The 56,348-nt window shown below is 62.2% G+C and carries 55 protein-coding genes and 4 pseudogenes (1 of these 59 running past the window's edge); 35 read left to right on the top strand and 24 right to left on the bottom strand.

Going from position 1 to position 56,348, the window contains the following annotated elements; all coding sequences use genetic code 11:
• From BSL82_RS18835 to BSL82_RS18780, 12 genes and pseudogenes are all read left to right on the top strand, one after another.
• Positions 1-1,116: the 3' portion of a DNA topoisomerase 3 gene (locus BSL82_RS18835; RefSeq protein WP_019053936.1), read on the top strand. The gene continues 1,065 nt to the left of window position 1, outside the view; 1,116 of the gene's 2,181 nt are visible here — the last part of the coding sequence; the start codon falls outside the window, past its left edge; the stop codon is at positions 1,114-1,116.
• Complete coding sequence (locus BSL82_RS18830) at positions 1,113-1,364, top strand: hypothetical protein (protein ID WP_006954184.1); 252 nt, start codon at positions 1,113-1,115, stop codon at positions 1,362-1,364. The genes BSL82_RS18835 and BSL82_RS18830 overlap by 4 nt, the downstream gene beginning before the upstream one ends.
• 18 nt (positions 1,365-1,382) lie before the next feature.
• Positions 1,383-2,009 (top strand): annotated as a pseudogene (locus BSL82_RS18825) (ArdC family protein); the annotation flags it as partial.
• Positions 2,010-2,062: 53 nt separating this feature from the next.
• The gene (locus BSL82_RS18820) at positions 2,063-3,058 is read left to right on the top strand and encodes a tyrosine-type recombinase/integrase (RefSeq protein WP_226998518.1); all 996 of its coding nucleotides are present in this window, start codon (positions 2,063-2,065) and stop codon (positions 3,056-3,058) included.
• Positions 3,055-3,996 (top strand): tyrosine-type recombinase/integrase, encoded by a 942-nt coding sequence (locus tag BSL82_RS18815; RefSeq protein ID WP_072598510.1) that lies wholly within the window; start codon positions 3,055-3,057, stop codon positions 3,994-3,996. Before BSL82_RS18820 ends, BSL82_RS18815 begins: the two co-directional genes overlap by 4 nt.
• Positions 3,993-4,985 (top strand): tyrosine-type recombinase/integrase, encoded by a 993-nt coding sequence (locus tag BSL82_RS18810; RefSeq protein WP_072598509.1) that lies wholly within the window; start codon positions 3,993-3,995, stop codon positions 4,983-4,985. Before BSL82_RS18815 ends, BSL82_RS18810 begins: the two co-directional genes overlap by 4 nt.
• Before the next feature lie 110 nt (positions 4,986-5,095).
• A pseudogene (locus BSL82_RS21885) lies at positions 5,096-5,185 on the top strand (zincin-like metallopeptidase domain-containing protein); the annotation flags it as partial.
• Positions 5,186-5,380: 195 nt separating this feature from the next.
• Positions 5,381-6,730, top strand: coding sequence for a tyrosine-type recombinase/integrase (locus BSL82_RS18800; RefSeq protein ID WP_062061010.1), 1,350 nt, complete (start codon positions 5,381-5,383; stop codon positions 6,728-6,730).
• Positions 6,727-8,514: a hypothetical protein gene (locus BSL82_RS18795; protein ID WP_072597918.1), complete on the top strand. Its 1,788-nt coding sequence runs from the start codon at positions 6,727-6,729 to the stop codon at positions 8,512-8,514. Before BSL82_RS18800 ends, BSL82_RS18795 begins: the two co-directional genes overlap by 4 nt.
• Positions 8,511-10,673, top strand: a complete 2,163-nt coding sequence (locus BSL82_RS18790) for an integrase (RefSeq protein ID WP_072597917.1) — start codon at positions 8,511-8,513, stop codon at positions 10,671-10,673. Before BSL82_RS18795 ends, BSL82_RS18790 begins: the two co-directional genes overlap by 4 nt.
• Before the next feature lie 169 nt (positions 10,674-10,842).
• Complete coding sequence (locus BSL82_RS18785; RefSeq protein WP_072595456.1) at positions 10,843-11,709, top strand: ArdC family protein; 867 nt, start codon at positions 10,843-10,845, stop codon at positions 11,707-11,709.
• Between the two features lie 329 nt (positions 11,710-12,038).
• Positions 12,039-14,714, top strand: coding sequence for a DUF5710 domain-containing protein (locus BSL82_RS18780; protein WP_226998758.1), 2,676 nt, complete (start codon positions 12,039-12,041; stop codon positions 14,712-14,714).
• Position 14,715: 1 nt separating this feature from the next.
• Here BSL82_RS18780 and BSL82_RS18775 read toward each other — a convergent pair whose 3' ends face one another.
• Positions 14,716-15,114, bottom strand: coding sequence for a hypothetical protein (locus BSL82_RS18775; RefSeq protein ID WP_158011144.1), 399 nt, complete (start codon positions 15,112-15,114; stop codon positions 14,716-14,718).
• Between the two features lie 29 nt (positions 15,115-15,143).
• Here BSL82_RS18775 and BSL82_RS18770 point away from each other — a divergent pair, with 29 nt between their 5' ends.
• Entirely contained in the window at positions 15,144-15,389 is a 246-nt protein-coding gene (locus BSL82_RS18770) for a helix-turn-helix domain-containing protein (RefSeq protein ID WP_019053933.1), read from the top strand.
• Between the two features lie 155 nt (positions 15,390-15,544).
• On the opposite strand, the gene BSL82_RS18765 is transcribed toward BSL82_RS18770, so the two are convergent.
• On the bottom strand, positions 15,545-16,747 hold the full coding sequence (locus BSL82_RS18765; RefSeq protein ID WP_026149849.1) for an IS256 family transposase: 1,203 nt from the start codon (positions 16,745-16,747) through the stop codon (positions 15,545-15,547).
• Positions 16,748-16,970: 223 nt separating this feature from the next.
• Here BSL82_RS18765 and BSL82_RS20810 point away from each other — a divergent pair, with 223 nt between their 5' ends.
• Positions 16,971-17,120 carry a hypothetical protein gene (locus BSL82_RS20810; protein WP_006954178.1) on the top strand — a complete coding sequence of 50 codons (150 nt, stop codon included), beginning with the start codon at positions 16,971-16,973 and terminating at the stop codon, positions 17,118-17,120.
• Positions 17,121-17,130: 10 nt separating this feature from the next.
• On the opposite strand, the gene BSL82_RS21240 is transcribed toward BSL82_RS20810, so the two are convergent.
• From BSL82_RS21240 to BSL82_RS18745, 5 genes and pseudogenes are all read right to left on the bottom strand, one after another.
• Entirely contained in the window at positions 17,131-17,373 is a 243-nt protein-coding gene (locus BSL82_RS21240) for a hypothetical protein (RefSeq protein WP_157410260.1), read from the bottom strand.
• Between the two features lie 139 nt (positions 17,374-17,512).
• The gene (locus tag BSL82_RS18760; protein WP_014194362.1) at positions 17,513-18,217 is read right to left on the bottom strand and encodes a DNA adenine methylase; all 705 of its coding nucleotides are present in this window, start codon (positions 18,215-18,217) and stop codon (positions 17,513-17,515) included.
• Between the two features lie 148 nt (positions 18,218-18,365).
• The gene (locus BSL82_RS18755) at positions 18,366-19,442 is read right to left on the bottom strand and encodes a hypothetical protein (protein ID WP_019053930.1); all 1,077 of its coding nucleotides are present in this window, start codon (positions 19,440-19,442) and stop codon (positions 18,366-18,368) included.
• A 504-nt stretch (positions 19,443-19,946) separates the two neighbouring features.
• On the bottom strand, positions 19,947-20,183 hold the full coding sequence (locus tag BSL82_RS18750) for a hypothetical protein (protein ID WP_006954175.1): 237 nt from the start codon (positions 20,181-20,183) through the stop codon (positions 19,947-19,949).
• An 18-nt stretch (positions 20,184-20,201) separates the two neighbouring features.
• Positions 20,202-20,657 (bottom strand): annotated as a pseudogene (locus BSL82_RS18745) (sprT domain-containing protein); the annotation flags it as partial.
• A 60-nt stretch (positions 20,658-20,717) separates the two neighbouring features.
• Between BSL82_RS18745 and BSL82_RS18740 the strand changes: the two are divergent.
• The 8 genes and pseudogenes from BSL82_RS18740 to BSL82_RS18695 all read left to right on the top strand — a co-directional run.
• Positions 20,718-21,482 carry an IS6-like element IS6100 family transposase gene (locus BSL82_RS18740; RefSeq protein WP_001389365.1) on the top strand — a complete coding sequence of 255 codons (765 nt, stop codon included), beginning with the start codon at positions 20,718-20,720 and terminating at the stop codon, positions 21,480-21,482.
• 553 nt (positions 21,483-22,035) lie between these two features.
• Entirely contained in the window at positions 22,036-22,299 is a 264-nt protein-coding gene (locus tag BSL82_RS18725) for a type II toxin-antitoxin system Phd/YefM family antitoxin (protein WP_037523526.1), read from the top strand.
• Positions 22,299-22,736 (top strand): hypothetical protein, encoded by a 438-nt coding sequence (locus tag BSL82_RS18720; RefSeq protein ID WP_037523529.1) that lies wholly within the window; start codon positions 22,299-22,301, stop codon positions 22,734-22,736. Before BSL82_RS18725 ends, BSL82_RS18720 begins: the two co-directional genes overlap by 1 nt.
• Positions 22,737-22,852: 116 nt before the next feature.
• Entirely contained in the window at positions 22,853-24,106 is a 1,254-nt protein-coding gene (locus BSL82_RS18715) for a metallophosphoesterase family protein (RefSeq protein WP_172668339.1), read from the top strand.
• Position 24,107: 1 nt separating this feature from the next.
• On the top strand, positions 24,108-27,551 hold the full coding sequence (locus tag BSL82_RS18710; RefSeq protein ID WP_037523531.1) for an ATP-binding protein: 3,444 nt from the start codon (positions 24,108-24,110) through the stop codon (positions 27,549-27,551).
• A gap of 499 nt (positions 27,552-28,050) precedes the next feature.
• Entirely contained in the window at positions 28,051-30,960 is a 2,910-nt protein-coding gene (locus BSL82_RS18705) for a Tn3 family transposase (protein ID WP_006961814.1), read from the top strand.
• Between the two features lie 142 nt (positions 30,961-31,102).
• Positions 31,103-31,969 (top strand): recombinase family protein, encoded by an 867-nt coding sequence (locus tag BSL82_RS18700; RefSeq protein ID WP_006961816.1) that lies wholly within the window; start codon positions 31,103-31,105, stop codon positions 31,967-31,969.
• A 63-nt stretch (positions 31,970-32,032) separates the two neighbouring features.
• Positions 32,033-32,923, top strand: a pseudogene (locus tag BSL82_RS18695) (IS110 family RNA-guided transposase); the annotation flags it as partial.
• Between the two features lie 330 nt (positions 32,924-33,253).
• Here the strand turns inward: BSL82_RS18695 and BSL82_RS21230 are convergent.
• Entirely contained in the window at positions 33,254-33,451 is a 198-nt protein-coding gene (locus tag BSL82_RS21230; protein WP_072599011.1) for a hypothetical protein, read from the bottom strand.
• Between the two features lie 67 nt (positions 33,452-33,518).
• Entirely contained in the window at positions 33,519-34,541 is a 1,023-nt protein-coding gene (locus tag BSL82_RS18685) for an IS1595 family transposase (RefSeq protein WP_048575010.1), read from the bottom strand.
• A 546-nt stretch (positions 34,542-35,087) separates the two neighbouring features.
• Between BSL82_RS18685 and BSL82_RS18675 the strand changes: the two genes are divergently transcribed.
• From BSL82_RS18675 to BSL82_RS18660, 4 genes are read left to right on the top strand one after another with little or no spacing between them, the layout of a single operon-like run.
• Positions 35,088-35,462, top strand: a complete 375-nt coding sequence (locus tag BSL82_RS18675; protein WP_013041565.1) for a type II toxin-antitoxin system RelE/ParE family toxin — start codon at positions 35,088-35,090, stop codon at positions 35,460-35,462.
• Complete coding sequence (locus BSL82_RS18670) at positions 35,459-35,785, top strand: helix-turn-helix domain-containing protein (protein ID WP_006964370.1); 327 nt, start codon at positions 35,459-35,461, stop codon at positions 35,783-35,785. The genes BSL82_RS18675 and BSL82_RS18670 overlap by 4 nt, the downstream gene beginning before the upstream one ends.
• Positions 35,785-36,027, top strand: a complete 243-nt coding sequence (locus BSL82_RS18665; protein WP_013041566.1) for a hypothetical protein — start codon at positions 35,785-35,787, stop codon at positions 36,025-36,027. Before BSL82_RS18670 ends, BSL82_RS18665 begins: the two co-directional genes overlap by 1 nt.
• Complete coding sequence (locus BSL82_RS18660) at positions 36,020-36,319, top strand: hypothetical protein (protein ID WP_013041567.1); 300 nt, start codon at positions 36,020-36,022, stop codon at positions 36,317-36,319. The genes BSL82_RS18665 and BSL82_RS18660 overlap by 8 nt, the downstream gene beginning before the upstream one ends.
• Positions 36,320-36,339: 20 nt before the next feature.
• Here BSL82_RS18660 and BSL82_RS18655 read toward each other — a convergent pair whose 3' ends face one another.
• The 13 genes from BSL82_RS18655 to BSL82_RS18595 form a co-directional block, all read right to left on the bottom strand.
• A complete protein-coding gene (locus tag BSL82_RS18655) occupies positions 36,340-37,452 on the bottom strand; it encodes a transglycosylase SLT domain-containing protein (RefSeq protein ID WP_013041568.1) in 1,113 nt (370 codons plus the stop codon).
• Between the two features lie 2 nt (positions 37,453-37,454).
• The gene (trbL, locus tag BSL82_RS18650) at positions 37,455-39,170 is read right to left on the bottom strand and encodes a P-type conjugative transfer protein TrbL (RefSeq protein ID WP_026149856.1); all 1,716 of its coding nucleotides are present in this window, start codon (positions 39,168-39,170) and stop codon (positions 37,455-37,457) included.
• Between the two features lie 10 nt (positions 39,171-39,180).
• Entirely contained in the window at positions 39,181-39,423 is a 243-nt protein-coding gene (locus tag BSL82_RS18645) for an EexN family lipoprotein (protein ID WP_019053956.1), read from the bottom strand.
• Positions 39,424-39,432: 9 nt separating this feature from the next.
• Positions 39,433-40,188, bottom strand: a complete 756-nt coding sequence (trbJ, locus tag BSL82_RS18640) for a P-type conjugative transfer protein TrbJ (RefSeq protein ID WP_022675885.1) — start codon at positions 40,186-40,188, stop codon at positions 39,433-39,435.
• A 25-nt stretch (positions 40,189-40,213) separates the two neighbouring features.
• Positions 40,214-41,581, bottom strand: a complete 1,368-nt coding sequence (locus BSL82_RS18635) for a TrbI/VirB10 family protein (protein WP_026149855.1) — start codon at positions 41,579-41,581, stop codon at positions 40,214-40,216.
• A 12-nt stretch (positions 41,582-41,593) separates the two neighbouring features.
• Positions 41,594-42,343 carry a conjugal transfer lipoprotein TrbH gene (locus tag BSL82_RS18630; RefSeq protein WP_158011143.1) on the bottom strand — a complete coding sequence of 250 codons (750 nt, stop codon included), beginning with the start codon at positions 42,341-42,343 and terminating at the stop codon, positions 41,594-41,596.
• 26 nt (positions 42,344-42,369) lie between these two features.
• A complete protein-coding gene (trbG, locus tag BSL82_RS18625) occupies positions 42,370-43,353 on the bottom strand; it encodes a P-type conjugative transfer protein TrbG (protein WP_006964392.1) in 984 nt (327 codons plus the stop codon).
• Positions 43,354-43,370: 17 nt separating this feature from the next.
• The gene (locus BSL82_RS18620) at positions 43,371-44,090 is read right to left on the bottom strand and encodes a VirB8/TrbF family protein (RefSeq protein WP_006964394.1); all 720 of its coding nucleotides are present in this window, start codon (positions 44,088-44,090) and stop codon (positions 43,371-43,373) included.
• Positions 44,077-46,656, bottom strand: coding sequence for a VirB4 family type IV secretion/conjugal transfer ATPase (locus BSL82_RS18615; RefSeq protein WP_019053952.1), 2,580 nt, complete (start codon positions 46,654-46,656; stop codon positions 44,077-44,079). Before BSL82_RS18615 ends, BSL82_RS18620 begins: the two co-directional genes overlap by 14 nt.
• The gene (locus BSL82_RS18610; protein WP_026149854.1) at positions 46,653-46,985 is read right to left on the bottom strand and encodes a conjugal transfer protein TrbD; all 333 of its coding nucleotides are present in this window, start codon (positions 46,983-46,985) and stop codon (positions 46,653-46,655) included. Before BSL82_RS18610 ends, BSL82_RS18615 begins: the two co-directional genes overlap by 4 nt.
• A gap of 18 nt (positions 46,986-47,003) precedes the next feature.
• On the bottom strand, positions 47,004-47,384 hold the full coding sequence (locus tag BSL82_RS18605; protein WP_006964400.1) for a TrbC/VirB2 family protein: 381 nt from the start codon (positions 47,382-47,384) through the stop codon (positions 47,004-47,006).
• A 13-nt stretch (positions 47,385-47,397) separates the two neighbouring features.
• Positions 47,398-48,363 carry a P-type conjugative transfer ATPase TrbB gene (gene trbB, locus BSL82_RS18600; RefSeq protein ID WP_026149853.1) on the bottom strand — a complete coding sequence of 322 codons (966 nt, stop codon included), beginning with the start codon at positions 48,361-48,363 and terminating at the stop codon, positions 47,398-47,400.
• Between the two features lie 106 nt (positions 48,364-48,469).
• The gene (locus tag BSL82_RS18595; RefSeq protein WP_019053950.1) at positions 48,470-48,871 is read right to left on the bottom strand and encodes a helix-turn-helix domain-containing protein; all 402 of its coding nucleotides are present in this window, start codon (positions 48,869-48,871) and stop codon (positions 48,470-48,472) included.
• 513 nt (positions 48,872-49,384) lie between these two features.
• On the opposite strand from BSL82_RS18595, the gene BSL82_RS18590 reads away from it, so the two are divergent.
• From BSL82_RS18590 to BSL82_RS18550, 9 genes are all read left to right on the top strand, one after another.
• Entirely contained in the window at positions 49,385-49,624 is a 240-nt protein-coding gene (locus BSL82_RS18590) for a hypothetical protein (protein WP_019053948.1), read from the top strand.
• A 178-nt stretch (positions 49,625-49,802) separates the two neighbouring features.
• Complete coding sequence (locus BSL82_RS18585) at positions 49,803-50,570, top strand: GntR family transcriptional regulator (protein ID WP_006954207.1); 768 nt, start codon at positions 49,803-49,805, stop codon at positions 50,568-50,570.
• Between the two features lie 339 nt (positions 50,571-50,909).
• Positions 50,910-51,323 (top strand): antirestriction protein, encoded by a 414-nt coding sequence (locus BSL82_RS18580; protein WP_006954205.1) that lies wholly within the window; start codon positions 50,910-50,912, stop codon positions 51,321-51,323.
• Between the two features lie 131 nt (positions 51,324-51,454).
• Positions 51,455-51,691: a KorC repressor protein gene (locus BSL82_RS20805; RefSeq protein WP_269466296.1), complete on the top strand. Its 237-nt coding sequence runs from the start codon at positions 51,455-51,457 to the stop codon at positions 51,689-51,691.
• A gap of 105 nt (positions 51,692-51,796) precedes the next feature.
• Positions 51,797-52,126 carry a KleE stable inheritance protein gene (gene kleE / locus BSL82_RS18570; protein ID WP_019053945.1) on the top strand — a complete coding sequence of 110 codons (330 nt, stop codon included), beginning with the start codon at positions 51,797-51,799 and terminating at the stop codon, positions 52,124-52,126.
• Positions 52,119-52,418, top strand: coding sequence for a TrfB-related DNA-binding protein (locus BSL82_RS18565; protein WP_019053944.1), 300 nt, complete (start codon positions 52,119-52,121; stop codon positions 52,416-52,418). Before kleE ends, BSL82_RS18565 begins: the two co-directional genes overlap by 8 nt.
• Complete coding sequence (locus BSL82_RS18560; RefSeq protein WP_019053943.1) at positions 52,415-53,161, top strand: ParA family protein; 747 nt, start codon at positions 52,415-52,417, stop codon at positions 53,159-53,161. Before BSL82_RS18565 ends, BSL82_RS18560 begins: the two co-directional genes overlap by 4 nt.
• A 2-nt stretch (positions 53,162-53,163) precedes the next feature.
• Positions 53,164-54,186, top strand: coding sequence for a ParB/RepB/Spo0J family partition protein (locus tag BSL82_RS18555; RefSeq protein ID WP_019053942.1), 1,023 nt, complete (start codon positions 53,164-53,166; stop codon positions 54,184-54,186).
• 117 nt (positions 54,187-54,303) lie between these two features.
• Positions 54,304-54,936: an IncP plasmid survival protein KfrC family protein gene (locus tag BSL82_RS18550; RefSeq protein ID WP_019053941.1), complete on the top strand. Its 633-nt coding sequence runs from the start codon at positions 54,304-54,306 to the stop codon at positions 54,934-54,936.
• A gap of 30 nt (positions 54,937-54,966) precedes the next feature.
• Here the strand turns inward: BSL82_RS18550 and traM are convergent, their stop codons facing one another.
• Positions 54,967-55,407 carry a conjugal transfer transcriptional regulator TraM gene (gene traM, locus BSL82_RS18545; RefSeq protein WP_019053940.1) on the bottom strand — a complete coding sequence of 147 codons (441 nt, stop codon included), beginning with the start codon at positions 55,405-55,407 and terminating at the stop codon, positions 54,967-54,969.
• Entirely contained in the window at positions 55,407-56,132 is a 726-nt protein-coding gene (locus BSL82_RS18540) for a nucleotide-binding protein (protein WP_026149851.1), read from the bottom strand. The genes traM and BSL82_RS18540 overlap by 1 nt, the downstream gene beginning before the upstream one ends.
• Positions 56,133-56,348 lie beyond the last annotated feature (216 nt).

Raw genomic sequence — 56,348 nt, 5'->3', positions numbered from 1 at the left:
GCGATAAAAAGCCGGGCCTTCAACTCGCAGAAGGTTTCCGCGCATCACGCCATCATTCCGACCGAAGCCACGGCCGATTTTGCCGCGCTGACAGAGCCGGAGCAGCGAATCTATATGCTGATCGCGCGCGCCTATGTCGCGCAGTTCTGGCCCGCGAACCAATATGACCAGACCGAAATCGAGATAGAGGTTGCGGGTCACGCCTTTGCCGCGCGGGGCAAGGTTGTGACCAAGCCGGGTTGGACGGTTCTCTATAAGAACGATGTAGGCAATGAGGACATTGCCGAGGACGAGGACACCCTTGCGGCCGATTTGCGTTCGATCGCGTCGGGCATGGCCGGGCAATGCCTTTCCGCCAGCGCCGACCAGCAGGAAACCAAGCCCAAGCCGCTCTATACGATGGCCACGCTTTTGACCGACCTAACGCGGGTGGCCAAATATGTTCGGGACGAGCGGCTTAGGAAACTCCTGATCGAGAAGGACAAGGGGAAGGCGGGCGAGCATGGCGGAATTGGAACCCCGGCGACCCGCGACAGCATCATAGCCACGCTTTTCGATCGCGGCTTTTTGATCGAGAAGGGCAAGAATATCGTCAGCTCCCCGCAGGCGCGCGGCTTCTATGACGCCTTGCCGGATCAGGCGAAATTTCCCGACATGACCGCCATTTGGCACGAACAGCAGCGCGCGATTGCCGAGGGCAAGAGCGATGCCATGACATTCGTTCGCGGACTGGCCGATTATGTCGGCCGCGAGGTCGCGCGGGTGAAAGAGCAGGGCCTTGCCATAGCGATCGACGCGCCGCCTTGCCCGTCATGTTCCAAGCCGCTGCGCCGGATCAAAGGGAGCAAGGGCTATTTTTGGTCCTGCACCGGCTATGCCGACGGCTGTAAATTCACCGCCAATGACAAGGCGGGCAAGCCGGAGCTGGTGAAGGCTCCCGCGCCCGTGCCGTCGCAGCAGCACAAATGCCAAGCGTGCGGCGCTGGCCTAGTGCGGCGTCCTTCCGCGAAAAAGAAGGGGGCCTTCTGGTGGAGTTGCAGCGCCTATCCCGGCTGCAAACAGACCTATTTCGACAACAAGGGACAGCCCGATTTCAGCAAAGGAGAACGAGCATGACGGATCAACCCAATGCGCAGGACGTGCCCACCCTTGACGAGCTGGTGACGCGCAAACTTGCCGACGCCGAGACTCCCGGCGCGGTTGTGGAGTTCGACCCGGAGGAGGCGGAGCGGGCGGGGGCCTTTGTTGAGGATGCCATGAGCGAGGCCGACGCGCGCGAGGCCGAGGAAGGGCTTGATGGTGACGCGGAGCCGATCGCCACGGGACGCGGCGAATTGATCGCGGCAGCGCGCAACGCCGACTAATCGGGAGGAGGCGAGGATATGGCCGAGGGCAAGATACCTTTTCACCAGCGCGTTGCCGACAAGCTGATAGAGCAGTTGAAGCAGGGCACCGCCCCTTGGCAAAAGCCTTGGGAGGCGACGGGCAGCAGCGGGTTGCCGTTCAACCCCACCACGGGGAAACGCTATCGCGGCGTCAATGTCCTCAATCTCATGTCCGAGGGCCGGGCTGATAATCGCTGGCTGACATACAAGCAGGCCGCAGCCCAAGGCGCACAGGTGCGGAAGGGCGAGAAAGGCTCCCTTGTCCAATACTGGCAGTTCGAGGAGGAGCGGGTAGTTCGGGACGAGAGCGGTAAGCCCGTTCTGGATGCCGAGGGTCGCCAGAGGAAAGAGAAGGTCGAGCTTGAGCGGCCCCGTGCGTTTTATGCCGTGGTGTTCAACGCCGAGCAGATCGACGGGCTTGCCCCGATCGTCACCACTACGCACGAATGGAATCCGGTGGAGCGGGCCGAGGCCATCTTGCGGGCGTCGGGCGCGAAAATCACCGAGGAAGCGGGCGACCGCGCCTATTATCGGCCTTCGACCGACAGCATCACCTTGCCGTTGCGGAGCCAGTTTCCGAGCGCGGATCGGTTCTACGCCACGGCGCTGCACGAGCTGGGGCATAATGCCGCGACCCGGATTATGCCGCATGGCGTCGAAATGGCGCGGTTGGCAGCATGATCGCGCGAGGCCTGTTCGGCATAATCTTCGACGCTCCAACAATCTGGAGCATCAAGATCATGACGGACATTTTGAACGAGGCGGAGATTAAGCGGGCGGCGCTGCTGACCGACTTTGAGGATTATCTCATCAAGCAGCGTGGCCTGAGCCCGCGGACGATCTATCACACGCTGAGGTTCGCCCATCGGTTCCTCGACCATCGCTTCGGCGAGGGCGCACTTTATCTGGCGAGGCTTCGACCTGCCGACGTCATCGGCTTCATCGAGCATGTCCTGACAACTGGCCGACGCGACAAGACGGTCGCGACGCATGTTCGCACCTTCCTGCAATATCTGTTCGGGCGCGCCCTGACGGCGACCAATCTGTCGCTGAGCCTTCCTAAGACGGCGAAACGATGGGATGCGCGCCTCCCTCGGCACCTCGCGCCAGAGGGCGTTGAAGCGGTGCTCGCTTCGGCGCGCGACAATCCCCGATACGGCGCACGCGACTATGCGATGCTGCTGATCATGGCGCGGCTCGGCTTGCGCGCGGTCGAGGTCATCGCAATCCAGCTCGACGATATCGACTGGCGTGCCGGCGAGCTGGTGGTGCGCGGCAAGGGCCAGCTCCATGACCGCCTGCCCATCTCGCCAGAGGTGGGTGACGCGCTGAGTTCCTATCTCCGCACTGAGCGTGGCCCTACGGCGAGCCGAACCCTGTTCGTGGCGCAGCGCGCGCCATATCGCCCGTTTGCGAACGGGCAGATCGTCAACTCCATCCTCAAGGAGGCGCTCAAGGCGACCGGGCAAAAGCCGGTGACGCCCTATGTGGGATCGCACCTGCTGCGTCATAGCCTTGCGACCCAGCTGGTGAACGCGGGTGCGTCGCTCGACGAAGTGGGCGACGTGCTGCGCCACCGCTCGCGCTCTTCGACGATGATATATGCCCGGCTCGATATCGACGGCCTGCGGTCTGTCGCGATGCCCTGGCCCGTGAAGGGAGGCGTGCAATGAGCCTCTCGACTCAGCTCGACCGCTATCTGAGCGTTCGTCGCAAGCTTGGCTACGACCTGCGAACCGCCGAGCGCATCCTCCGCCGCTTTACCCGCTACGCCGACGCTGAAGGTGCGACCTATGTCGACACGGCACTGTTCCTGCGTTGGCACGCATCGCTGGCGGAAGCGACTAGCTCGACGCGCGCCGCGAGGCTCTGCGTTGTACGCCTGTTCGCACAGTGGTTGAGCGGCTTCGATCCTGCCAACGAGGTGCCCCCGCAAGGCCTGCTGCCAGACTCGTCGAAGCGACCGCGTCCGCACATTTACAGCGATGCCGAGGTCGGTGCGATCATCGCAGCCGCCAGCGAGCTGCCATCCATTTATGGCCTTCGTGGGCTGACCTGCTCGACACTGTTCGGGCTGGTGGCGGTCACCGGCCTGAGGATTAGCGAGGCGCTGGCGCTCGCCCGGGACGATATCGATGTTGGTCACGGCGTGCTGCGCGTCAAACGCGGGAAACTCGGTCGCGAGCGGCTGCTGCCGCTTGATCATACCGTCGTCGCGAAGCTGGTCACCTACCTCGGGGAGCGCGATCGGTTGATCGGTCACCCGGCCAGCCCAATGTTCGTTACCGAAAAGGCGACGAGGCTCACTGACTGCTCGGCTCGCTATAACTTCGCGCAGGCATGCCAGAGGATCGGCTTGCGATCCCACCAGCAGTATCAGCGACATGGCCGAGGGCCGCGCATCCACGATCTGCGCCACACCTTCGCGGTACGCACGATGATCAACTGGTATCGGACCGGCAAAGACCCGGCGCGCGAGATGATCCGGCTGACGACCTATCTGGGTCATACCAACCCCTCCAACACATACTGGTATCTGGAAGCGGTGCCGGAGCTGCTCGATCTAGCGATGGCCCGTGCCACCGCGATCGGCGGGGAGATGGCATCATGAGCGCCACCGCCTTGCCGGCGCTGATCCAGCGCTTCTTTACCGACCGGCTTTGCACCCAGCTGGAAGCGAGCCGTCACACGGTCGCTGGATATCGCGACACGTTCCGGCTGCTGCTTCGATATGCGAGTGCTCAGCTTAGCAAGCCGCCGGTCAAGCTGTTGGTCGATGACATCGACGCCGATCTGATCGCCAACTTCCTCGTCCATACAGAAACGGCGCGGGGGAACAGCGCGCGAAGCCGAAATACTCGGCTCGCCGCGATCCGGTCGTTCTTCCGCTTCGTCGCGATGACCGATCCGACCTGGCTGCTGCACTGCCAGCGCGTGCTGGCGATGCCCAACAAGCGCTACGTGAAGCGCACGGTGACGTTCCTCGATGCCGAGGAGATGGCGGCGTTGCTGGCAGCACCGGATCGCTCGACTTGGGCGGGACGGCGCGATCATGCGCTGTTGCTGCTCGCGGTTCAGACCGGCCTTCGCGCATCCGAGCTGGTCGGCCTGAGATGCGGCGATGTCGCACTGGGGACAGGCGCGCACATCCGCTGCATGGGCAAAGGCCGCAAAGAGCGCGCCACGCCGCTCCGCCGCGAGACGGCCAAGCTGCTGGCTGTATGGATCGGCAGCGATAAGGATGAAGGCAGGCCGCTGTTCCCGTCGATCCGGGGAGAACAGCTCAGCCGCGATGCGCTGGAGCATCTCGTCCGTAAACACTGCCTGACGGCGGCGCGGACATGCCCCACCATCGGCGCGAAGCGGGTTACGCCACATACGCTACGTCACAGCAACGCGATGGACCTGCTCCACCACGGTGTTGATCCAGCGGTGATCGCCCTCTGGCTCGGTCATGAGAACGTCGAGACCACCCAAATCTACATCCACGCCGACATGCGGATGAAAGAGAAAGCGCTCGCGCGCGTCGCCGCTCCGCCAACCCCGTCGGGTCGGTTCCGACCAGACGATCAGCTCCTCGCGTTCTTGGAAGGGCTCTGATTATGCCGAATCGCCGCGCGGCCGAAGGCCAGAAAACTAACCTCGACCAGAGGCCGCGCGGCATAATCCGGGTCGCGGCATTATGCACTTTATGCCGATATCGGCATAACGGGCACTGGACTGGCCACCCCAACCGCCTTGACCGGGATTTGGCGCACCCGTTCGGTTCGGAAGGCTATGCCCGCGAAGAATTGCGGGCCTTATCTGGACAGTCTGCGCCGTCCGCAACATTGCAGTAAGGTCGGCGATGGACGCCCACGGTAGGCAGTAATCAGGCTGGCCGTAGCGCTGACCCAAGAGCTGGCGGAGGCCAGCCTGATTACTGCCGGGCCATAGAGCGCATCGGTGTGAGGTCAGCTTCCGGGTGGGGGGTCCGGGGGGAGGGTTTCGGGCCGGTGTCGATCATTACTGTTTGCGAGCGCCGCGAGGCCAAGGGTCTCGATGCGCATGTGCCGCTGATCCTGCGCGGTGACGCGCTCTATGATCCCGATCTGGATCGCTTCTTTCTCGACCTGCCGCTGTCGGGGGTCCGCTCGCGGCACTCGCTTCGCGCCTACGCCTATGATGTTGCGGTCTGGCTCCGCTTTCTCGATGCCTGCGGCAAGACCGTGTGGGCTGCGACCCGCGACGATGTCGATGCCTATCATCGTGAGCGACGCCGCGACGAGGCCGATCACCGGATCACGGCGGCAAGCTGGAACCGGGCTGTCGCCAGCCTCGATCGCCTCTACCGCTGGGGCGAGCAGCAAGGGCTGATCGCCGACGCGCCGTTTAGCCGCCGCGCCGTGTGGCGACCGGCGCAAGGTGGCCGTCGTGGCATGATCGCGGCGCGCAACGACGCCTATGAACGTGTTGCCAGGCGGTCGGATGTGCGGTTCGTCACGATGGACGACTACCACATTTTCCGCGAGGTCGGCCTGCGCGGCCTCACCCCGGACGGCACCGAGCGCCCCGGCGCTCGCGATCGCAACGGGCTGCGCAACGCTCTGTTCGCCGACCTTCTCGTCACCACTGGCCTGCGTCTTGAAGAGGCGTCGGGCCTGCTCGCCGATGAGCTTGCGGCCATCGATCACGACCACGATCAGGCTCAGCAGCTTTGGCTGCGCCTGCCGCCGCCGCTCACCAAGGGCGACCGGGGACGCAGTGTGCTGGTCCCGCGTCGGCTGCTGCGTCAGATCGCCGCCTATGTCGCCGTCGAACGCGCCGCAGGCGTGACCAAGTTCGCCGCGCGGGACGGCGCGGCCAAGCTCGAACGACCGATCCCTGTCACCCGCGCCGGTCTCGACCGCATGCGCGATGTCTGCACCCCAGAGGAACGATGCCGCCTGATCCTGTGCGACGAGGATGGACCACCCCACGAGCCGGCGGCGCTATGGCTGACCGAGGTAGGGCAGCCTGTTCGCCCCAACTCGTGGGAGGTGATCTTCACCCGTGCCTGCAAGCGGTGCGAGGAGAACGGTTTCCCGCTGTCGATCAGTCCCCACCAGCTTCGTCACACCTTCGCAGTCCATATGCTCGCCTTGCTGATCCAGCAGCGGCGGCGCGAAGCGGCATTGCCGGCGGGGCCGGTGGAGAGCTACCGGCTGATCCTGGGCGACCCGCTGCAACAGGTGCAACGTCTGCTCGGCCACGCGAGCCTCACCACCACCTATATCTACCTCGATCATATCGCGACGCGCGCCGATACAGTGGACGCGGCCGTCGAGGAGCTGCTCGCGCTGCTGCCGGGACCGCAGGGCGCATGAGCGGGCATCCCCGCAAGGGCCGGCCTGTCGCTTTCGCGCCGATCACGCCGGAGTCCGTGCAGCCCGATCCTGTGCTCGGCCTCAAGTTCACGATCGAGGCACGGCATGGCGGAACGGTCCTGATCGATATGACTGGGCTCGTTCCTCGCCCACTCGCCATCGCCTTCGCGGGCGCGCTACGTCGGTCAGCGGCGCTCGGCGGCCCCATCGGTGCGGCCAGCGTCATCAAGCAGTATGTAAATGCCTACCGCCTGTTCTTCGCCTGGCTTGGCGATGACGCGCTGAACGTGGCTGGCGTCAGCGACCTGCGCGCAGTCCATATCGATGGGTTCGCCTCCGCGCTCGAACAGCGCGGGATGGGCGCGATCCACCGGCACATAACGGTCGGCAAGATCATCAACACATTGCGCGCGATCGAGGCAGACCGGCCCGATCGGATCGCGTCCGACCTGCATGAGCGGCTGCGCTACACGCTGGCCACATCGGCGGGCCGCTCGACCCCGCGCGATGCTTATAGCCCCTTCGTCGCCCGCGCGTTGCGCGACGCCGCGAGGACCGATGTCGAAGCGATGTTCCGCCGTCTCGGCGCCGACGACCGGACCGATGAGGGCGACCCGGTCATCGCCAGCGCGCGCGCCGATGTCGAAGCGATCATCGCGCGGCAGGGCTTTATCGTCGCAGACCAGCCCGCGCTGAAGAGCCTCTATTTCATGCGCATGCGGCGCGCATTGCCGATCAGCACGCTCATCGACGACCTGCATGGCCGCCATCACCTGCTTGCGCGCGATCTGCCGGCGCTGCTCGTGTTGCTCACGCTCGATACCGGCCTCGAGCCCGAGTGCCTGAAGACGCTGACCGTGGATTGTCTCACCAACCCCCATGCCGGCACGGTGGAACTGCGCTATCTCAAGCGCCGCGCTCGCGGCGCCGAGCATAAGAGCATGCACGTCCGCGACGGCGGTGGTGGCACGCCTGGCGGTCTTATTCGTCGCCTGATCGAGGTCACGGCGACTGCCCGCACGCATCTAAACGACGATCGTATTTGGGTTTATCACAACGCTGGCGGCCTGCGGGCAGGTATCCGCCACCCGACGGAACGGATCGATGCCTGGGTGGCGCAGAACGATATTGTCGATGACGACGGCAAGCCGCTCCACCTGCTGCTCTCCCGGCTCCGCAAGACCCACAAGGCGTTATGGTACACCAAGACCGAGGGGCATATAGCCCGCTTCGCGGTCGGCCACTCGCGCGAGGTAGCGGCGCGCCACTATGCTGATCTGCCGTCGCTCCGGCCCCTGCACGAGACGGCCGTCGCCGACGCCTTCCGCGCAGCGGTCGCCGCCGCGATGCCGACCGTGCTTCCGCCCACCGCCGAGCAGGCGTTGCGCAAAGCGCCCGATCAGGCCGAGCCGCTGATGCCGCTGGCTACCGTGGGTCCGTTGCTCGACGGCGAACAGGATGTCTGGCTCGCCGCCTGCGCGGGCTTCCATAACAGTCCCTTCGCCGAGGCCGGTTCGCCCTGTGCGCAGCCCTTCTGGGGCTGCCTTGATTGCCCTAACGCCGTCATCACCGCGCGCAAGCTCCCCGCGATCCTGGCTTTCCTCGTCTTCGTCGAAGAACAGCGGCTGAGCCTGCCCGCGACCGACTGGGCGGCCAAGTTCGGCCGCGTCCATGCCCGCATCACCGCCCAGGTCGTGCCGGCCTTCTCCGATGCCGTCATCGCCGATGCGCGCCGGCAGATGGAGAGCGAGCGGCTTTATCTGCCGCCGGAGGCACGCGCATGACCATACCCGCCCATGCCCAAGAGCCTGCCTTCGACGATCGCCCCGTGCTGGCGAGCGCGCCGCTCAAGGAGGGCCACGCCCGCGAGGAGCTGTCTCGCGTCGGCGACCCGAGCTGGGATCTCGGTCTCGCCGTATTCCGCGAGAACGCCCGGCGCTGCCACGTCACCGTGCATTTCGACGTGCTCGAACATGCCGATGTGCAGGCGGCGATGCGCGCCTATCTCTACGCCCGTCTCAACGTCGATCTTCCCGGCTACCGCCCGAAGCTGCCGCCGGCGAGCATTCGCCAGGCATTCAACCGTGCCCGCCGGTTCTTCGCTTTCGCCCGTGAGCGGCTCGGACGGCTCGACGTTTCCCGTATCGATCAGGCGTTGGTCGATGCCTATGCCCGGCACCTTCGTGCCGATCCGGCCCGGCGACCCGTCATCGTCGGCCACCTCCTCGAAGTGATCTCCGATCTCTATCACTATCGTGACCACCTCGCTGGCGGAGGCCTTGCATTCGAGCCCTGGGCCGGACAGGCGCCCGCCCGCGTCGCGGGCTACCGGCATGTCCGGGAGAACCGCACGCCGCGGTTCCCGGAAGAGGTCATCGCCGCGCTGCTCGCATGGTCGTTGCGCTACGTCACCGTCTTCGCTGACGACATTCTCGCAGCCCGTCGCGAGCTTGATCGGCTCGAAGCGCGCCGGGATCGTCTCGTCGCCGCCGACTCCGGCCTCCCGGACGCTGATCGCCGGCAACGTCGCCGCACCCGCCTGAAGGCCTATTTCGGTCGCCGACGCCGCGAGGGGCGCGGCGCACCGATCTGGGGCACCGCTCATAACGGCAAGCTGCGCGTCGACCCCAACACCGGCGCCGTGACCCCACCGATCAACGCCCATCTCCTGCATCTCCATGCCGGGATCGACGTGCAGGCCGAGCCAGGCGCGCATCTCCTGCTGACCGGCGGTGAAGCGAGGTTGATCGACGCAGTGGCGGCCGAACTGGGGGTAGAGGTCGGCGGCATGGACACGCCGATCTCGATCGATCCCGAGAGCGGTCGGCCATGGCGCGAGCACTTCGACGCGAAGACTCTCGCACACGAGGAACGGATGCTCCAGGCCGCCGCCTATATCGTGTGCGCCTACCTGACCGGCATGCGCGACTGCGAGGTGCAGGCGATGCGGCGCGGGTGTCTCTCTATCGCGCGCAGTGAGGACGGCCTGATCGAGCGGCATCGCATCCGATCGACCATCTACAAGCGCCGGGCGGCCGTGGGCGAGGCGGCGAGCTGGGTGACGATAGAGCCGGTCGCCGATGCGATCACGGTGCTCGAACGCCTGTCGGCAGGACCGGCGCGCGCCAGCGGCAGCGATACGCTCTGGCCGGTGCTGCGCGCGAGCGCCGTCTCCAAGACGCATCTGTCGAGCGAGGTGGTCCGTCAGCTCAACACCTTCCGCGATCACCTCAACACCGCCTTCGGCAGCCCCGATATGCCGGTCATCCCGCCCGGTCCCGATGGCAAGCCGTGGCGCATCACGACGCGGCAGTTCCGGCGCACGATCGCGTGGCACATCGCCAACCGTCCGTTCGGCACCATCGCCGGCATGATCCAGTACAAGCACGCCTCGGTCGCCGCGTTCGAAGGCTATGCCGGGACCAGCGCATCGGGGTTTCGCGCTGAGGTCGAGGCGCAGTGCCGGCTCGGTCAGACTGATGACCTGCTGGACTATTTCGACCGGCGTCAGGGCGGCGCATCGCTTGGCGGGCCGGCGGGACCGCGTATCGGGCGGACGCTCGACGATGCCGCCGTTCAGCTCGGGCCATTGCCCGCCATGATCGCCGATCGCGCCCGCCTGCGCGTCATGCTCGCCAGCGTCGCGCGCACCTTCCATGTCGGCCCGCTCGCGGATTGCTTCTTCGATCCCGCGACCGCGCTCTGCCTCAAGCGCGTGACGACCCCCGATCCCGCGCAGCCACTCACCGCCCTGTGCGAGCCGACCCGCTGTCCCAACGCCTGCATCACCGCCCGCCACAGGCCGGCCTGGGAACGCGCGGCGGCCGATGTCAGGGCGCATCTACGCGAACGGCGCATCTCCGATCTCCAGCGTCAAGCTCTCCAGCGCGAGCTCGATCGCCTGACCGCGGTGATTGCCGGGATCGATCCTCCCGCGCCGTAGACCACCCCGGCTGTTGGCGGAGTCCTGCGCCGGTCGGCGCGCCCGCGCAACGGCTTCGCCGTCCTTCGCTTCGCTGCGGCCCTGACGGGTGCGCGAGCCCCCCTGTGCCCGGCGCGAACGGGCCTCCGCCGCCGGGGATGGTCCCCGCCGCGAGAACGGAGAACAGATCATGTCAGCCTCACCACGTGTCGACGTCTACGCGCGCATCACGCAAGCGATCGTCAACGCCATCGAAGCCGGCACCGGCACCTGGCGCATGCCGTGGCATCATTCCGGCGCCGACGTCACCCGCCCGACCAACGTCGCCAGCGGCAAGCCCTATCGCGGCATAAATACGGTCTCGCTCTGGGCGGCCGCCTATGGCAGCGGCTATGCGAGCGGGGTCTGGGGCACCTATCGCCAGTGGCAGGCGCTCGGCGCGCAGGTCCGCAAGGGCGAGCACGCCAGCCTCGGCGTCCTCTGGAAGGAGTTTCGCGCGAAGGGTGACGAAGCCAGCGACGATGATGGCGACCACCGACGGCTTTTCGCCAAGGCGTTCAGCCTGTTCAACGCCGATCAGATCGATGGCTATGCGCCCGAACCGGGGCCGGTCCTGCCCGAGAGCGAACGCCTCGCCGCCGCCGAAGCCTTCATCGCCGCGCTCGGCATCGATACCGTCTACGGCTCGGCCAGCGCCTATTATCACATCGCCGAAGACCGCATCCACATGCCGGATTTCAGCGCCTTCCACGACGCCCACGGCTTCTACGCCACCCATATTCACGAGGCAGCTCATGCCAGTGGCGCAGCCCATCGGCTCGACCGGGATTTCAGCACCAAGTGGACCAAGCACGCGCTCGCCATGGAGGAAGCGACCGCCGAGCTGACCGCATCGTTCCTGCTCGCCGATCTCGGGATCGCGCACGAACCGCGACCCGATCACGCGGCCTACATCGCCTCCTGGCTGCAACTGCTCAAGGACGAGCCCCGGGCGATCTTCACCGCGGCGAGCAAGGCGCAGGCGGCGGCCGACTGGATGCACACCCGGCAGCCATGATCCAGCAGCAACCAACGCTGAGCGGCCGATCCCTCGCGGGCTCGGCCGCTTCGTCGCGCATGGCGATGCGCGGGCTTCGCCCGCTCACCAACGGACGCCGCTGGCGCGGCGGCGCTGATTTTTCGGGCCTCCCTCGATGCGGGTCTGGTCGGCGCTCCCTGCTAGGCCCGCCACGGCGCGCCGCAAGCCCGGCTTCGCCGAGCCGGGTGCGGCCCGCCGCTTGCGCGGGCCTCTCCGGTCGTTCTCGCCGCCCGCCCCCGCATCGGGGGAGCCATGGGGTTCTGGGCAGTGCTGGAGGCACCGATGGTTTTTATTTCCAACCGCCATTTTTGGCTGGACTGTCAGGATATGTCGCCGAGATTGCGAGCCTCATAACCGGGCAGGAATTGCAGATCGGCCACGACCCGGAGCAGCACGCGGCCTATGTCGGATCATGGATCAAAGTCCTTGAGGAAGACCCGCTTGAGATTGTCCGTGCCGCATCGGACGCCGAGAAGATTCACACCTATGTTCTGGCGCTGGAACAAAAACAGGTTCAGCAGGTCGAGCAGGCACACGACCATACGCAATATTTCGTCAGCAACGAAAATACGCTTTGCTATCAGCAGCCGGGCATGGCGATGTTGGGCGTTCTTGCCAGCAATATAGACGGGCGCAACCCGATTAACGGGCCATTCTATGCCAGTCCGCTAGATCAAATCCGGCCTGCCACGCGCGAGGATTTTGACAGGTTCCGCGTTACTCTACCGCCAGACTTCCAGCAGGCGCAGGAGTATCGCCAGAATGATCTTGATGAGGGCGATCGGCTTGCGGTCGCGGACATGGCCAAGACTGTTCAAGCCTATGAGGAGTGGCAGAACGGCCCCCATTTCGAGGGGAACGAGGAAGCGGACCTAGTAATATCCGACGACCTCAATATGGAGCTGGACGAGCGTATAAAGGCCGCCTTCGCCAGACCGGGGCTTGCGGCGGCGCTCAATGCCTCCGGGTTTACGGTCGAGCGGCTGACAGACCATAGCGGCGACAGATGGGCCGCCGCAGCCGGGGCCGTTGCCGCCATAGGCGATCCTATACCGGAGCCGCAGCAGCACTATTCCGACCGCACTTTGCGCGCGCTGATCGACAAGCACGGTTGGGAGCCGGTTGATAGTGGCGGGCCGATGCACACCGTTCGACGGCAATTTGAGGGCGTCGGGCCGATCGGCACGATGATAACCCCGAACGGCGAGCGAAACCTTATGGCGGGCTATTCCGCAGATAGCGAACGCCGCCGCTATATCGCCTTGTCGCTTGGGCCGAACCAGATCACCGATTTTGACGGCCGCGACCAGAACCCGGAGGACGTTGCCCGCCTTGTCAATTTGAAGGCCGAGCAATATGCCGATGAGCGCCGCGAGCGGCAGGGCTTGGCCCCTCTCTATGCGGTCAATTCGCCGCCCTTGGGCATCGCCGCGACCGACCAGCGGGACGCCGCGCCAGAGCCTTCCACCCGCACATATCTTGCGGTCCCCTATCGGGAAAAGGACGAGGCGAAAGCCTTGGGCGCGAAATGGGATAAGGCCGAAAAGTCGTGGTATGTTCCGGCAGGCGCTAATGTCGAGCCGTTCCAGAAATGGCTTTCAAGCGCCGTAGAGGCACCCGCAGGAGATCTAGGCCAATCGCTCCCCGGCGAGCGCGCGCAGCGCCCCACGGCCCCGGAGCAGCCGCAGGAAGGGCAAACGATGCAGGAAACCCCGCGACAGGCACGCGAATATCTGGCGGTGCCTTATGGCGAACGAACCCTTGCCAAAGCCAACGGCGCGAAATGGGATGCCGCTCGCAAGAGCTGGTATGCGCCGGAGGGCGCGGACCCGGAGAAGCTGGCGCGCTGGAAAATAGACAATCAGCCGCGCCAGAAGGAGGCGAAAAGCCCGGAGGTCGAATTTGCCGACGCGATGAAATCTCTTGGCCTTGAGGTTCCCGCAGGGCACCCGATGATGGACGGCAAGACCCACCGCGTTCCGGCACAGGGCGATGGAAAGGGCGAGGTGGCGGGTTTCTATGTCGCCTTCACCGATGGCCACCCAGCGGGCTACATCAAGAACAACCGTTCGGGGCTGGATATGCGATGGAAAAGCACCGGCTACACGTTGAGCGAGGAGGAAAAGGCCCGGTTGAACGCCGAGGCCGCCACCAAGCGAGAGGAGCGCGAGCGGGAGCGGGCGGCGACATATGATGCGACGGCCGAGCGCGTGCAGCAGCGCGCCGCGCAATGCCGTCAGATCGAGCAGGCAACGCCCTACATGGAGAGGAAGGGTATTGCGCCGACGATCGGCGCGCTCGCCAGCGCCAGCGATACTACAATCCACCTTCCGGCGATCGACACCAGCGGCAAGCACTGGACGACGCAATATATTCAGGAAGACGGCACGAAGCGTTTTGCGAAGGAGAGCCACAAGGAAAGCTGTTTCCATGTGGTCAACGGGGGCGTGACGCCGCAGGCCGCACTAGCCGCGCTCGACAAGGCCCCGCGCATTATGATTGGCGAAGGCTACGCGACGATGGCGACCGTCTCTAGCGTGGTGGACCATGCGACCGTCGCGGCGTTCGATTCCGGCAACCTCCCCGCCGTCGCAGCCGCGTTGCGCGAGCGTTACCCCGACAAGCCGATTTTCATCATGGGCGAGGACGATCAGCGCGTCTTGGAGAAATTCGGCTACAATCCCGGCAAGGAGAAGGCGACCCAAGCGGCGCAGGCCGTGAACGGCGTTCCGGTCTTCCCGACCTTCGCCCCCGGCGAGCAGCAGGCCGACCCGGCACGCTTCACCGACTTCAACGACTTGCAGCAGAACAGCCGCTTGGGCCGTGAAGGCGCGGTGCGCCAGATCAGGGCGGCGATCGAGAACCCGCGTCAGCAGGAGCGGGAGGCTCCCCGGATCAAGCTGGACGACGAACGCGAAAGGAAGCGTTCCGGGCCGGTTATCGGAGACGATCAACCGGCCCAGCGCCGCAGCGTTCGACGCTAGATCAAGCGGAAACCAACTTCCTAGAATAGTCGAGGGAACGGAGCGCGGTTTTGAGATGGAAGGCGGTTATGTCGTCGTCCATCTCCACCGCGATAACGAGGCTTTCCCGTGCGAGGTCTATAGCGTGGAGGAGGCGGCGATATTGTTCATCGCTCAAGTCCGTGTCTCGCATTGTTCTCGCAGTTCGCGGGGCCTTCGCTTCATCCACGGTCAGGGTGACAGGCTCCCGATCGTCATGGCCTTCGGCCTCTAGCTCGCTAATGTAATGCAGCGAATGGAGCGCGTGTTTCAGTTGGAAGGCTGATAGATCGTCGCCCAGCTCCGCCGCGATAGCGAGGCTTTCGCGCGTGAGGGCTATAGCATGTTGGAGGCGGTGATATTGTTCGTCGTTCAAGTCCATCATCACCCGACTCCGAAGCAGGTTCCAGAATGGCAATATACCTACGTTTGGACGATATGGCGCACCCGTTGAGCAAATTATTCGGGAAGCGGTTGAGGGCGCGGAGGCAGGCCCTCAAAATGTCGCAAGCGATGCTGCATGAGCAAACCGGCGTCACGGCTTCCTACATTTCGTTTATCGAGAACGGGAAGGCCAATCCGACCTTGGATGTTATGGCGCAGCTCGCGGACGCGATCGGGTGCCCTGTCTCGGAAATGTTGGCCGCTGAAGCATAGTCGCCGCTGTCTATGTGCTGCAGCATAGCCGCCCGCGTCTATGTCGCCGGTGGCATAGACGTTCCCGTCTATGATGCGGGCCGGTGAAGATCGCGTCCCGGGACGTGGTGTAGCTTATCTGGGCCACCGCCAATTTCGGCATCAGCTTGAGCCGATCATGCACCGGGCACAGCCGAGAGCATGACGATGGGATTGTCGCTCACCGGGGCCATCGTTTCAAGCGACATGTAGCGCCCGCGCTGGACGGCCCATTCGTCGGACTGTTCCATGAGAATGGCACCAATCAGGCGGGTGATCGCAGCCTCGTTGGGGAAGATGCCCACGACCTCGGTGCGGCGCTTGATCTCGCCATTGAGGCGCTCGATGGGATTCGTACTGTGCAACTTGGCGCGGTGTTCCTTTGGGAAGGTCATGTAGGCCAGCACGTCGGGTTCGGCATCGTCCATCAAAGTCGCCAGTTTCGGGAGCTTTGGGCGCATCTGGTCGGCGACGGAACGCCATTGCTGGCTGGCTGCCTCAGGCGTGTCCTGGGCAAAGGCGGTGCCGATGAATGCCGAGACGACGCGCCGGCCACTCTTGCCAGCATGGGCGAGCGCATTGCGCATGAAGTGGACGCGGCAGCGCTGCCATGTTGCGCACAGCAGCTTGGACACCGCTGCCTTGATGCCTTCATGAGCATCGGAGATCACCAGTTTCACCCCACGCAGGCCCCGGCGCGTCAGCTTGCGCAGGAAGGCGGTCCAGAAGGGTTCGGCCTCGGATGGCCCGATGTCCATGCCCAGCACTTCGCGGCGACCGTCGCTGTTGACGCCCACCGCGATGATCACCGCGACCGAGACGATCCGACCGTTCTGGCGGACTTTGACATAGGTGGCATCGATCCAAAGGTACGGCCAGTCGCCCTCGATCGGGCGTTCGAGGAAGGCGTTGACCTTCTCGTCGAGCTCTTCGCACAGGCGACTGACCTGGCTCTTCGAAATGCCGTCCATGCCAAGCGCTTTGACCAGGTCATCGACCGAACGGGTCGAGATGCCATGCACATAGGCCTCCTGGATGACCGCCGTCAGCGCCCGCTCGGCCATCCGGCGCGGCTCCAGAAAACCGGGAAAATAGCTGCCCTTGCGCAACTTGGGGATGCGCAGTTCCACCGTTCCCGCGCGGGTTTGCCAGTCGCGGTCGCGATAGCCGTTGCGCTGGACAAGCCGATCGGTGGACTTCTCGCCGTGGCCCGCACCCGTCAAGCCGCCGACCTCCATCTCCATCAACCGCCCGGCGGCAAACGAGATCATCTCGCGCAAAATATCCGCGTCCGGGGCCTTCTCGACCAGCGCGCGCAGGTGCATCATAGAATCGGTCATCGTGGTTCTCCAGGTTCGAGCTTCGCAACCCAAACCTATCCGAAAACCACGGTGACCACCCGCGCTGCTGGCCGGACGCTACAGTGCAATATCCAAAGCGCGCGTCCGGCCAGCAGCGCTACCACCAGATCCTACACCACGTCCCGGGACGCGATCCCGGTGAAGCCTCCTTGCTGGCTTAGGAGGTTGCAGCATCGAGCCGGAGCCGTAATCATCCGGTGCCATGAAGGAATGGCCCGATCCGAACGACGATACCGGCAGCGACTTGCTTATCCACATCGAGTTTTGGGGATTGCTGGCGCTTACCGGGCTTGCCTTCCTCGCGGGCGTTGGGCCGCCGATCGTCCGCTTTGTCCGTTCAGTCATCGGATAGGCGCGCACGCCTATGATGCTGTCCCGTGGCGGGGAACAATGTAGGCCCATATGCCGCCTTGGCTCGCCCACTCTGGATGCGAATAATTATAGGCCATCATGGCGAGCGTGAACAGCAGCAGCAGAAGCGCCGACAAATCGCCGCGCGAAAAGGGCCTGTTGTTATCGCCGTTCATCGCCTCTTTTGACACAGGAGCGGTAATCGGACCCTTGCCCGCCTTGGTTAAATGTTGGTGGACGAGCTGGGGGCGCAAAAAGATGGACCCGACAGCTAATGCAGCCGGGTCCAGTGAAAGAACCTAAATGATCGAGAAAGGTTCTTCGGGTCGCAGGGCTGATCTAGGATGCTTTGGTTAATCATTTCACAACGGCAACGAGTGCGGTGCTGGCCTGCTATGAGTCCACTTCCAGCAGCGCGGCGAGGATCGCAATTCGCTCGCCCGCAGGCAGCTCGCTAAACATGCGTTTCCAACGTGCCGCCTTGCGCTTGATCCTCTGGCGATCGGTGAAATCCACCCCGGCATGGGTGGCCCAATGCGCCGCATCGGGCGCATAGTTCATCCATAGACATTCGGTGCGCGGCCCGCCTCGCGTCATGGCCTGATAGGACAGGACGCGCCAGCGCGGCGCGGGCAGCAGCTCGCTATACAGGGACGAGGGATAGCCTGAAATCATCACCGAGGCGGGCAGCGCATCGAGGACGGCCAGCAGTTCCCTATGGTCCGCGTCCGTATAGTCATAGCGGTAGCGCGTGCCCGGATGGGAGCGCGTGGCGAGGACATAGGGCGGATCAGCATAGATCAGCACGCGCCCAGCGGCCGAAAAGTCGAAATCGCGCAGGAAGGCGAGGCAATCGACGTTGTAGGTTTCAACGGCCGCGCCATCGAACGCGCTCGATTCCTCCGCCGCGATCGAGCCGAAGCACTCAAAGGTAGCCGGATCAATTTCGAGGCCGATCGAGCGGGCAGCGGGAGGCTTGCGCCGGAGGACGATGCCGGAGCCTAGATGCGTCTCAATGTAGGTATCGTGCGGCGGCATATTGGCAATCACAGCCTGATATGCGCCCGAAACCTGTTTCGAGCCGAGATAGCCGGTCATGGCAACTACTGGAAAGGAAGGGGCGGGCGGGGGAAGTGTCCCCCTGCGATCGGGCCGCCTAGCGTCCCGCTCGACCCCCACAGCAAGGGGCCAGCCCCTCGCAACGCTCCCCGGCTAACACCAAACGGAAGGTTAAGGCTGGGGGCGTTCATCTGGAACGCCGGGGCGACGGCGGCTTAGGCAGGCCGTGGCCGATTTCGTCGGATTTGGTTTTGCCGTCGCCTTCGCTCTGGCCTGTCTTGAGGGCGTCGGAGAGTCCGGCGAGCGAGCTTCCCCGCGCTGCGTTCAGGAGAGACGTTCGGCCACTTTCCGGCGTAGTTTTTCGTCCGTCGCCATGTGCGAGGCTCCCACCAACATCAGGGCTTCCAACCGCGTAAAGTTGCCCGTGGGGAGACTGTCCTTTGAATTGGAGGGCGCAATCGGCGCTGACGCGGCCGAGCTGGTTGAGCCGGTCGAACTCTCTTTCAAGTCTTTCTTGGACAGGTCCATTTTCCAATTCCTTCCGCCAGATATTTACACCGTCCATGCCTTCTAGGCGATGAACATTCGCACGATCGCGCACGTCATGGACCGCAACCGAAATCTGATCGCCAAAGCGACCTAGAAGGGCCTCTAGGCCGTCAGGCGTGCCCTCCTGAATACGCACCATCACGGCCGCGCTCGCACCCCGGCCCAGCTCCTCAAAGCGTTGGAATGTGTGCGCAAGCGCCTCCTCTGGCCGAGGCAGAACCGCTATTACCCCGACCCTGCATCCGGCGCTCAATGCCTGTTCGACCTTGGCTATGCTTGCTTGCGGATCGACAAGCTGGCCCTCAAAGATCGCGCGCACGTCACGGCCGAGCCGGTTTCCTTCATGCAGCGCCGCATACTGGATTTCAGAGGTTTTCCCGGCTCCCGGCATCCCGGTTACGAACAGCACCAGGTTGCGGGCTGGATCGGAGCTATCGGCCACTACACGGCGGTATTGTTCGGCCGCCAGAACGGCCGCGGCATTGTGGACGGGCGCGTTGTATCGGCCGCGGGCCTCCCTTGAGGCGGTATATTCGGGAAGCAGCTCTTTCATGGCGTCCGCACAGACGTAGCGCCCCCCGAACGTGCCGGGTCGGGCCGCATAGTCCGTCAGGAACCGTTCGGGCGCAGCTTGCACGGCATCGACCACGCGCCGTTGCACGTCCGCGCGATCGGCGTCCGCGAACTCCAATACCCTGATAGGTTCCAATGCCATCCCGCTTCCTCTGTCAGATCCGGCATAGACGCAGGCGTCTATGAGAACCAGAACTATTTGTTGGGGCGTGGTCTAGCACGAATATAAGAAAGCCCGACACAGGGCCGGGCTTTCGCACTTTCGGACACAACGGGGGTTGTGCGCGACCCGAAAGCAGAGTTGTTGCAGAACCGTATCGGGCAGGCACGGCGCTGGCAGGGCGAAGGAGCCGCGCCAGCGCGATATGCTCAATCTATCGTCGGCAGGCTGTTAATCATGGTGTGCAACGGAACCTTACCATTAATCGTGCAGCGCGAGATTCATGGATAGCGATCCCGGAGAAGCGCGAAGGCTGCACGCGGTTGAGAACCGCGCAATGGCGCGCCGCATTGAGGCGGAGCGTTGGAAAGCTCTATGGGATGAGGCGCACCCCGCAGCGACGGAGGCCCCGGCCCCGGACCATGCAGCTCCCGACAAACCGAGCCGCTTGCGCTCGATATTAACGCTATTCCGAAGGGATAGCCTCTAGTCTCGCTTATGACGCTGTTCAGGCTGGCCTAGAATGTGATCGTTGATGGTCGCAACGGCAAGCGGGATCAGGTTGAATAGCTGGTAGGCGAAGATCGCGCCGACAAAGAACACCAGAAGCGGGTGCGCCTCAATCAGATCATAGTTGGCCCGCACGAACACTGTCCCCGCTGCGAAAGCGAGGACATAGAGGATCATCGTCAAAGCCCCGTCGAATAGGCTGCGCATCGTCATGGGCCGATCCTAGCCCCTTTATTCGACAGGGGCGAGGGGCGCGCTGGCGCAATCGTCGCCACCGCACAGGAGCCGCAGCGCGGGCTTGCCCCATGCCTGCACGCCGCATGTAGGGCAGCGATATTTGATCCGGTTCGATCGGTTCCCCGTGGCGGGCTGAAGCACGTCCGCTAGATGGCCGTCAGCAGCGCCGGCGCCGGCGCCGGCGTCGATCGCCGGCGTCGGCATGATCGCCGGGAACCGATCGAGCCACGAAATGCGGAAATTCTGCGTCAACAGGGCATCCGTGGCGAGCATGAAGGGGCCGCCCGGAATGGCATAGTCGGCCATTTTCTGCCCTGTCCTAGCGCCTCCGGGCTGGCCCGTGCTGGACGGCATGAGGCCGATAGCTTCCATTTTGTCGGCCCATTCCCGGTTGTGATAGCCGGAGCGCGACGGGTTGCCGAAATGGAACTGCCATGCGTGGACCATTTGGCTCTGTTGCAAAAATCGTGAAGCTTGAGCATGCTTGGCGGAGATTGGACGGACGGAACGATGACGGATTTCAAGTGGCGCCATTTCCAGGGTGATGTGATCCTGTGGGCGGTGCGCTGGTATTGTCGCTATCCGATCAGCTATCGCGACCTTGAGGAAATGCTGGCGGAACGCGGCATTTCGGTCGACCATACGACGATCTATCGCTGGGTCCAGTGCTACGCCCCGGAGATGGAGAAGCGGCTGCGCTGGTTCTGGCGGCGTGGCTTTGATCCGAGCTGGCGCCTGGATGAAACCTACGTCAAGGTGCGGGGCAAGTGGACCTACCTGTACCGGGCAGTCGACAAGCGGGGCGACACGATCGATTTCTACCTGTCGCCGACCCGCAGCGCCAAGGCAGCGAAGCGGTTCCTGGGCAAGGCCCTGCGAGGCCTGAAGCACTGGGAAAAGCCTGCCACGCTCAATACCGACAAAGCGCCGAGCTATGGTGCAGCGATCACCGAATTGAAGCGCGAAGGAAAGCTGGACCGGGAGACGGCCCACCGGCAGGTGAAGTATCTCAATAACGTGATCGAGGCCGATCACGGAAAGCTCAAGATACTGATCAAGCCGGTGCGCGGTTTCAAATCGATCCCCACGGCCTATGCCACGATCAAGGGATTCGAAGTCATGCGAGCCCTGCGCAAAGGACAGGCTCGCCCCTGGTGCCTGCAGCCCGGCATCAGGGGCGAGGTGCGCCTTGTGGAGAGAGCTTTTGGCATTGGGCCCTCGGCGCTGACGGAGGCCATGGGCATGCTCAACCACCATTTCGCAGCAGCCGCCTGATCGGCGCAGAGCGACAGCCTACCTCTGACTGCCGCCAATCTTTGCAACAGAGCCCCCATTTTCAACACCCCTTGGATGTCGTTCATCATCCCCAATTTGAGCCAGAGGTGAAAAGATCTATCCTGGCATCGTGGGCATCTGACGCCCATGCCGTTGAGGGCGAGCACGCGATGAGAAATCCACCCGATGTCAGGCACCCCTTCTCGGTCGATGCGCTGCGGGATCTCGATCGGACACCGCATTGAGCTATGGCCCACCCATTTCTGACATTCCTCCGCACGGAGCGCGATCGGCTGAACAGATATCTCATGGCGCTGACCGCTTCGTCATCTGCTGGGGAGGTGGAGATTGCGCGGCTGCGCAGGTTGACTTGCGCCGTCGCGCGGCTGCTGGATCAATGGGAAGCCGATCTCGTGCCACGAACAGAGGCGGCTTGAGCTCGGCTCCGAGCTGATGGGGCAAGCGGGGCGAGGCCAGAAGGCGCGCCCCGCTTGCTTAGCCGCCACCTTGAACCTCTCCGGAAAATCCGTATTATGCGGACAGGAGAAACGTCATGGCTCATTCTGTCAGTTCCGTTGAGGCATCCAAATCATTCGGCCGTATCAGCCGGCGAGCCTTGGAAAGCCCTCTTACTATTACTCATCACGGGCATGACAGCCTCGTCCTCATGTCGCATGCTGAATATATGCGGCTCAAGAGCCGCGACAGAGAAGTGCTCTCGCTGAGCGATTTCACCGAGGAGGATCGTGAAGCGATCGCAGCCGCACGTCCGGCAGCGGAGGCTGCCCATTTCGATGACGAGCTGCGGGATCATTGATGCCGCTTCCTACACCGGTTCCCGGCCTCGTAATTCGATATTCCTTTCTCTGGAGCCACGAAGCAAAAATCGGCCTTGAGGACGGCGGCAAGGATCGGCCGTGTGCCGTTCTGCTCACCACGATAACCAAGGATGGTCAGCAGATCGTCACAGTCCTGCCGGTGACCCACACGCCGCCCGCCGATGAGCGGCTTGCGGTCGAGATCCCCACACGAACTAAGGTCCGCCTCGGCCTCGATGATGCTCGTTCCTGGATCATTCTGTCTGAAGCCAATCGCTTCCAGTGGCCCGGTCCCGACATTCGCCCTGTTCCAGGCGATGAGGATGGCAGCGTGGCTTACGGTCTGCTCCCTGCCAGCCTCTATGAAATTGTTCGCCGTAAATGGCTCGAAGCTTTCGACGCTCGCCGGGTTGGTCAGGTTAATCGCACATCATGACGTGAAGGTCGTTCTAGTCACGGCATGGCGCCAGAGTGACGTGAGCCGGACACGGAGAAATAGCGCGCAATTGCGCTTCGGATTGAGGTACGACTTCAATCTCCAGGGGGATGATGATGAGTAGCTTCCGTTTCTTGCACGCTGCCGATATTCACCTGGACAGCCCTCTTTATGGCCTCTCACGTTACGAGGGCCTCCCAGACGCTGAGATCCGCGGCGCGACGCGCGCTGCATTCGACAACCTCGTGCAGCACGCCATCGACGAGGCCGTGGATTTTGTTGTCATTTCTGGCGACCTCTTTGACGGCGATTGGAAGGACATGGGGACGGGCCTCTACTTCGCCAGAGCAATGGGGCGGCTGGATCAGGCTAGAATTCCCGTCTTCCTGCTTGCGGGCAACCATGACGCGGCGTCTGTTCTCACACGTAGCGTACCTTGGCCGCCCAACGTGCGGCTCTTTAGTACAAAAAAGCCTCAAACCCATCTGCTCCCAGACATTCGCGTTGCGATCAGCGGGCAGAGCTTCGCCACTTCCGCGGTCACGGACAATCTCGTGCAGGCCTATCCCGAAGCGGCTCCACATCACTTCAATATTGGCGTGCTGCACACCGCCCTGGCGGGCCGGCAGGGCCACGCCGCATATGCGCCCTGCAGCATCGATGACCTAAGATCGAAGCAATATGATTATTGGGCGCTGGGTCATGTGCATGAGCACGAAATCGTCTGCGAAGATCCATATGTCGTCTTCCCTGGCAACACCCAAGGGCGCTCCATCAGGGAAACAGGGGCAAAAGGCGCGGTCATCGTCACTGTCGAGGACCTACAGGTCACATCCATCGACCGGGTGGAGCTCGACGTGCTGCGATGGGTGAGGATAGAGGTCGACTGCACGGATCAGGCGGCGGGGGATGTGCCCAATCTTTTGCGGGCTGCCTTGACCGCGAACTGGCAACAAAACTCTGCGGGCCTGCCGATTGTGGCCCGTATTGTCCTGGTTGGGATGACGGATGACGCAGGGGCGATGCATGACCGCGCCGCCACGTTGCGCGAGGACGCTCGCGCAATAGCCAGCGGCATCTCGCCCGACCTGTTCATTGAAAAGGTGAGGGTCGAGGTGGGGACGCCCCAGAAAACCAGCGACCTCATGGTATCAGATGGCCTTGCCAATCTGATCCACCAGGCGCCCCAGGATCCGGTGCTCACGGCCATGCTGGCCGAGGACCTAACTCCATTCCTGCTCGCTGCGCAGACGTCTCTGGGTGCCGCTGAGGATCAGGATCTGAGGCGCTCTGCAAGCGAGGGCAACTGGTCCGCAGTGCTCAACACCGCTACCCTTGCGCTCCAATCGCGCTTGGCAAGGGGGCAATAAAATGCGCTTTGCCAACCTTTCCCTCGAGCGTTATGGGCATTTCGAGGATTGTCAGCTGACATTCCGGGCAGGCCCACCCGACCTTCACGTAATCTATGGGCCCAACGAAGCCGGCAAGACTACCTCTATGGCCGCGGTGTCGGACCTGTTGTTCGGCTTTCCCGCCCGCTCGCCCTATAATTTCATCTACGATTATTCCCTGCTCAGGGTCGGCGCCGTGCTCGAAGATGACGGGAAATCGCTGGCATTGCGGCGCAAGAAGGGCACAGGCGTGACCCTCCTAGATGCCGATGACCGTCCGCTTGATGAGGGTGCGCTGCTCGCGATGCTGCGCGGACAGACGCGCGAGACGTTCGGTCTCTCATTCAGCCTGAATCAGGAAGGTCTGCGCGAGGGCGGCCGCGCGATGGTGGAAGCGCGTAACGATCTCGGCCGTGCCCTTTTCGCAGCGGGTTCGGGACTAACTGGCGTTTCTGATGAGCTTTCCAAACTGGAATCTGAGGCAGACGCGATCTGGGGACCGCGCGCCTCCGCGCGTCGTTCCTTCACCCTGGCGCAACGGGATTTCGAGACTCATAGCCGCGCAGTTCGGGACCAGTCTCTGAAGCCCAAAGCCTGGCTCGATGCGAAAAGCGCCGTCGCCGCGAAGCAGGAGGATTTGACCAAAGCTCAGCGCGCCCGAGACGATGTGCTCGCGCAGCTCAGTCGCATCGAGCGCATCCGTCGGATCGCTCCGTCCATCCGCCTTCGCGCCGACCACCTCAACGCCCTGGAAGAACATGCGGCTACCATCGCCATCTCGCCCCACCGCGAGGCGGCAGCGGAACGGGCCATTGCAGACGCTGATGCTGCCGGGCGCGCAAAAGCGACGGCCGAGAAGCTCTTGGCGGAGGCAGTCGAGAAGATTGGTGTCTTAGACACTGACCCATTGATCTTGGCCGAAGCCGAGAGAATTGACGAACTCGTGACGGCGGCGGGTGCAGCGTCGAAGGCACGGAACGACCAAGTTCGATTAGAGGGCGAGCTGGCCACCGCAGCTGGCTTGGTGGAAAGGCTACGGGAGGAAACTGAAACCATTGGCAATCCTCCTACCAGGATCGCCAGCTCCAGGCTGCGTGAACTCGCGCTCCAGCATGTCGAGGATATGTCGGCACGGCGTCAAATTGACGAAAGCGAAGAGGATCTCGCTCTCCGCCGCGCGTCGGTGAAAGCCGAAGGAAAGGAGGCGGCCGGCGATCTTTCAGCCATCATTGCCGCGGTCGATGCGGCCCGTGCGCTTGGGGCGGATGCCGACCTGCGATGTGTATCGGCACAACGGGACGCCGAACTGGCTGCCTCTTCGCTCCAACAGGCGCTGGCCCGGTTGGCGCCATGGGCCGGCGACGCGCAAACACTGTTCGCACTTCCCAATATCACCCGGGCTGAAATCGAGGAGGCGCGCGTTGCGCTCGGCGACATCGCAACAGAAATTGCGCGAGAAATCGAGAACGCCACACGCGCGCGTCAAGAGGCAGCGAAACTGTCGCTTGAAATGGAGCAGCTGTCTTCAGGCACGGCCATTTCCGCGGAGGAAATTGCTGCCTCGCGAGCCGCGCGCAACGAACAATGGCAGCCGCTGCGCGCGCACATATTGGCGGCAGCACCACTCCCGTCGCCCGAGCATTCAGTCATGGCGTTCGAGGCGACAATCACTGAAGCAGACGAGAGGAGTGACCTTCGATTCGCCGCGGCGGACGAATCCAGTCGCCTCGCCGACATGGCGCAGCGGCGCGCCAAGCTCCATCTCGAAGCCGACCAAGGTGATGCGCGATCGCTCGCCGCGGCCAAGCGCGCAGAAATGATCAGCACTGCCTGGCAGCAGAAGCTCATCAGTTCAGGCTACCCAGCGATGGACCCGGCTCGTTTCCTGGGCTGGCTCGCCGACCGGGACAAGGTGGAGGCGGCGGCCCAACACGCCACTTTGACCACTGATGCCGCCAAAGACATAATCGCTCGACGCGGTGCAGCGCGTGCCGAGTTGGTGAAGTGTCTGGGTACCAGAGAAGGGATGACAGTGGGCGCCGAGCTCGCGCCCGTCCTGGCAGTCGCTGAGCAGATCCGGAGTGAGGGCGAAAAAGCGGCGCAGCGCAAGCAGCTCGAAAAGGCCGCTGCGATGCAAATTGAGCGAGATGCTGAGGCGCTGGGGCGCCGTCGAAAGCGATTGGAGGACGCGGCCGCGACGCGAGCGGAGCAGTGGAACCTGCTTTTGACTGAAGCCGGGCTAAAGCTGGAGATTGCCGGTGCCACCGCGACGCTCGACGCCCTTGACGAACTCCGAGCGGCCATCGCCAGGCAATCTGAGCTGCAGGCTCGCATCGAGGGGGCGGCGCAGGAAGCCCGCGATTTTGAGAAGGAGGTGACGGCTGTAGCGGACGCGCTCGGCATTGCGCCCACGATTGATGTTGCCGACCGCCTCAACCTCATATGCGCCCGCCTAACGTCGGCGCGAGCGGCTGGGAACGTCGCGGAGGCGCTGAAGGAAACGATCGCCAGCAGAACGGCGGAGATATCAGCCGAGACTGCAAAGATCGATGTCGCGATGGAGGCGCTGCTCCCGCTCATGAAGGAGACCGCCTCGACCGCTCTTGGTGAGCTGAGCGGCGCTATTGAACGCTCGCGGCGTGCGCGCGCCTTACGCGATGCAGTAACGGAACTGGAACTGACCATAACGGCCGCTGGAGATGGCAAGTCGTTGGCGGAGCTCCTTGATGCAGTGGGCGAGGTCGATATCGACAGCCTCGCGGCAAAAACACAAACGACGACAGCCGAACTAGCGGAGCGCAACGAAGAGGTAGCCGCCGCCGCCGCCGCGCACGGTGATGCCAGGCGGGTGTTCGCAAGCCTGGAGACCGACGCGGATCCCGCGGCAGATGCCGCGTCCAACGCCGAGCAGGCGCGGGCGGAACTTGGTGTCCTATCCGATCAGTTTATTCTCAAACGGGCGCAAGCGGTCACCCTGCGCTGGGCGATAGAGAAGTATCGGGAGCGCCACCAAGACCCAATGCTGCTGCGTGCCGGCGAGATATTCTCGACTCTGACGACCGGACGCTATGCGGCGCTGCGGATCGACGCCGACGGTGCAACGCCGAGGCTATTGGGACTGCGCGACGATGGACGCACTGTTGTCGAGATCGGGGCCATGAGTGAGGGGACTGCAGACCAATTGTTCCTCGCCTTGCGGCTCGCCGCCGTGGAGCAGTCCGTCGTCGCTGGCGTGCGGCTGCCATTCCTTGCCGACGATCTATTTGTCAACTTCGATGATCGGCGGTCAGAAGCAGGATTTCAGGTGCTGGCAGAGCTAGCTCGCTCCACCCAAGTGCTGTTCTTCACTCATCATCCCCATCTCGCCGCTATCGCGCGCAGCGTGGTGGGGGAGGCTATCCATTCAGAATGTTCATTGACGTAGCGCTTCTGCCCACGCTGCGATTTCGTCCCATTCTTGCCGTACAGGCGGCAAACTTCGACGCCTAGGTGCGGACCGTCCGCTATTCCGTTAGCTTCCGACCAGGGTAGGACGTTTACATCAGCTCCGGTGAGCGCCCGATCTTGGCGAAAGCTGCCGATCAAACTGAAGTGCGCAAGCCATAACCCAAACCGAGGCGCCTATGCGGATCTACACCTGCCGACGCTCGCGTATGTCATGGATGGGGTCGCTGGCTATTTCTCTGGCACTGACGAATTGCAGGGTGCTGCACCCTGACAGCCCAATTCCTTCGTGAAGATCTCCGCCTCACCTCTTTGAACGGGTAAGATGCTGGCACAATCATGAAGTTGCAGCTAATTGGCCCAGTCGGCCCGAAGCTGCGATTTTGGTCATCTTGGAGAACACGTCGGGAACGGGCTGGTTGTTGTTGACGATCGCCCATGCGAGGAACGACGTTCCGCTCCGATAAGGGAGCGGCGTTATGAGCCTTGGCGTTTCGAGTGGGGATCTGATCGGCTCCTGGAGCCTGAGTTTTTCGGACATCGCGTTCGTGACCGGCAAAGCGGAGACGGCACGACTGGGATTGGCGGTTCAGCTTAGATTTTTCGCCGGGCATGGCTTCTTTGTGCCGGATCATGCGTCGATACCCTCCGACGGTGTCTTGTATCTGGCGGAGCAACTTGGTCTCGATGCCAAATCCGTGAACCACTATGATTTTTCCGGGCGCACCGCCCGCCGGCATTGCGCGGAGATTTTGCGGCATCTCGGGTTCCGCCGTATGACGCAGACGGATCGCAGGGCGTTGTCGAGGTGGATTTCCGACGATCTTTGTGCGGGCGGGCAGCCGATCAATGCCATGCTCGAGCATGTTTTCCTGTGGTGCCGCGACCGCCGTATCTATGGGCCGTCGCGCAAGGAGCTGGAACGCCTCGTCCGTTCGCAACGACACCTCTATCTGGAGGCCCTGTTGGCCCGAGTCCGCGATCGGCTTGCGCCGGATGCGGTCGCCTTGCTGGAAGCCTCGCTCGCCGATCCCGATGGCCCGACCGGCTTCAACACGATGAAGGGGGATGCAGGTCAGGCGACGCTCGAAAACATTCTTGGCGTGACCGCCAAACTCGCCTTTATCCAACGGCTTGCTCTTCCCCGAGATTTCCTATCGGTCACGGGCAAGGCATGGGTCGATCAGATCGTTCGCCGGGTTGCCGGCGAGAAAGCCTCGGAGATGCGCCGGCATGTACCGGCGCGCCAGCTCGGGCTCTATGCCGTTTATCTGATGGCGCGGGAAGCTCAGCTTACGGATGCGATGGTCGACCTGCTGATCGAGACGGTCCATAAGATCGGATCGCGCTCGAAACGCAAGGTGGTGGGCGATATCGCGAAAGACATCGAGCGGGTCTATGGCAAGGAGCGACTCCTGGTCGAGATTGCCAGCGCTTCGATCGACGATCCATCCGGGCGCATCTGCGATGTCATTTTCCCAATCGCCGGCAAGGACAAACTGGCGGCGATCATCAAGGAAAGCCAGGCAAAGGGCGCCTTGGATCGGCGGATCTACAAGGTGATGCGGAGGTCATGGGCCAATCATTATCGCCGTATGCTGCCAAGCCTGCTTTCGGCACTGGAGTTCCGGTCGAACAACGCCGTGTGGCGTCCGGTGCTGGCGGCCCTGGACTGGATCAGAAGCAAAGTGGATGATGGATGCCGCTACGTGCCGCCGCACGCAGTGCCGGTCGACGAGGTCATTCCGGCGAGATGGCGCAGTTCCGTCATTGATGAAGAGGGGCGCGTAAACCGGATCAGTTATGAGCTTTGTGTCCTCGCGCAACTGCGCGATCGCATCCGTTCTAAGGAAATCTGGGTTGTCGGGGCGGACCGATACCGCAATCCCGATGACGATCTTCCCAAGGACTTCGATGCGCGGCGAGAAGCATATTACACAGGATTGAACCTGACGGCGGATGCGCGTGCATTTTCAAGCGCCATCCGGGAAGAGCTTGCTCAGGAACTGTTGCTCCTCAATGCCAATATTCCCCGGAACGACAAGGTTCGGCTGCTGTGGCGCGGCGAGAACCGTATATCTCTCACCCCGTTCAAACCCTTGCCCGAACCCAGGGGTCTCGCCTCGATCAAGACCGAGATCGGCCAACGCTGGCCGATGACCGGGCTGCTCGACGTACTGAAGGAGGCTGCCCTTGATACGGGACTTCTCGAAGCGTTCGAAACATCGGCCTCGCGTGTTGCACTGCCGAAAACCGCGCTGGATCAACGTCTCCTGCTATGCCTCTACGGCCTGGGAACGAATGCCGGGCTCAAGCGGATCGCCGGCGCCACCCCCGATGTCAGCTATGAAGAGCTGCTGCATGTCCATCGCCGCTTCGTTCATGCCGCGGCGCTCAAGGAGGCGTGTGCCAGGGTTGCGAATGCGACCCTGGCAATCCGCAATGCTGCAGTCTGGGGGGACGCCGGCACGGCCTGTGCGTCAGATTCCACAAAGTTCGGAGCCTGGGATCGCAACCTGATGACGGAATGGCATGCGCGTTATGGTGGACGGGGCGTCATGATCTACTGGCATGTCGAACGACGCGCGACATGCGTCTATTCCCAGCTCAAGCGCTGCTCTTCCTCCGAGGTCGCCTCCATGATCGAGGGCGTGCTGCGCCATTGCACCGACATGGAAATCCAGCGACAATATGTTGATAGTCATGGCCAAAGCGCGGTTGGCTTTGCATTTTGCCGGCTTCTCGGATTTGAGCTTGCACCCCGCCTGAAAGCGATCGCTCGCCAGAAGCTGGCTCTTCCCGATGTCGGCATGCGAACGCGGCTTCCCCACTTGCAGCCGATCCTCTCCAGTCCGATCAACTGGGATGAGATCGAGCAGCAATATGACGAGATGGTCAAATATGCAGCCGCGATGCAGACAAAAACCGCCGACCCGGAGGCGATCCTGCGCCGGTTTAGCCGCTCCGAGGTGATGCACCCGACCTACAAGGCGTTGAGTGAGCTGGGCCGCGCGGTCAAGACGATCTTCCTGTGCCGGTATCTGCGCGAGGAGTCCTTCCGCCGCGAAATTCATGAAGGCCTGAATGTCGTTGAAAACTGGAACAGTGCCAATGGGTTCGTTTTCTTCGGCAAGGGCGGCGAGATCGCCACTAACCGCATCGATGAGCAGCAGCTCTCGGTCCTGGCGCTACATTTGCTGCAAGCGTCGCTTGTCTATGTGAACACCCGAATGCTTCAGAGCGTGCTGGTGGAACCGAAATGGACGGGCCGGATGACGCCGGATGATTATCGCGGCCTCACACCGCTGATTTACAGCCACGTCAATCCTTATGGCCGCTTCGACCTCGATCTGAATAGCCGGATCGATTTTGGGCGGCTTGCTGCCTGACCGGGGCCTTTCCGCTCGCACCATTTGGGTACACCCGAACGTGACGATCGGAAGTGACATATACGACATGTCACAAAAGGGTGGTTCCGTCACCAATGTTACTGTACGAGGGCAAAGCCACCCTAATGTGACGGATTTGCCCATGACCCGCGTCGGCTACGCCCGCGTCAGCACCATCGACCAGGATCTCGACATCCAGGTTGCCCGGTTGAAGGCAGCGGGCTGTGAAATCCTCCGCTCCGAAACAGGCTCGGGCGCATCGCGCACTGGACGCACGGAGCTTGAGACGATCATGCAGTTCCTGCGCGCCGATGACGAACTCGTCGTCCTGCGTCTCGATCGGCTCGGTCGCTCCACACGCGATGTTCTCAATCTGGTTCATGAACTCGACCAGAAGGGAGCCTCATTGCGGGTGCTTGAGCCGGAGGTGACGACGGCCGGAAGCATGGGGCGGATGGTGATCACCATTCTGGGCATGGTCGCGGACATGGAACTGACGTTCATCAAGGACCGGCAGCGCGCCGGGATCGAGGCGGCGCGCGCCGAAGGCGTCTACAAAGGCCGGAAGAAAAACATCGATGACGATGAAATCCGACGCCGGATCACCGCCGGCGCGAGCAAGGCCAGCGTCGCGCGCGACCTCAAGATCTCAAGAATGACCGTCTATCGGGCGCTTGACGTCATTCCTTCAAGGATCGGGCTGCCGGAAAAGCCGCCTTCTGTCACCATCGCCCTGCATCTGACCATCGAGAACTTCAACAAGCATGGTCGTGGCAGAAAGCCCGCTCGCGAGCGCATTGAGGCGATGCTGGAGCGGGATTACCAGATGCAAAAGACCGGGAACTGCGATTACACGCTGACCGTCGCCTATGATCAGGGTGCCGATGGCGTCAGCCTCGATGATGAGATCGCATCTCTCCAGACAGAGATGTTCAACATCGCAGAGAGCTACAGGTGCTCGATCGAGACCGATGTTTACGAGATTGGAGGACAAGAGCGAGCCTGGTAGATCGCCATGTTCAATCTTTGTTCTTCAACATGGCCAAAATCGCAGCTTCGGGCCGACTGGGCCAAACTGGGGCAGGCTTGTATCGTCATCGCTCCCTCGATGATGCCACGACGGCCAGGTGATCATGTGAAGACCGACCGGCGTGACGCAATGACCCTGGCCCGACTGTTGCGTGCCGGCGAGCTTACCGCGATCTGGGTTCCGGACGAGGCGCACGAGGCGGTGCGTGATCTGATCCGCGCCCGACGCAGCGCACAGGAAGATGCCACCGGGGCCAAACAGACCGTGCGTAGCTTCCTGCTGCGGCACGATCGTCGTTTCGGCGGCAAGGCGGCCTGGACGAAGATGTATTGGCGGTGGTTGTCCGAACAGCGGTTCGACTTCCCCCATCAGCAGCTGGCGTTCGAGGAGATGCAGAAGCGGGTCCTGGAGGCGCAGGCGCGGGTTGGACGGCTCGAGGCGGCGCTGGGCGAAGCGGTGGATGCATGGCGTTTCGCGCCGCTGGTCCGCAATCTTCAGGTCCTGCGCGGCATCAGGCTGGTCAGCGCCGCGACGCTGGTCGCCGAGGTCGGTGATCTGACCCGCTTCGACAATCCCAAGCAGTTGATGGCCTATGTCGGCTTGGTGCCGTCCGAGCATTCCAGCGGTGCCCGGACCAAGCGTGGTCGGATCACGCGCGCGGGTAACGCGCAGGCACGCACCATGCTGATCGAGGCTGGCTGGTCGTATCGACTGCCCGCTCGCGAGGAACGCCGCTATCGTGAGCGCGTCATCGACTTACCCGAAGAGATCCAGGCGATTGGATGGAAGGCGCAGGTTCGTCTCTGCCAGCGCTACCGTCGCCTCGCGGCCGCAGGCAAGCCCCAGCCCAAGGTGACCACCGCGATTGCGCGTGAACTGGTCGGCTATGCTTGGGACATCGCCCGACGCGTACCACCGGCGGTCGCCGCTTGATCTTCCAAACAGCAGTGAGAGGAGGCGCCAGCACACCACCTGCATAGCCTTGGCCGGCGTGCCGCGGGCACCCGACTGTGATGGGCAATCCACGGTGTACGGTGGGGCAGGTTCGTCCGACGCCCGAACTTAGACGGAGGATAGGCCCAGCGACGGATACGGGTAGTGCGGTAACCAACCCGCGGATGAGAGCGTGATCAATCGTCGTCGATCAGGCGCCCGCGGCACACCCGCCAAGGTCAATGCGACCGCTGGTCTAGCGGCCAGCGAAGGAGTAAACTCGGCCAGCGTCTCGGACGGCAGTCATGAGAGCGTATATCTGGGTCCGTTCTATGTACCGACCCCGTTCTGCCGATGCAGGAACAAGACGCGATCGGTCAAATGTGGCAATTCATCAACACAATCCCAAAATTCATCTTCGGGAAATGTCATGCGCGGTGACGCCATGCACGTATCTATTGATTGTTGCAGATAACAATCTGCGGCTGAATCATCGACCTCAACGAGTATCGCAAGAGCTTTTTCCATGAACTCTAGGGCAACCGCTTTCTGTTGCTCTCGATAGATATTGGAAGAATCAACCGTGCCTATCCGCTTAAGGCATACACCCACTAGATATGGTATGGTGGGTCCATTGGCCTGAGTAGAGTTCGGCAAAGGTCGGCGCCTCGATATCACTGGCGATCCCGAGGAGGGATCGGAAGGCGTTGAACGGGTAGAAGCGGCGATTGAAGCGGAAAGTGAACTCGTTGAGGTAGGCTTGCAGATGCTTGGTGCTGACGCCGTGGTGGATGCCGTTGAGCCACGCTTTGAGGTTTGAGAACACCAGATGGACGATGGGCAGGAACTCTTCGGACACCTCCGGGTCGCCACACTGGGCGATGGCGTGATGGTCGTAACCGCCGCCCTGCAACCCGCTATAGCCGCTCCAATCATCGGTGATGACCAGCGTTCCCGGCTCGACCGCGCTCTGTACAAAGCCACCAAGGGCACCGGCACTGCGGTCTGCACCGATGGCCAATCGAACCCTTCCGGCATAGCGTCCGTTCCGGCGGCGGTCCTGGCCAGTGCCAGGCTCCCGGTGACGAACTTCGACGGCGGCGACCACCAGCGTTTTGTGGTGGGTTCCCCGGCCTTCGCCGCGCGTTCGCCCGCCGATCCAGGTCTCATCGACCTCGACATGCTGACCGCTCTGCCCGCCGATCCGATCCTGATCGGGGCGCACCATCGCGGCGCGCAGTTTATGGAGCAGGCCAAAGGCCGTCTCGTACCGGGTCAGGCCAAGCTGGCGCTGCAACTGGACGGCAGATATGCCGGTCGTCTGACTCGCAACCAGGTAAGCGGCCCAGAACCACACGCTGAGCGGGATGTGGCTTCGTTCCATGGCCGTGCCGACCATCAGGCCGGTCTGACGGCGACACGAGCGGCACATCAGGATGACAGGCCGAGTGGTGAAACGAAACGGATCGCCGACGACGCCACAGCGTGGGCACGCAAATCCATCAGGCCAGCGAGCTTTTTCAAGCCAGGACGCGCAAGCGCCATCATCCGGGAAAAGCCGCTGGAACTCGGGGAGGGATTTCGGGAACGGCAGCTTGTCGCGGTCAAGAACGTCCACAATCCCCACCCTTTACAACCGCTTTGGGTGGCACCAAGCCGCAGGAAAAGTCAGGCGCGCGCCACAAGGCAGCCACTAGATGTAGTGGGTGTATGCGTCAAGCGGATAGGCACGGAATCAACCATAGCCTAGTCCTCCTTTCGGTCGCTGTAGGGAGGACGATGACTCAACAATAGGGAAATTGCACGCGCAACTAGGGCCAGATTGAGCAGTAATTTTATTACAACGGCAAGCAGCCCTCGCCTGCCCGGACAGGGGCGGCGCGTGGCATCGGCTAGATTGTTTGTTGGTCTTCCGACGATGGCTAGTCCTTGCGGGCCATCGTCGGAAGTGGACGGCCGCACAAATTGGGGGGCGTGGGCCGCGCCGGGCCTCTAGCATAAAATTACGGCCCTGCATCCCCGGCGTTGATACATTCGTCGCGCAGGGCGCTCGATTGAGCCGCCCCGATCGCGGTCGCCTCAATCGGCATAGCGAGCTGGCAATATGCACATACGCGCATAATTTCCGCTTGCGGGCTATGTATATTTGTGCATAATAGCCGCGATGGATACGGAACGGCCGGTTCGATGGGTGGCATCGTCAAAGCGCGATTTTCGGGAGTTCCCGGACGATGTGCAGGACGTAATGGGCTATGCCCTGCACCTTGCGCAGCAAGGCGGGCAGCACGCCAGCACTAAGCCGTTGAAGGGCTTTGGCGGCGCTGGCGTGGTCGAGATCATAGACGACCACCAAGGCGATACGTTCCGCACGGTCTATACGGTCAAATTCGCGGAGGCGGTCTATGTCCTGCACGCCTTCCAGAAGAAATCCAAGCAGGGCAAGGCCACGCCGCAGGCCGATATGGATTTGATCCGAACGCGGCTGAAATCCGCCGAGGAGCATCACCGGCAACACCAGACCCCGCGAGGCACAGCATGAGCGCACAGGACGAAATCATTGAGGAAGGCAGCGGCAATGTCTTTGCCGATCTAGGCTTTGCCGACCCCGACACCCACCTTTTGAAAGCCCAGCTCGTTACCCGTGTGGCCGAGGCCATGCAGGAGCGGAAGTTGACGCAGATCGCCGCCGCCAAGGTTACGGGATCTACCCAACCGGAATTGTCGCGCATCCTGCGAGGCCAGTTCCGCAGCGTCTCGGTTGAGCGGCTTCTAGCCATGCTCACCCGGCTTGGCTGCAAGGTCGATATTGTCGTGCGCCCGCAGGGGCGGACCACTGAATCGGCCGTGATCCACTTCGCCTAATGTGCGATGATTTCGCGCAAGCCCGGCTCGATATGTTCGAGGCCGGGCTATTCGGCCAAGGGCCTGCCTTCTGGCGCTGGATCGAAACCGACGCGGCGCAACCCTATCTTGCCGCTTTCGCCGCCGATCGACGGCCGCCCGAACCCGGCGAACCCTTCGCTATCGACCTTGCGGCCGACGACTTGCTTGCTCCCGATCGCCTCGCCCAGCTCGCCCTACAGATCGAGGCCGACCATGCTTGATCCCAATCCGTCCGTAGCCGACCTTGACGCATTGCTAGATCGCCACCGCAATGACGATGCGGCTATGGAAAAGATCGTTCGCGGGTATCTCCGTTGCGCGATCTACAGCTATCAGAAGCATTGCGTTTGGCGCGCCTTGCGCCACATCGGCAAGGACGATTGGAGTTTCAAAGAGGAAGACGTTGCCGCCTTGAGGGCCGAAGGCGCGAAATCCATTTCGGACTTTCGAGACTGGCTCATTGAGGAGCTGGCCGGGATGGGGATCAGCGCCCACACCGGCTTGCCGAATTGAGCGCCTAGCGCGCCGTCGCTTCAATTGCTGGCGGTGATTGTGCGCGGAATAAATCGCGGGTCCGCCGTGGGATCGGTAGGCGAAGGATGCAGCATGTCGCGCCGGAAATTCACCGCAACGGAAATAGGCGCGGCGTTCGGCCGAGCCGCCATGACGCGGGCTTGTGGAGCTGGCGCAGCCTCATAGCTGGCCATCGGCTGCACGGCCGCCGAGGTTAGGCCCCCTACCCCGCGTTCCGCTCTGGCGACGACAATTTGAGCGCGATCGAGCGGCCGAGTCTGATCGCCGGTATAGAAAGCCAGATGCCAATGATCGGCATGGCCCCGGTCCCCCGGCCCCAGCAGCTCCGCCACGCGAATACCATGTTGCGCCATCACGGCGCGGATTTGCTCGCGCGTGATCGTGTGCAGCCCGGCACGCGGCACGAAATCCACCGCCTGCCCATATTTGTGAAAGCTGTTGGCGGCCCCGTAATTGGCTTCCAGCGCCCGCCACGTATCGGTTATGCGAGCATTGAACGCAGCGGCCAAGATCGAGGCGACATAGCCCGCCGAGGCGTCGGCGCTGCCTTGGGGCTGGACGATCGCCGGTTGCGCCGCGAGCTGGCCCCCGCCCGTCGCGTCGGCCGCCGTGATCGTGAGCGGGATCGAGGCCGATCGCGCAGCAGGAGCGCCGCCGCTTACCGGGATGCCGTTCACGCTGTAGGTATTATAGCGCGAGGAAAGCCACGCCTCCCAGCGCGCACCTTTCGCCATAATCAGCGCCCGATAGCGGGCATTATGGACCGGCGTTCGGGAATGATAATTGGCAACCCGCGTCCACAGGTCGCCCTTGTCATCCCGGATATGGTTTCTGATACGCCATGCAGCGAGGTTGTAGGGATAGCACCCCGCCGCAAGCACATATTCGGGCCGGATGCCGTAGCGTGCCAGCGATTGAATATAGCTGGAATTGAGCTGCATCGAGCCAAGATCGGCGGTGTTATTGGTGTTCTGGACGCGCGCGCCGGGCCGACCGTTCTCTTGTTCCGCGACCGCCAGCATGACGTTCGCCGGAATGTTATAGCGCAGCGCCGCCGCGATCGAGCATTGCACCCGTTCTTCTATGACAACCGGAGGCAGATCAGCGGCCATGATTAGCTGTCCCCCCTTCTCTGGACGAAGGCCGCAACTTCATCCTCTGGCGTCTCCATGTCGCCCGCATCACGGGCGGCCGAAATGGTATCGCCCGCGAATTGCGCCGTGGGGGGTGGCGATGAATCGGACGAGCTGGCGGGACTGCCCGCGCCGGTCGCGGGAGCGAGCGTTTCACTTCCCGACGATGCCGAGGCGGCCGACGCGCGGATATTGGCCGCCAGTCGGCCGCCCACCGTATTTCCCACCCGCTCTTTCAAAGCGCCCACCGCCATACCAGCGGCAGCGCCGCCGAGGATGCTTGCGGTTTTCGCCGCACGGCTAAGGCCGGTGCGTTGCGTGCCGCCAGTGTCGCCACTTTCGGGCGCGCCTTCACCTTGCGAGCTGGCGGAGCTGGCCTCCCCCTCCCCCGCAGGCGAGCCACCGGCAGCGCCGCCGCCGTTGCCGTCTTCACGATCGGCCGCCTCGCTACCCGCAGCGGCGCTTGCAGCCGTGCCGCCGCCCGCGCTGGCGGCTTCCGAGCCGCCTTGAAGGCCGCTGTTGTCATTGGCCGGGGGGGAACCGCCATCGCCGCCCATAGCGACGCTAAGGGGCGTGCCGCCGCCCCCACCGCCACCGCCGCCGCCGTTATCGCCGCCTCCCGGCATGTCGCCCGCCGACGAAAGCGGTTGCCCGCCTCCCATGCCGGTTTGGCCGCCTTCACCACCGCTCCCACCAGCGGCAGCGAAGGCGGCCTTGATCGCGCTGGCTCCACCCGCAGCGTTCATCGCGCCAGCAGCGATCATAGCCCCACCCGTGGCCGCCGCCCCAGCGGCCATCCCGGCAGCACCCAGCGCGGCCCCTGCCCCAAAGGCTCCGATACCGCCCGCCGCGTGGATCGAGCCGCCGCTTATAACGCCCCCGACCATCGCGGGAACCTTGTTTACGAGCGCCAGAAGGACGACCGCGAAGACAAGCATGGTCCCTAAATCTTGGAGAGACGAACCCTCGCCCGTTGCGGCATAATATTGGTCAAGGAAGGTTTTGCCGACGCCGACGATAAGAACCATCGTCATCAGGGACGCGCCCACCGCGACCACCGTTTTGAAATAGTTCAGCGCAATATCGCTGGTCCACCGCGCGCCGCCGAAGCCCAAAAAGATAACCCCGGCATAGGCGAGGACATAGCCGGAGGCCAACAGCAGCAGCATATTCACGCCGACGAGAGCCAAAACAATCAGGATGCCCAGCGAAACCAAGATAGAAAGAGCGGAATCGACCGGAGTTAGGACGCTGGACGCTTCGACAGCTTGGCGGAAAATGTCGAAACCAATGTCCACAATACCCGATGGCGCGAGATTGTTAGGCAGGCCGGATGCCTGCGCACCCAACGAGCGCAGCCCTTCAATGATCGCCAAGCCGATCGCCGGGCCGTTGATGAGCAGCCACCAGAAGAAGCCGCAGAAGATGGCGAAGCGAATTGCTTCCGAAGCAAATTCGCCAAGATCGGCGCGGCGCAACGCCATTACCCCGAACGTCCAAATGAGGCTGACCGCCGCTAGTGTGCCGAATAGAATTGTCGCGTGCATTGTGAAGACGCTCGCCCACGCCGCCGCCATGCTCTTATATTTGTTCAGAACATTATCGAGCATACCTTGCGATTGCGCATAGGCGGGAGTCGCGGCGAGCGTGAGCGCCACCCCCAAGGCGGACAGGTGTAGGCGAGCCAGAGCCTTCATAGTGCTATCCTCAATTCTGATAGGTTCCGATCGGCGTCGGCTTGGTTTCGTGCGCTAGTGCGCTGCCCGCTTCTTGGCACTCCGCGTCGGTTTCGACGCCGGATTTGCATCGGGCGACCTTCTCGCGGGCTTCGTCTAGGTGTTGAGAGTAATAGAGCATCGTTTTCGGTTCGGACTCGGACTTGCCGCAGGCCGCGAGAAGAAGTGTAGCGGTGCAGCAGGACGCGGCGATAAGTTGACGCAATTTCGGCATGGGCTTTCCTTAATTCTGATAGGTTCCGATCGGCGTCGGTTTGGTTTTCCGCATTGCGGCCGATGCCTCTGTTGCCGCAGCATCGCGATCGAGCTGATATTGCGATTGAGCCGTCAGCGCGGCGCTTTGCGCGAGCAGGACGCCGCGAATTTTCTGCAACTCACTGGCTTGTTGGGCCGCAAATTGATTGGCGTAGGACAGGGCTTGCATTTGCCCGCTCGCACCCGTGGCATTGGCCTGCAACTGGTCGAGGCGCTGGCCGTCAGACGCAAGCGTTGTCATGGCGCTGTTGATGCCGTTCATAGCGTCGGCATTTGCGGCCATCTGGCTTGTCGTGCGGGCGCGAGTAGCGGACAGAGCCGCCGCGCGCTGCGCCGCCGTGCAGTTCCCGAACGTGCAAGCATTGGTCTGATAGTAAGACGGATTTTTGAATTGATTCATGTAGGTGTTCACGTCGCCAGCTTGACGAGCGAACGAGCTGATTTGATTGACCTGCCCTTGGAGGCTGTCGATCGTTTGCGTAGCCTGCTGCCAGAGCTGGACCGGCGCGCCGACCGTGTTCTGAATCATATTTTGGTATTGCTGTAGCTGCGTCTGATACTGCTGGATTTGCTTCGCCACCGTGGCGACGTTTTGCAGCGCGGAAACGGTTGTCTGGCGGACGTTCGCAACGTCGATAACCGAGATTTGCGCATTGGCGGACGGGGCCGCCAGCGCGAGAGTGATCGCCAAAGAAATTTTAGCGGCTAAAATTCGAGACTTCATTTTGCTTGCTCCCTTTCATCTGGCGTCAATAATCGAATGAGCGGTAAGGCTTTGAAAATGTGAGGTCTTTCACGACGACCACATTGAAGCGGAAGCCGGGCCGGATAATCAGCGTGGGCGATATGTTCAGATTGCGCTCAATCATCATCGCCGTGGTCTGTCCGAGCTGCTGGCCGAGAGCTTGGCTAAGGGCTTGGCTGGCGGACATGGTGCCATTGGCGTTGAGGCCGGTTTGCGGCTGACTAAGGGTTACGCCAGCGGTCACACCAGACATGAGCAGAGCGGAGCCGAAGATACGGAACCAATGCGCGTTCACTTGGTCATGGAACCCGGCATAGCCCGCGCTGTCCGACCCCGGCATAGCGCCAAGGTCGATCGCCTTGCCGTCAGGAAAGATGATCCGTTGCCACGCGATGAGCGCGCGCGTCTGCCCAAAGACCGGGTTGGAATCATACGCGCCGACAAGGCGGGAGCCTTGCGGGATCAGGAGATAGCGGCCCGTCGCGGTATCGAACACGTTTTGGGAAACTTGCGCGACAATCTGCCCCGGTATTTGCGAGTTGATGCCGGAGATCAGCGTGCCGGGAATTACGAAGCCCGCGCGGAGCTGGTAGCGGGAGGGCGCTTCTACTTGGCTGTTCGAGGCCCAGCGATTGCCACCCGCATTGTTGGCGAACTGGCCATAGTTGGCAGGCGGGCGGGCATTGGCGGCACCCTGCCCGGCTCCGGCTCCTCCCCCGGCCACTTGGTTTGACAGGGCCGTAAGGGTGGCAATGTCGGAGGCCGAGGGCTGGCGGCCCTGCGCCATTGCAGCGGCCATTTGCTGTTGCAGGGCGACGAGCTGGGTTGCCGGATCAGCGCCGCCACTCATGCCGCCAGCGCCAGAGGATGCCCCATTGCGGCCGTCCTGCCATTTCAGGGCGGTAGGAGAGCGCACGGCGCTGCCAAATTGGGCAAGGCGTGCTTCGCGTATCGCTTCCATGCGTGCCCGGCGCAGATCGGCCGCCGTGGGGCCGTTGGGTTGCGCTGGCGAGGCGGTGACGGTTGGCGGCGCATTGGGATCGACCGGCGCGACCGGGATGCCATCGGCAGGCGGCAGCGGGGGCGCGTTCGCCATGACTTCCGCAGCACCGCTTGGAGCGGTCCCCGCAACCTTGTTCGCAACATCGGCCGAGCTTTGACCGACAGCCGGTTGAACCTTGGTCGCTGCATTGTCCGAGGAGCGATCAATCATAATCGACACCACGATGGCGATGAACAGCGCCACAATGCCGAGGACGATCAGCAGCGGCGCATTATTGACCCTGCGAACTCCCGTCACCAAGCGCCCGCTGTTCCCGTCCGCTGCACCGCCCGGCGAGGCTTCCGGCGACATGCTATCAGCATCAGACATAAACCTATCCCCTTACCCGGCCTTGACGACGCCACAGCGCGCGGCACGGATGCCCTTGCACTTGGCGCGCGCCGTCGCGCTGGATTGAAACTGTCCGAATTGGATGCCGTGAGAGCGTCCGTTTTGGACAAAGCGCGGCGTCACGCTCGCCCACGAAGGGCGAAGGCGCGCCGTCGCGCGCCAATAGGCGCGTGCTGCGCTTTCGGAGGAGAAGCCCGTCAGGCTGACAGACCACGTTCCGGCCTCTGTTCCATTGCCGCCGAAGCCGGGTTGCGTGCTGGCGACGGGCGACGGAACGGGAGGAGGTGCGGCAGGCGCTACGGGCCGGTTCGCCCGTTCGATCAGCTCCGGCGTTGCGCCGGTCAGATCGAGCGCCCACCCGGCAGACGGGTAGATACCCTTTTCATCCACGCCATAGATGCGGGAGAAAGTTTGCGCGCCGACCCGCAGCGTCACGCGGTAGGAATCGGCAATTGGCTGATCGACGTAATAGCGCAACGGCGTGGCCGCAGGATCGGGCTTCACGCCCTTGCCCGCCTCAATCACCGCATAGCCTGCTTGGCGCATCGAGGAGCGCAAGCCGTCACCATAGGCCCCGCCCCCGGTAGTCGGGATCAGCACCCGGCTAATCGCAGGCGGGTAGAGTTTCACCAGCTCCGCCACGGAATCGTCAACGAGGGCTTGGGCCTGATCGGGAGGAGCCGGAACGGCGAAGCTGTCCCGGTGCGAAACGCCCGCGCAGCTCGTAAGCAGGAAAGCCACTGATACAAAAATCGCACCGCGCACGATCAGCCCCCCCTTGTGATGGTGACGCGCTCTTGGCGCTTGCCGACACCGGAGATGAGGACCGCTTGGTCAAAAATCTGATCGACAATGTAGCGGCCATCTTGGAGCCGGTAATTGACGATGGAGGTATCAGCCGCCTTGGAGACGCTGCCCCCGGCCCGGACGATCAGCAGCGATGGCGCTTCCGTCTGCTCCATCGCGTGCGGCATTTCGATGATGGTTTTGACGCCATCATTGTAAACCCGGACGGGCTTCCAGCGTGCGCGGCCGTCAACGCTATAGTGGAAATCGAGATTGGAGAGATATTCGCTCCCTCCCCTGCCCGTCCCGCGCGCGCCATCGGGCACCGCCATCGTGTTTTCGGCGCGCGCCGTGTCCGATCGAGCGCGGAAAGCGGCCCATTTGGCTTGCGCTTCATCGGGATAGGTGAACGCCACCCGCGACATGAATTGCGTCCGGTGCGACACCAACCGGATATGGTAGGTGCGGCGATCGGTCGTCACGATCAGCGTTGTATTCAAGTTCGCATCGAGCGGCTTGATGATAAGATGCTGGGTTTCGTTCGGCCCGGAATTGGAAACGGCCGGTTCGATCAGCCAGCGGGCGCTATCGCCCACGTTGACCGAATTGATGTTCTCGCCCGGCTGCAACTGCACATCGCAGATTTGCAGCACAGCACAGACCACGGAGGGTTCGGAGGTGCCGAAGGCGAACAATACCGCGCCTTCGGTGCCCGGCACCGGCTTGATGCCTTCGGCGCTTTCCGCCTGCCAGCGCCGCGCGATCGACAGACCCTCGCGCTGGGTGCGCGTCAGGTTCGGATTGCGCGGGCTGATATAGGCATTGGGATCTACTTGCGCCCCTCCACCGGCAGGCATGGGCGCGTTCGCGGGCGGCATGTCGTCGGGAAGCGGCGGGCCGTCCTGCGCGGACGCGATCGAAGGCAGCGCCGCGAGGGCGGCGGCGAAATAGGCGATCTTCTTCATGTTGATTGTCCCTCCCATCAGAGTGTGCGCGACCAAGAGAAATCTTGGACGAACACGCCCAAGGGGTTTTGCTTAATTTGTTCCTCCGTGGTGGCCGAGCTGGGCGGCGCAACGCGGATCGTGACGAGCGCGCGCATTTTCGCCGGAGGCTGGATAGGCTGGCCTTGCCGATCGCGCTCCGTCTCGGTCCAATCGACCTGCCAAGAGGTCTTGGTTTGCTGAATTACCGAGGCGATTTCGACCGACACGGTTTCCCGCGCCGCGCGGGCGAAAGGCGTATTGTCGGGATTGCCGTTGAGATAGTCGGTCATCTTTGCCAACGCCGGATCGTTCGGCGCGAGCATCCCATAGACCCGGAAAATGGCTTGCTTTTGGAGTTCAACGTCAGCCGTCACCATGCGGGCCGACTGGATGAAGGAGCCGACTTGCGCTTGCACCACGCGCGCATCGACCGGCGAAGCCACATCGGCCCGCTGGGTCGCTATCGCGTCCCCCAGCGAGTCCACGCGGACCACGTAAGGGATGAATTTCGACTGACTGCCAATCGCTATGATGCCGCCGACAGCGGCGAGGACGATCAGCATCGAAAGGATTGCCATAGTCTGCCACAAGCGCCGCGAGGCAGCGATGCCGCCCACATGCTCATTCCATTGCCGCCGCGCGTTCAGGTAGGGGTTGGGATCAACCGGGGCGCTTTCCGCAGCTCGCCGCCCCCGCAGCTTGTCAAACAGACTCATGCAGCTTCTCCGAGGTATAGGGGGCCGCCGCCGCGCGGCCGATATTGATGGTGGATTCGACGCCACGGATGGCCAGCCACTCGTTGACCCATGCCGGGCCATAGGCCGCTTCAAGGGCCTTAATGGTGGCGATGGATTCCTTGTCGGTCGCGCCGACGAAGGACAGGGCCACGGGGCCTAGCGCCAGCTCAAAGAGCCGCCGCCCCTGTTCCGAGAGATAGTAATATTGGCGCTTGGGGATGGCCGTCGCCAAGATTTCAATCTGGCGTGTATTGAGGCCCATGCGTCTGTAGAGTTGGGCGGTATCGTCATCGCGCGCATAGACGTTCGGCAGGAAAATCTTGGTCGCGGTGGACTCCACGATAACGTCAAGGATGCCCGAATTTGCGGCGTCAGACAGGCTTTGCGTTGCCATGAGAACAAGGCAGTTGGACTTGCGCAGCACCCGGAGCCATTCGCGGATTTTGGCCCGGAAGGCGGGATGCCCCAGCATAATCCATGCTTCATCAAGGATGATCGCGGCAGGCTGGCCCTTCAAAGATCGCTCGATACGCCGGAAAAGATAGAGGAGGACCGGCAGCGCGTATTTTTCACCGAGGTTCATCAGCTCCTCGACTTCAAACACGGTAAATTCCGACAGGCTCAGGCCGTCATGTTCCGCATCGAGAAGATGGCCCATAGAGCCGTCCACCGTGTAGGTGCGGATCGCCTCGCGCACCGTTTCATCCTGAATCGTGACCACAAATTCAGAGAGGGTTTTGCCCCCGCTGGCGTGCATGTTGACGATGGCGTTGCCGATTTCGTTGCGTTGCGCGGGCGTGGTCGCCACGCCGTTGAGGGCTAGGATTGTGTCGATCCAATCCATTGCCCATGCGCGATCGGACTTGGTTTCGAGGAATTGGAGCGGGCAGAAGGCGAGCTTTTCGTCATCCCCGGCGACAGTGAAATGCGCCCCGCCCACCGCCTTCGCCAGCGGGTAGAGCGACAGGCCCTTGTCGAACGCGAAAATGGACATGCCGGGATAGCGGCGGAGCTGGGCGGCGAGCAGGCCGAGCAGCGTTGACTTGCCTGCGCCCGTGGGGCCGAAGATGAAGCTATGCCCCACGTCGCGGACGTGGAGATTGAGCCGGAACGGCGTGGAGCCGTTGGTGACGCCAGACATGAGCGGGGGCGAGCTGGGCGGATACATCGGGCACGGCGCATGATCGAGGCCGGTCCATATCGAGCTGGTCGGCATCAGGTCGGCTAGGTTCATGGTGTTGATGATCGGGCGGCGGACGTTTTCGACGCCATGCCCCGGCAGCGTGCCCAAGAACGCCTCTAGGTTGTTCACCGTCTCGATACGGGCCGCGAAACCGAGTGCGTTGATAGCCTTTTCAAGCTGGCGCGCGGCCTGTTCTACCTTATCGCGGCTTTCGTCCGTCAGGACGACGACGCCGGTATAGTATCCTTGTGCAATAAGGCCGGAGTTGACTTCCTCCAGCGCATTATCGGCATCGGCCACCATCGAAAGGGCGTCCTGATCTATCTTGCCGCTGTTGGTCTGGAAAACCTGATCGAAGAAGCCGCGAACCTTTTGCCGCCACTTTTTGCGGAAATCCTCAAGGTGTTTCACAGCTTCATGGAGGTCCATAAATATGAACCGCGTGGACCAGCGATATTCAATCGGCAGCTCGCCCAGCGCCGAGAGGATGCCCGGCGTCGATTCCATCGGGAAACCTTCGATCGCTACCGTCTGGACGAACTTGTTGCCGATGCGCGGGATTACGCCCGTCCACATTTCGACACCGCCGATGATGGAATCGAGATACATCGGGTTCGAGGGCAGCACGACCGGCTGATTTTTGCCGGTGATGCAGAATTGCAGCCACCGCAAAAAGTCGTCGTGCGTCACGGTCGAGCCGTCCTCATTTTCGACCTTGTGAGCGCGAAGGCGGGTCAGCTTCACGGCCGAGGACAGACGGCTTTCAAATGTGGTGATTTCGCGCTTGAAGCGTTCAACCAGGTCGGCCGTGCGTTGCTTGTTGTTCGGCCGCTCCCGATCGTCGTCAAACATCAGCTCGACAAACTTTTGCTCCGCTATGACCGGAGGGAAATAGGTCGCGGTAATGACGAAATAGCCCTCATACATGGTGCCGAGGGACTGGAATAATTCGCGCCTTTCCTGATCTATGGCGTCCGTCACCGGGTCAGGAAAATGTGACAGACCCGCAGCCGAGTAGGCGGCAGCAGGGCGGCGCGGCGCGTCAACGTGGATCATCCAGCCATTGCCCAGCCCGGCGAGAGCTTGGTTGATCCGAAAGCTGACCATATCGCGCTGGCGGTCGGTGGAGCTGGCGTTATCGTCGCCCTTATAAATCCACGCGGCCATGAACGAGCCGTTCTTGCCGACGATTACGCCATCATCGACCATCGCCCCATAGTTGAGCAGATCGGCAAGCCCTTCATCCTTGGAGCGATACCGGGCCAGCTTGCGTTCGGCCGCGTTGGCGAAGGACGCAAAGGCGAGGACCGCGAGCAGGGCCGCCCCGAAGATCGCTATGACGACAGCGATTGTCTGGATCATTTTTTCTTCCCCGGTTGCCGGTAGCGGCGGAATTGCAGGCGGCCGTTCTTGCGGAAGGGCGTGGAGTGAGCCGGGTAGTAGGGGCGATAGGTGCGGTGCCGCATGTAAACGAACCGCATCAGCGGGTCCGATTTCGCCATGAGACGACAGGCCCACACGCCTGCAAACCAGATCAGCAGGCCAGCGGCCCACGCCTTCAAGGAATTGATGGCCGGAACGATCAGCGCCATCGACGCTAGGCCCGTGAGCATGACCAGCTCGCGGTCCCCACCCAAAAACAGATTGTTGCGGACGCCAGAGCGGCGAATAGGCACTGATCGCAGAGCCATGTTGACCGGCCCTCCCCTTTAGCCTGCCAGCGCGGGCGAAGCGGTGCCGGTAATCACCGCACCGCCGCCCGTGATGGAGGACAGGACCGAGTTAGCGCCGACGAGCATCGAGGCGACGAGGACGATCAGCAACAGCGTTCGCACAAAGCCGTTGAGATCGCCGCCGAAGATCAGGACACCACCGGCAACGACGATGCCGACGAGGGCGAAGGTATAACCGACGGTGCCGGTCATCGACTGGCGCACCTTGGTCAGATAGGATTCGTAAGGCAGGCCGCCCGTGGTATCCGAGGCCCAAGCCGCGTGAGGCCAGAGCAGGAGCATGACGAGCGCCAGCCCCAGCATACCCCATATGAGCGCCTTACGGCGGGCGGCGGCGTCATTCCAAAACAACGTCATATGTCATGCTCCTTCACAGTTTGCGCAAAATGTATTTCCCATCCACGAAGCCCCCGACTTCCAGCAGGCTTTCAATGCGGCGACCCTCTGGCGTGCGCGCGATGTGGACGATCAAATGCACCGCATCACCAATCAGCGGCTCAATCGGCCGTGGTGAATCGGGGTGCATACTGATGAGCATTTGGAGCCTGCTAAGGCCCGCTTCGGCGTTGTTGGCGTGCAGCGTGGCCGCTCCGCCCTCGTGGCCGGTGTTCCACGCCATGAGCAGGTCGAGGGCTTCCGGGCCGCGCACCTCGCCCACTAGGATACGATCGGGCCGCATCCGCAGCGTGGTTTTGAGCAGCGCCGTCATGGTGATTTGCGGGGACGTGTGGAACTGGACGTAGTTTTCAGCGGCGCATTGAATCTCGCCGGTATCTTCAATGATTACGAGCCGTTCGGTCGGGTCCGCGTCCACCATCCCGTTGATAATGGCATTCACTAGCGTTGTTTTGCCGCTGCCGGTGCCGCCAATCACCAGAATGTTGCGGTGCGCGCGGATAGCCTCATGGATGAGGCTGCATTGCTCTGCCGTCATAATCCCGCCCTCCACATATTGTTCGAGGGTAAAGATCGCCACGGCGCGTTTTCGGATGGCGAAGGTCGGCGCGGGCACGACCGGGGGCATCTGTCCGGCGAAGCGCGAGCCATCTATAGGAAACTCGCCTTCCAGAACCGGGGAGGCCCGCGTCACTTCCTTGTTATGATAGCCAGCGACCGCCTTGATGATCGCCTCGGCCCGGCTTGGGGCGACCTTACCGATGCAGATCATGCGTTCGCCAAGGCGTTCCAGCCATAGCTTGCCATCGGCGTTCAGGATCAGCTCAACGGTCTTGGGGTCGGCAAGCGCATCCAACATAAGCGGTTGCATGGAGCGGCGAAGCATCTCCTTCGCACGCTCTTTTACCGTATCTTGAGCGGGTTCCCCCTTGGCCTCCATGAAGCACCGTCCCTGCCAAAACAAAATGGACGCAAGGGATATACCGGAATTTTCATGGAGGCAACCAGAACGATTGCAAAGAATTAGGTTCAGATTGGGGGGATTGTCAGGACCGACGCAACTTAGCGTGGGCAGCCTTGTGCCATTGTGCTATCTGAAACGCTTGATGATCCGTGACGATAGCGGAAACGCGCTTATAACCGGGAGGAAGCCCCAGCTTTTTATCTTCTTTTGATAAGGTATCAGCTAGGCTGGCGTCCCAGCCATCGGTGCCGATAGGCGGCGGTTCCAGTAGCGCGACGAGCGGGACTTCCAGAGCATTTGCGATGGCGGCGATTGTTTCGAGCGACGGGTTTCCCTTACCGGCTGTAACGTCAGATACGAAGGACACAGACAGCCCCGCGTTCTCCGCGAGGTCTTTTTTCTTGAGCCGTCTTAAGGCCAAGAAGCGGTTAATGTTAATCGCGAGAACCTTCCGATACACAGGTTCGGTTTCTTTCTTCCGCAAGGGGGTTGGTTTTAGCCGCTAAAATTCCGGGTAGCTGCGGAGGATATGCCGGAGCGCGCGAGAAAGGAAGCGGTATGACGCCGAATATGATTGTTTATAGCATCATTTTTGGACGAGCCGGGCCGAGCGCGCGAGCGCGCATAACGGGTGGCAGCGAACGGATTGAAAGAAGAAAGTGACGCGCGAGAGACAAGATCAGGCTTCCGCGTAATTCTCTTTGGCGTCCATTCCGTAAATGCTCGCAGGATCGAGCGCAGGCCCCAAGATGCTAATTGCCGATCAGATCGCGGCGACCAATTTTGAAAATTACGGCTGTAGCGCGTAGCTCGATAATGTAAGGCTATAGCTTCGATTCTTTCAGTTGGTAGGCCCAAGAAGCCACTCGTTGATGCTCTTGAACTGCGGACTTCGACGTAAACGCAGACCGCTTTTCTATATATGTCTTTCAGTCGCCAGCATATTTTTTCAGCACTGAATTGCCAGAACCTTTAATGTCCTTTAAGCCGGGGCATTATGGCGAATCATACGCAACTCAAACCCTCCACGCTGTCCCAGCGCAAACGCGCCAAGGCACAGAGCGAGCAGGGCTTTAAGCGCATGAGTTTGGCCTTGTCCCCTAAAGCCGTCGAGATCGTGGAGAGGGTGAAAGCCAGCAAGGGATTCACGTCCCGCGAGGCTGCAATCAACGCGATCCTAGAGCGGATCGGGGACGATATGTTTCTGCAACAGGAGTTTCTGGCCGTGAGTGGATAAGAAAATGCCCGGCTCGAAGCCGGGCACCCTCAAAACCGCTTAGTGGGACAGTGCGCCAACACTGAACCTACAGACAATTTCCCACTTAGCGGTTTTCGGACTTCGGTTCAAGGGCGCTTGATTCGCGCAACGGGATTTTTTTGCCTGTCTCCCGGCCCTTCGCAAAGGAGGGACGACGATGAGTGACACCAGAAGAAAAGGGCCGCTGGCGATCGGGGAGCTGACCCAGCAGCTTTTCGGCCGAGCCTATGGCGACCGTAGCCGGGGCGGGAAGCACATCACCAAGGCCCGCGTGCGCGGCGGCAGCAAGGAAGCCGGGAGCGACGTAGAAAAGGGCTTCCTCGCGGCGCGAGACACCAAGACGCGCAAGGGATGCTGGCGTGCGATCAATCTGGCGTTTGAAAAGGGCCGCGCCCTGCGCGCGGAGCTGCGTCGCGAGCCGCGCGAGATAACGCAGTTCGAGCACTATTGCATGAGCATCACCAATTCCACGATCCGGGTGTATCAAGCCCTGTTGCGGATGGAGGAGCGTTTCAGGGGCAACGTGGTGCCCAGCTATGAAATGATAGCCGAATGGGCGACCGTCTCTAGGGCCACCGTCGCAAGGGCCTTGAACGCCCTTACCAGCATCGGCTTGCTGGCGCGCCTGCGGCGCTACGTCCACACCGTCACAGAGGACGGGGCGCGATCAGAGCAGACCTCCAATGCCTATCGGGTGGAATTGCCGAGGATGCTTCTCGAATTGCTCGACCGGCGCAAGCGCCCTGCCCCGGTGCCCGACGACGAGGCCCAGCGCCTACAGGACCGGCTTGAAGATGAGGCTTGGATGCTCTCCCGGTTGAGCAAGGCCGATTACATACGGGAGACGACGACATGCAAGGCCACAGCGGAGGCCCTAATCAGCCTATGGAACGGCATTTGCGCCCGTGATGGCGTTGTTGCCTAGCCGTGAGTCTCATAATGGTTCTGAACCTCCCCTTGAGTTTATTTATCTAAGGTGATGAGGAGTTGCGCTAGTCGCGCAACGCTTAATTGAGACTGTTTGAACACCAAAAAGGGGGTAAGGCTCCGATTTGGGGAGCTGACATGCGTGTCCATTCGGGGCGCGGATAGCGGCACTCTGTAAAACTGCGGGGCAGCGACCAAATATGCCTTGCGATGGAGGCCATTTTAGCGGCTAAAAGATTTTCATGGCGGGCGAGCGTAACTTGACAGCAACCGGGAAACTTCCAATATATCGGATATGGCCGGGCTATGGTGCCAAGGTCGAAACCGGAGAAGTCCGATGAGCAACAGAGAGAGAATTGCCGCCGTGCTGGTTGGCGAAGAAGACCGGATTATGTGCCTGCCCCGGCTGTTCGGGCTGGCGCGCATGATCGAGGTCGAGGCCGTCACCTATGGCTATATGTCCAAGCTATCCGCCGACTACACGGGCGCATATTGGCATTTCTACACCCTATCGAACGGCGGGTTCTACATGGCCCCCGGCGATCAGCCCCAATATCGTCTGGAATGGGACGGCAACGGCTTCTCTGGCGACGTTTCGGCCGACGCGGCGGGCCTTATAGCCACCCTGTTCATGCTGGGGCATATGCACGAAAAATACGGCGAGGATCAATTTGCCCAGCTCTATGCGTGGGCATCTGCCTATGCCGCCCAACATTCGGAAGCGGGGCCGATCGGTGCCGCGCTCGACTAGCGCCACAGGGGGGCAGCGTGCCCCCCTTCCCTTCCCTGCCTATCGGGCATATTCCTCATTCGGCCGCCATGAGGAGCAACGCCAGCGAAGGAACAGACGCGCGCATGATTGATGTTCGGCCAGATTGCCTATTGCCCGCCGATCAGGGGTGGCAGCAGCCGACGCCGGATGAGGTAAGGGCGGTCCTCAAAGCAGCGGACATGACAGGGGGCAGCGCGTCCAAGTTTCTAGGCTTGAGCAATACCCGCGTTATTCGGCGCTGGACGGGCGGCGACGATCAGATTCCCTATTCGGCATGGGCGCTGTTGTGCGCGGCTGCGGGCTTGGGAAATATTTGGGAACACCAGAACGACGATTTTAGCGGCTAAAATTATTGCCGTTCAGACTTTACGGGGGCTTGACACGGTTCGGGATGCTGTCATTATATCGGTTGTGACCGGGCAACCCGCCAAGGTCGAAACCGGAGTATTCCGATGAAGGCGAAAATTCCCCCGCTGCCCGCACGTTTTGCGGTCATGCGGCTTCCCAATCCTCCACCCGCATGGGAGGGCAACCGCGTGGATTACGTCATTGCGGCCGTCTGGACGTTCGGAGTCCTGATCTGGACCGTCGCGCGCTTCATCATCCCGCTTGTCGTCTTCTGGCAGTTCTGCCGGATGCTCTGGTATTGGAACACGCCGGATGTTCATGCCGGTTGGCAGTTCCTCGCCTATTATGCGGTCTATATCGCCCTCTACATCTTCCTCGGCGTCTATGAGCCGAAGCTATACCGCGAGAAGAATCGCGGCAGGTGCAATGGATAAACGCTTGAGCGCGTCGGCCTTTGAGCAAGCTGCTGGACGGCTCAATATCGCGGCGCGTCCGCTCGACATGGCGCGCGCCGTTCTGGTGGACGGCGAGGCCCAATCGGCCGTGGCGAAGCGCGAAGGCGTGTCCCGCAATGCCGTTTGTCTGGCGGTCAACCGGATTTGGAACGCGCATAGCGAGGTTCCCGAAGGTTTCGAGCGTGTGACGGCGATTTTACCGAAACATAAAGCCTTCCTTGTGCGGCAATGGCAGCGCGAGGCGGTGGAAAGATTGGACGCCAAACGATGAAAACACTTGTCATAGCGAACCAGAAAGGCGGCGTTGGTAAAACTTCGACGACCGTTCATCTTGCCTATTACTTCAAAGAACAGGGATTGAAGGTCGCAGTTATTGACTTGGACACCCAAGGAAATGCCAGCTTCACCCTTGGCGAATATGATAGCGGAGCCTTGGCGAGCGGCCTTTTCGATGCCGTGTCACAATTCGACCTGGCTAACGCCGGGGGGATCGCTGTCTTTTCCGCCGACGCGCGGTTGGCCGATCTTGAGAAACTAGATCTCGGTGCGGCTGCTGGCGCGTTCAAGCGCAGTCTGGCCGTGATCGAGGCGGAAGGCTTTGACGTGTGCCTGATAGATACCCCCCCTTCCCTTGGGGTCCGAATGGCAGCGGCGTTGCTATCGGCCGACTTCGCCGCCTCGCCCATCGAGCTTGAAGCCTACAGCTTGCAGGGCATTGAGAAGATGGTGACGACGATCGCCAATATCCGGCGCGCGAACCCGGCGCTGAAATTCCTTGGCATGATACCGAGCAAGGTTGATGGCCGGAATCCCCGTCACGGGCAGCACCTTGACGAACTGACCCGTGCTTATCCCCAGTTGGTCATTCCGACGCCGATCGGGAACCGGAGCAGCGTTGCGGACGCGCTGGCGTCGGGCGTGCCGGTTTGGTCGATCAAACGGACTTCGGCGCGGAAAGCGGCGCAGGAAATGCGAGCGATGGCCCGCCACATTCAGGAAAAGATGGAGATTTGACGATGGCCGACAACACCGAGGACAAGAAGCCGGGCAAATCGTCCACCAAAGCCGCGCAGAAGCCCGCGCAGAACGCGGGGCTAGGGTTGGAGGGGTTGGGCGACCTTTCGAGCCTCCTAGCCTCTCCTGCGGCCCCGGAGGGCGGTTCTGGCGCTCCGCTCGAATTGGAGCTGGCGCTGATTGACGAAGACCCGAACCAGCCCCGCAAGCAGTTTGACGAAAATTCGCTGGCGGAAATGGCCGAGACGATCAGGGAGCGCGGCGTGAAGACGCCTATTTCCGTTCGGCCCAATCCCAAGGTGGAGGGGCGCTATCTCATCAACCACGGCGCGCGCCGCTATCGCGCGTCCCTGTTGGCCGAGAAAGTGACAATTCCGGGCTTCATCGACCCGGATTATACCGAGGCCGATCAGGTCATTGAGAATTTGCAGCGGGACGCTCTCACGGCCCGCGAGATTGCCGACTACATCGGCCGCGAGCTGGCCAACGGGAAAAAGAAGGGCGAGATTGCCAAGGCCATCGGGAAATCCCCGGCCTTTGTCACGCAGCACGCGGCATTGCTCGATTTGCCGGAGCCGATCGCCAAGGCGTTCCAGAGCGGGCGTTGCAAGGACGTGACGTTGATCTATGACCTTGTGGGCCTCCACAAGAAGCATAGCGAGGGCGTTGCGCGCTGGCTGGCCGATGCCGATCAGGAGATTACGCGCGGATCGGTGCGGCTCTTCAAGGAGTTCCTTGAGTCCGGCTTGAGCGGCGAGGCCGAGGAGGAATCGGGCGACGACGAGGGCAACGGCGGCGCTAGTGACGACGCCGGGGCCGGAGAGGAGAAGGAACCGAAGGAGGAAGACCCGCTAAAGCTGAAAAAGGCCATTGTGCAGGTTTCTCATAACAAGCGCCCTGCCCGTCTGATCCTGAATAAGCGGCCCTCGCGCGATGGCGTGGCGTGGATCAAGTATGAAGACAGCGGCGAGGAAACCGAGGCCGATCTTGGAAAAGTGCAGCTTCTTGCGCTTCTTGAAGGATAGTCCCCTCCCCTGCCCAGCCTTACAGGCCCCGCTTGTGCGGGGCCTTTTTTATGGCGCGAGAGGTAAGAAAATCGGATATAGTGCAAGCTAGAAATTTTAGCCGCTAAAGGAACGGCCATGCAGGACACGCCGATTGCAGACCCGGACAAGTTTTCGCTGGACGAGGGAACGGGCGACCCACAGGCCGACGCCGACCGGCTGTTAGACGAGGCGCGCACGCTGGATAGTCAGGAAACGGCAGCTATCGCCACCGCGCCAACCGAGGAAACCTATAACGCCCAGCTACAGACGGTCATTGAGGAGAAGGTTGAACAGGCGAACCAGATCGAGGACCGCCTAGAAAGCATGATGGAGCAGCAAACCGCCCGTTTGCAGCAAATCCAGCAGCAGCCCCCCGGCTTCCTGTCCCTGCCCGGCAAGCGCCAAGCATGGCAGGCGCGGATTGCCAACGCGCAAGCGGCCGTGCAGCGGATCGCGGTAAGGCTGGAAGCCGTGCGCGAAATCCGCGACGGCATGGCCGTTCATGGCCCGCGCGTGGAGACGATCGCAGCGGCGAAGCTCGAATATCGAGAGCCGAAACTTGTCGATGATTTCGAGGAGCTGATGCAGGCACGCCGGTTGCATGAGCTGCACATGCGCGCGGAGCGGGAGAAGGAACAGATCAGGGAAAAGACGGTCGAGCGCGGGGCGGACGATCGGAAACCGGCAGGGCGCACGCTCGCGCGCGGATTGGCGAGAGACGGGGGATAGCGCGACATGGGGGAGGGGCCTTCGCTGGCGTCAATGATGGAACAGGGCAGCGGCCAACACTACCAGCGCCGCGATCAGCGTCAGGCCCGACGCTAGGAGATTACGGTTAGCGACGGCCCGGCCATCGTTCAGGGGCTTTTGCAGCCCCGTCCCGATATGCTCCCCCACTTCCTTGATGATCGCCTTCGCTGCGGCCTCCATACGCTCGTTCATGGCGGCTTCCGAGGCATCCAGCGCCGCGTTCAGCACCGATTCTGCCTTGTCGGTGATGGCAATCGACCAACGATTGCTCATGTCTTCCAGCTCGCTTTTGAACGCCTTTAGTTGCTCCTCCTGCGCATCGGCGCTTTCGCCCAGCAACATCGCGTTGATGGTTTGGAGGATCATCAAGGGATCATCGGCGGACAGCGTGACCCCGTGCTGGCGCGAGATTTCCGCGATCAGCGCCGCGATTTTTTCGTGATCGGCCATTACACGACCTTAGCCTTGTCGAGTTCGGCAAAGACCGCATCACGAACGCGGCCGAGGCGGTGACGCTGCATCAGGGCTATGTCGCCATCGGCAAGCGTTTCCTCAAAAGTCTTGCGCGCGGCCAGCATGTCCCGAACGTCCGCCCCGAAGGTTTCCTTTTTCAGATCGGGAAGGGTGACGATCGCGGCGACCCGATCCTTTAGCTCCCGGTAGGCTTTGAGCTGTTCAAAGCTCTTGCCCTCTGCCTCCACAGGCCCATGATAAGGGTTGAGCCACACGACGATTGCAGCCGGATCGGGGAAGGCTTCGGCTACCGAGGCGAAGCCTTGAAGCGTGTCGATCAGCGATTGCCCGCCCACGATAATAGTGTGCAGGATGAGCTTATGGCCCAGATCGGCAATCACGTCTGGCGCGCCGTTGTCGAACATATAGGAGGATAGGGCGCTGTAGCTGCTCGCGCCGCTGTCAATGACCACCGATTCCTTGGAACCGGCGATCATTTCCATCATCGCATCGAATTTGCGCGGGTTTATGTCGCCGTTTTCCAGCAGCTCGACCTTGGACACGTTGAGGGACTGGAACCCGGCGAGGGTGGCGTTGATCGGATCGGTATCAATGCAGAGCGGGCTTTCCCCCCGCTTGGTCAGATATTGGGCGAGCATCGAGGCGGCGAGCGATTTGCCGACGCCTCCCTTGCCCTGCAAAACTATGTGGACGTTACTCATACCAAATCCTCTTTGTTCGGAGTGGCCGGGTGATTGAAGCGCGCCGGTTTGGGCCGGGGCGGCGGATCAGCGTCGGCCGAGGCCGCCGCTGATCGGGAAGGGGAGGGGGGCGCTGGCGCTGCCTTGGGCGGTTCCCCGGTAGCTGGCGCGCGATACCGGCGAACGAATTTGGCGAACCACGCATAGCCGAAGCTAATGCGGCCTTCCTCCGTCAGC

Origin of the sequence: Tardibacter chloracetimidivorans (genome assembly GCF_001890385.1) — a bacterium.
Classification (GTDB): domain Bacteria; phylum Pseudomonadota; class Alphaproteobacteria; order Sphingomonadales; family Sphingomonadaceae; genus Tardibacter; species Tardibacter chloracetimidivorans.
Note: the sequence above shows the minus strand (reverse complement) of the source record. Positions and strands in the feature narration are given on the sequence as shown.

What these genes read in the sequence shown, in the direction of transcription:
- BSL82_RS18770 (WP_019053933.1), top strand. Translation starts at nt 15,144, where the DNA reads ATGGCAATATACCTACGTTTGGACGATATGGCGCACCCGTTGAGCAAA.
- BSL82_RS18795 (WP_072597918.1), top strand. Translation starts at nt 6,727, where the DNA reads ATGAGCGGGCATCCCCGCAAGGGCCGGCCTGTCGCTTTCGCGCCGATC.
- trbJ (WP_022675885.1), bottom strand. Translation starts at nt 40,188, where the DNA reads ATGAAGTCTCGAATTTTAGCCGCTAAAATTTCTTTGGCGATCACTCTC.
- BSL82_RS18750 (WP_006954175.1), bottom strand. Translation starts at nt 20,183, where the DNA reads ATGACGATGCGCAGCCTATTCGACGGGGCTTTGACGATGATCCTCTAT.
- BSL82_RS18615 (WP_019053952.1), bottom strand. Translation starts at nt 46,656, where the DNA reads ATGATCCAGACAATCGCTGTCGTCATAGCGATCTTCGGGGCGGCCCTG.
- BSL82_RS18540 (WP_026149851.1), bottom strand. Translation starts at nt 56,132, where the DNA reads ATGAGTAACGTCCACATAGTTTTGCAGGGCAAGGGAGGCGTCGGCAAA.
- BSL82_RS18590 (WP_019053948.1), top strand. Translation starts at nt 49,385, where the DNA reads ATGGCGAATCATACGCAACTCAAACCCTCCACGCTGTCCCAGCGCAAA.
- BSL82_RS18585 (WP_006954207.1), top strand. Translation starts at nt 49,803, where the DNA reads ATGAGTGACACCAGAAGAAAAGGGCCGCTGGCGATCGGGGAGCTGACC.
- BSL82_RS18720 (WP_037523529.1), top strand. Translation starts at nt 22,299, where the DNA reads ATGCCGCTTCCTACACCGGTTCCCGGCCTCGTAATTCGATATTCCTTT.
- BSL82_RS18620 (WP_006964394.1), bottom strand. Translation starts at nt 44,090, where the DNA reads ATGAGTCTGTTTGACAAGCTGCGGGGGCGGCGAGCTGCGGAAAGCGCC.
- BSL82_RS18715 (WP_172668339.1), top strand. Translation starts at nt 22,853, where the DNA reads ATGAGTAGCTTCCGTTTCTTGCACGCTGCCGATATTCACCTGGACAGC.
- BSL82_RS18830 (WP_006954184.1), top strand. Translation starts at nt 1,113, where the DNA reads ATGACGGATCAACCCAATGCGCAGGACGTGCCCACCCTTGACGAGCTG.
- BSL82_RS18560 (WP_019053943.1), top strand. Translation starts at nt 52,415, where the DNA reads ATGAAAACACTTGTCATAGCGAACCAGAAAGGCGGCGTTGGTAAAACT.
- BSL82_RS18740 (WP_001389365.1), top strand. Translation starts at nt 20,718, where the DNA reads ATGACGGATTTCAAGTGGCGCCATTTCCAGGGTGATGTGATCCTGTGG.
- BSL82_RS18665 (WP_013041566.1), top strand. Translation starts at nt 35,785, where the DNA reads ATGTGCGATGATTTCGCGCAAGCCCGGCTCGATATGTTCGAGGCCGGG.
- BSL82_RS18775 (WP_158011144.1), bottom strand. Translation starts at nt 15,114, where the DNA reads ATGGACTTGAACGACGAACAATATCACCGCCTCCAACATGCTATAGCC.
- BSL82_RS20810 (WP_006954178.1), top strand. Translation starts at nt 16,971, where the DNA reads ATGAAGGAATGGCCCGATCCGAACGACGATACCGGCAGCGACTTGCTT.
- BSL82_RS21230 (WP_072599011.1), bottom strand. Translation starts at nt 33,451, where the DNA reads ATGGAAAAAGCTCTTGCGATACTCGTTGAGGTCGATGATTCAGCCGCA.
- BSL82_RS18555 (WP_019053942.1), top strand. Translation starts at nt 53,164, where the DNA reads ATGGCCGACAACACCGAGGACAAGAAGCCGGGCAAATCGTCCACCAAA.
- BSL82_RS18645 (WP_019053956.1), bottom strand. Translation starts at nt 39,423, where the DNA reads ATGCCGAAATTGCGTCAACTTATCGCCGCGTCCTGCTGCACCGCTACA.
- trbB (WP_026149853.1), bottom strand. Translation starts at nt 48,363, where the DNA reads ATGGAGGCCAAGGGGGAACCCGCTCAAGATACGGTAAAAGAGCGTGCG.
- BSL82_RS18580 (WP_006954205.1), top strand. Translation starts at nt 50,910, where the DNA reads ATGAGCAACAGAGAGAGAATTGCCGCCGTGCTGGTTGGCGAAGAAGAC.
- BSL82_RS18765 (WP_026149849.1), bottom strand. Translation starts at nt 16,747, where the DNA reads ATGACCGATTCTATGATGCACCTGCGCGCGCTGGTCGAGAAGGCCCCG.
- BSL82_RS18755 (WP_019053930.1), bottom strand. Translation starts at nt 19,442, where the DNA reads ATGGCATTGGAACCTATCAGGGTATTGGAGTTCGCGGACGCCGATCGC.
- BSL82_RS18675 (WP_013041565.1), top strand. Translation starts at nt 35,088, where the DNA reads ATGGATACGGAACGGCCGGTTCGATGGGTGGCATCGTCAAAGCGCGAT.
- BSL82_RS18635 (WP_026149855.1), bottom strand. Translation starts at nt 41,581, where the DNA reads ATGTCTGATGCTGATAGCATGTCGCCGGAAGCCTCGCCGGGCGGTGCA.
- BSL82_RS18710 (WP_037523531.1), top strand. Translation starts at nt 24,108, where the DNA reads ATGCGCTTTGCCAACCTTTCCCTCGAGCGTTATGGGCATTTCGAGGAT.
- BSL82_RS18550 (WP_019053941.1), top strand. Translation starts at nt 54,304, where the DNA reads ATGCAGGACACGCCGATTGCAGACCCGGACAAGTTTTCGCTGGACGAG.
- BSL82_RS18760 (WP_014194362.1), bottom strand. Translation starts at nt 18,217, where the DNA reads ATGACCGGCTATCTCGGCTCGAAACAGGTTTCGGGCGCATATCAGGCT.
- BSL82_RS18815 (WP_072598510.1), top strand. Translation starts at nt 3,055, where the DNA reads ATGAGCCTCTCGACTCAGCTCGACCGCTATCTGAGCGTTCGTCGCAAG.
- traM (WP_019053940.1), bottom strand. Translation starts at nt 55,407, where the DNA reads ATGGCCGATCACGAAAAAATCGCGGCGCTGATCGCGGAAATCTCGCGC.
- BSL82_RS18785 (WP_072595456.1), top strand. Translation starts at nt 10,843, where the DNA reads ATGTCAGCCTCACCACGTGTCGACGTCTACGCGCGCATCACGCAAGCG.
- BSL82_RS18660 (WP_013041567.1), top strand. Translation starts at nt 36,020, where the DNA reads ATGCTTGATCCCAATCCGTCCGTAGCCGACCTTGACGCATTGCTAGAT.
- BSL82_RS18705 (WP_006961814.1), top strand. Translation starts at nt 28,051, where the DNA reads ATGAGCCTTGGCGTTTCGAGTGGGGATCTGATCGGCTCCTGGAGCCTG.
- trbL (WP_026149856.1), bottom strand. Translation starts at nt 39,170, where the DNA reads ATGAAGGCTCTGGCTCGCCTACACCTGTCCGCCTTGGGGGTGGCGCTC.
- BSL82_RS18790 (WP_072597917.1), top strand. Translation starts at nt 8,511, where the DNA reads ATGACCATACCCGCCCATGCCCAAGAGCCTGCCTTCGACGATCGCCCC.
- kleE (WP_019053945.1), top strand. Translation starts at nt 51,797, where the DNA reads ATGAAGGCGAAAATTCCCCCGCTGCCCGCACGTTTTGCGGTCATGCGG.
- BSL82_RS18605 (WP_006964400.1), bottom strand. Translation starts at nt 47,384, where the DNA reads ATGACGTTGTTTTGGAATGACGCCGCCGCCCGCCGTAAGGCGCTCATA.
- BSL82_RS18655 (WP_013041568.1), bottom strand. Translation starts at nt 37,452, where the DNA reads ATGGCCGCTGATCTGCCTCCGGTTGTCATAGAAGAACGGGTGCAATGC.
- BSL82_RS18565 (WP_019053944.1), top strand. Translation starts at nt 52,119, where the DNA reads ATGGATAAACGCTTGAGCGCGTCGGCCTTTGAGCAAGCTGCTGGACGG.
- BSL82_RS18810 (WP_072598509.1), top strand. Translation starts at nt 3,993, where the DNA reads ATGAGCGCCACCGCCTTGCCGGCGCTGATCCAGCGCTTCTTTACCGAC.
- trbG (WP_006964392.1), bottom strand. Translation starts at nt 43,353, where the DNA reads ATGAAGAAGATCGCCTATTTCGCCGCCGCCCTCGCGGCGCTGCCTTCG.
- BSL82_RS18700 (WP_006961816.1), top strand. Translation starts at nt 31,103, where the DNA reads ATGACCCGCGTCGGCTACGCCCGCGTCAGCACCATCGACCAGGATCTC.
- BSL82_RS18670 (WP_006964370.1), top strand. Translation starts at nt 35,459, where the DNA reads ATGAGCGCACAGGACGAAATCATTGAGGAAGGCAGCGGCAATGTCTTT.
- BSL82_RS18725 (WP_037523526.1), top strand. Translation starts at nt 22,036, where the DNA reads ATGGCTCATTCTGTCAGTTCCGTTGAGGCATCCAAATCATTCGGCCGT.
- BSL82_RS18820 (WP_226998518.1), top strand. Translation starts at nt 2,063, where the DNA reads ATGATCGCGCGAGGCCTGTTCGGCATAATCTTCGACGCTCCAACAATC.
- BSL82_RS18610 (WP_026149854.1), bottom strand. Translation starts at nt 46,985, where the DNA reads ATGGCTCTGCGATCAGTGCCTATTCGCCGCTCTGGCGTCCGCAACAAT.